The sequence below is a fragment of the Aeromonas sp. NJAU223 genome, assembly GCF_051125555.1.
GTDB lineage: Bacteria > Pseudomonadota > Gammaproteobacteria > Enterobacterales > Aeromonadaceae > Aeromonas > Aeromonas veronii_G.
Window position 1 is genome coordinate 340,172 of record NZ_CP144204.1, and the last position, 57,063, is coordinate 397,234.

The following is a 57,063-nucleotide window of genomic DNA, read 5'->3' on the forward strand; positions in this document are numbered from 1 at the left end:
CATCCTGCTGGTGGGGGAGATGCGGGACAACGAGACGGTGGAGATCGGTCTGCGCGGTGCCATAACCGGTCACCTGGTGCTGACCACCCTGCACACCAACGACGCGGTGACCAGTGCCCTGCGCCTCATCGACATGGGAGCCCCCGGCTATCTGGTGGCGAGTGCGCTGCGGGCCGTGGTAGCCCAGCGTCTGGTGCGGCGGGTGTGCGAGCACTGCGTCGAGGTGAGCGCGCCGGACGAGGGGCAGGCCACCTGGCTCTCCGTGCTCTCCGGCGAGGCGCCGGGCCAGCATGTCTATCACAAGGGGCGTGGCTGCCAGAGTTGCAACTTCACCGGTTATTCCGGCCGGATCGGCGTCTACGAGTTGCTGGAGCTGGATCAACCCATGATGGATGCCCTGCGCCGCAACGATGCGGAGGGCTTCGCCCGGGCGGCGCGCGAACACGAACACTACCGGCCCCTGGCCCTGACGGCACTGGACTACGCCCGCGAGGGGATCACCTCGGTGGACGAGGTGCTCAGGCTCGCGGAGGATCTGGGCTAAGCCATGAGCAGCTTCAACTACAAGGGACGCGACAGTCAGGGCAATGCCGTCAGCGGCAGCCTGGAGGCGGCGAGCGAGATGGCGGCTGCCGAGCAGCTGATGCGCCGTGGCGTGATGCCGACCGAGCTCAAACCCGGCAGGGCGAAATCCGCCAGCATCGACTGGTCCCTGCTGCTGGAAGGCAGCGTCAAGCTCGAAGAGCTGGTGGTGTTCAGCCGCCAGATGTACGCCCTGACCCGGGCCGGCATCCCCATACTGCGGGCCATCGCCGGGCTGGAGGAGAGCACCCACAGCAAGCCGCTGAAGCGGGCGTTGCACGCGCTGGGGGAAGATCTCGGCAACGGACGCCCCCTGTCGAGCGCCATGCAATCCCATCCCAAGGTGTTCAGCAGCCTGTTTGTCTCCATCATCCACGTGGGGGAGAACACGGGTCAGCTGGAAGAGGCCTTCCTGCAGCTCGCCAACTATTTCGATCTGGAGCTGGAGACCCGCAAGCGGATCAAGACCGCCATGCGCTATCCCAGCTTCGTGATGGCCGCCATCGCCATCGCCATGGTGATCCTCAACATCATGGTGATCCCGGTGTTCGCCGGCATGTTTGCCAAGTTCGGGGTGGAGCTGCCGCTGGCAACCCGGATCCTGCTCGCCACCTCCCACTTCTTCGTTCATTACTGGTGGCTGCTGCTCGCCATCCTGGCGGGCGCCGTCATCGGCTGGCGGCGCTGGGTCGCCACGACCCGGGGCAAGCTGACCTGGCACAGATGGCAGCTGCGCCTGCCCATCGTCGGCACCATCATAGAACGCTCCCTGCTGGCGCGCTTCGCCCGCAGCTTCTCCATGATGCTCAAGGCCGGGGTGCCGCTGAACCAGGCGCTGACCCTGGTGGCGGATGCGGTGGACAACGCCTGGATGGCGGACCGGATCCGCGACATGCGTGCCGGGATCGAGCGGGGGGAGAGCCTGCTGCGCACCGCCGGTGGCAGCGGCCTGTTTACCCCATTGGTGATGCAGATGATCGCGGTGGGGGAGGAGACGGGCCAGGTGGACGATCTGCTGCACGAGGCGGCGGAATACTACGAGCGGGAGGTGGACTACGACCTCAAGAGCCTCACCGCCCGCATCGAACCCATCCTGATCGGCATCGTCGCCGTCATGGTGCTGGTGCTGGCGCTCGGTATCTTTACGCCCATGTGGGACATGATGCGGGCGGTGCGCGGCCAATCATGAGCCACCTGATAACGCCATTTAGTGATTCCCTGCGTAGGGAGATTGAGCTTTAACAGTCCCATGTCGGAGAGACAAGGATGAGCAGACAGTCCGAACAGGATGAGCGCTGGCTGGGAGGATATCGGCGGCTGACCGCCGTGATCCTGCTGTTGGTCATCATCGCCACCCTGGCCATGAGCTATCGCAGCCACAGGGAACAGGCGCTGGCGGTGAGCGTGACGCTGCTGGGGGAGCAATTTGCCGAGCGAGTCCAGCGTCTGCACGGGCGCTGGCTCGATGAGCGACGACCCGAAGTGTTGCATGCCGAGGGGGTCGCCTGGCAGTTCGATGAGCGGGGCTGGCCCCTCGGGGTATTGCCGCTGCAATCCCCATCTGATGATTGTCGTCAGCTGTGGTTGACCCTGATCGGTGATGGGGGGCAGAACCTGCCGCCGCTGGAAGCCCTGGTCAGCCGGGATGGGAGAGGCTGTGAATACGGCTGGGAAACCCAACGGCTGCACTACCGGTTCGGGGATGGGCGGGTGCAACTGCTGCCCTGAGCCAGATGACACTTAACCTGTGACATGATTTTTTTCTAACCGCATGAAATAATGCGGACAATGACGGAGGCAGCATGGCAGCAACAAGAGTGATATCCGGCCGCGGACCCGGCCAGATGGCGGGTTTTTCCCTGATCGAACTGGTGATCGTCATCGTGATCCTGGGGATCCTGGCGGTCACCGCATTGCCCCGTTTCCTCGACGTCACCGACGAGGCGAAGAAGGCCAGCGTGGAGGGGGTATCCGGCGGTTTCGCGACCGGGGTGTCGCTGGTGCGCGCCCAGTGGGAAGCGGAAGGGCGCGCCAAGCAGGACGGTCTCAATACCGTACTCTACGACGGGTCGCGTTTCTATTTAACGACGCCAACCGACACTCAGGTCAATAACGGTGAGCTCTCCCCGGGGTATCCTATGGACACGTCTGCGAGCGGCAATGCCGATGTAAATCCGGCCAATCTGACGGCCCAGCGCTGTCTCTATATTTGGGAGGGATTGCTGCAAAATCCTCCCAAGGCGACTGCCAGCTTCGATGAAGTGCGCGGTAGCGGCAATGACCTGAAGTTTTATGCAACGGTGAGCAGCAACGGACTGGATTCGGTTTGCCGTTACTATCTGGTCAACAGCCTGAGCAAAGGCAGTGATGGACGCTATCAAGACCCGCAAGGGAGCACGAGTGAGTTCATGAGTTTCAGTTATCGCCCGGCCTCCGGCCAGGTCATTACCAATATCAATTGATTAACCGAGGAAAATGCAATGAAGAAGCAAGCGGGTTTTACCCTGATCGAACTGGTGATCGTCATCATCATTCTGGGCATTCTGGCGGTCACCGCCGCACCCAAGTTCCTGAATCTGCAGGATGATGCGCGTACTTCCACTCTGAAAGGGGTCGAGGGTTCTCTGAATTCTGCCGGTGCCATGGTGTATAGCAAAGCCGTGATTGCGGGCAAGGACACTAATGATTCCGATACGCTGGATATCGGTAATGGTGTCAATGTAGGAATTGCCTACGGTTACCCGAAGGCTACTCAGGCAGACTTGGAAAATGTGCTGCAACTGAGCTCTAACGATTGGAGCTTTGGTACTCCTGCGTCCAGCAGCATCAAGATTTTCCCGGCAGGTATTTCAGCCGCTACAGCGACTGACTGCTTCGTCACCTATACCCAAGCAGCCTCTGGTTCTCAGCCGACCTCTGAAGTTACCGCCTGTAAATAAGCCAAACCAATAAGCAAAGTAGAGAGAGGTTGTCCTCTCTCTACTTCTTTCTAGGGTTGTTCATCATGATGGAACAGGACGACGGTTTTACCCTGATAGAACTGGTGATAGTGATCCTGTTACTCGGGATTCTGGCCGCCTTTGCCGTGCCCAAATGGCTGGGCAAAGGCGGCTTTGAAACCCATACCCTGCGCGATGAACTGGTGGCCCGGCTGCGGCTGGTGCAGACCATGAACATGCAGGAAGGGCCGACGCGTTGCACCCAGCTGGTAGTCGAAGCGAAGCACTTCGGCCATCTGACCCAGCTTGGTAACTGTACCCCCAAGGCCATCTCGGGCTGGGGGCAGAATGAGCAGGTCCGGGGGCGAGTGGTCAAGGCCTCCGGCAGTATCTCCCTGCCTCAGGGCAGCTTTTCTTTCGACAAGCGCAGCGGTCGCCCCCTATCCCCGTCAGCCTGCATCAGCGGTTGTAACCTGATGGTGAGCGATGGTGGGGAGAGTGCCCGTCTGCGTATCGAGCCCGAAGGCTATATTCATGCCCTTCCCTAATACCCGCCGCGGCTTCACCCTGATCGAGTTTATCGTCGGTATCGTGCTGCTGGCGGTGGCGCTCACCGGCATCCTGGGGCTGCTTGTCAACCAGGCCCCCCAGGCGGTGGATCCAGTGCAGCAGGTGCGGGCCGCCCAGCTGGCCCAGCGACTCCTCAGCGAGGTGCTGGAGAAGTCCTTCGATGAGCATTCCGATCACAACGGCGGGCGTTTTCGCTGCGGTGAGACGGCCGGAAGCCCGGCGGTGGCCTACCCGGCCTGCACCGACAGCGCCAGCTATGGCCCGGACAGTGGCGAGACGCGTCCCTACCAGTTCAACGACGTGGATGACTACCAGACCAGCGCCATCTGCGCCAAGGGGCTGGCCAGCTGCGATGGCGGCTGGGTGCCGGCCAATTTCTTCGGCGCCAGGAGTGGTGCTGGTCTGGATGCGAGCGAGTATCGCCAGTTCGGGGTCCGGATCCGGGTGAGCGGGGCAGACTTGACCAAGAATGACTTGCCCACTTGCAGCGGCCCCTGCTTCACCGGCAAGCGCGTCGAGCTGTGGGTACGCTTGCCGGATCGCAGCGAACTGGCCTTTACCCTCTATCGGGGGAACTACTGATGCGGGCGGTGCGGGGTTTCACTCTAGTGGAGCTGGTGATGGTGATCCTGCTGCTCGGGGTCATGGCGACCTTCACCAGCCAGTTTATTGGCATCGGTACCCAGATTTACGGGGATGCCAGCAGCCGCGAGCAACTGATGAGTGATGCCCGCTTCGCCATGGAGCGGCTCAACCGCGAGCTGCGCGATGCGGTGCCCGGCTCTGTGCGCGTGGAGGACGCCGCTGGCGGCTTGAAGGAGCAGGGGCCTTGCCTGCGCTTCTGGCCCATCGCTACCACCAGTCGCTATCTGGGGCCGGCGGCGATCACGGCCCTCAACATTGTCGTACCAGCTAAATTACCTGCCAAAAATGACCTGGCCATCATCTATCCACTGCCTGATGCCACGATTGGCAACACCAATACGCTGGATGTTGGTTGTGTGCAGGGGCGTTGCACTGCCAGGGTGACTGCCGTGGGGAGCCCTGCCTCCGGGGCCTTGTCGCTGACCCTGGCGGCCGCTGTTACCAAGGATTCCCCGGGCCAGCGCATCTATTTTGCCAACCAGCAGGTACGTTATTGCGTGGTGGGCACGACCCTGACCCGGGCCAGCGCCGCCATCGGCACTGGCGCCCTCTGGAGCACCCCGGCCCTGATGGCCGAGCATATCCGACCGACCAGCTACTTCTATCGGGATCCCGCCTCCTTCAATCAGAGCGAAGTGGGGCTCGGGATTGTGTTTGAGCAGCGCGGCGAGAGCGTCAGCTTCAACCACAAGCTGGAGGTGCTCAATGTCCCTTAAACTTGCCTCTGTCAGGCATCAGCGAGGCAGCGCCATCATGATCGCGCTCTTTGTCATCGTCATCATGGCCCTGCTGGCGGCGGCCATGGGCCGCTTCCTGGTGGACAGCGCTGAGAAGCACACTGCGGAGGTGCGCGGAGTGCGGGCCCTGATGGCGGCACAGAGTGGGCTGGAAATTGCCCTCTATCGACTCTATCCCAACGGCAAGTGGCAAGGGCAGCAATGCGCCGCCAGCACCAGTCTCAGTTTCACCGATGCGGGACTGACGGGCTGCCAGGCCATCGTCACCTGCAGCAAGGTGTCGGTGAGTGCCGCTGGCACCACCCAGACCGCCTATGACTTCAGCAGCGAGGGGCGCTGCGGCGACCCGGGAACCAACAGCGGCCCGAATCCGGACTTTGCCGTCAGCCGTACTCTGGTGGCACAAGCCTTCGATGGAGTGAACCCATGATCCGTCGCCTCTGTACTGCCCTTGTCTTGTTGTTGGTTGGTTTGCCTGCCCAGGCTGCACTGGACTGCAACAGCATCTTCCCTGGCCCCATCCAGAGTCACGATTCGGCGGGCACCCTTTACATGCAGTCCGGTGCCCGGGTGGAGAATTACAATGGCCTGGAGGTCTGCTTCAGGCAGGTCACCGGTTACGACAATGAGATGAGCACGCAGGCCTGTGGGGCAGGCAAGTGTCAGATCACCGGTGTGGCCAGCTTGAAGCAGACCCGGCCCACCTTTCCGGGGACGACGGATTCCGCCAGCTATACGGTTGCCAACTGGACCACCCCCACCGTCGTACTGGGAACAACCCCCAATTACGGCAAGGCCGCCAGCAGCAGTCGCTGGGACCTGGGCAGCCTGATGATCGACGGTTCAACCGGTTCTAGCGGGGCTGGCAACGTCAGCTTCTCGGACAGTTACAGCACCTATGTCATCAAGAGCCTGACCATGCAAAACGGCGGCGTCATGACGTTGACCGCAGGCAAGACCTATATCATCGAAGGGGGTCTGACCCTGACCGGGGGCAGCCTCATCAAGCTGGTCGGCAGCGGGACGACCTCATTTTATGTCAAGGGCAACATCGCAGCTCACAACGACTCGCAACTGCAGACAGGTTCCGGTTTCAAGGCCTATGTAGTCGGCAACATCACGCTCACCGGTAGTGACCAGCTGGCAGGCACCTACTATGCGGAAGGGGATGCCACCTTCGAGAATCAGGTGGTCTTGCGTGGCCAGCTGAGTGCCAAGAACGTCAATCTGAAGGGGAACAGCAAGGTTATCTATGACGGCGGGGAGCCTCTGCTCGCCTGCTTCAACGACGACTTCTCCGCCAGTTCTCTCAGCAACAACTGGGTCGTGGCTCGCAGCAGCGGCAACTTCACGCCCTCCATCGTCAATGGTCGCCTCGGCATGACCCAGGCCAGTACCTACCAGGCCACGTCGACGACCTATCAGCGACTCTTTCCCGCCGCCAACAACCTGGTGACCATTGAGTTTGACCACTACGCCTATGGCGGCAACGGAGCGGATGGCATGGCGGTGGTGCTGTCCGATGCCAAGATAACGCCCCAGCCAGGGGCCGCGGGCGGGCCGCTGGGCTATGGCTTCACGGCGGGCAACAACGGCTTCGCCGGCGGCTGGCTCGGGGTGGGGATAGATGAGTATGGCAACTTCTCCGGCGAAGGCGGGGCGACCAACAAGGGACGGCGCAAACAGTCCGTGGCAGTGCGGGGCTCGGGCTCGGGCACCAGCGGTTACAACTACCTCAGGGGTACCTGCAACAACGGCAGTGCCAGCACCAATGGCAACTGCCTCTCGCCGACCGTAGACAGCGGCTCGGACGGCAACCGCCCCCATCGTTACCGTCTGACCGTGGATTCCCGCACCAGTGGTCAGTCTATGGTCAAGGTTGAACGCAACACCGGCAGTGGTTACAGCACCCTGATCGACAGTTTCAATGCGCTCAGCCAAAGCGGTCAGGCGGCGATCCCGGAGAACTTCCTGCTCTCCATGACGGGATCTACCGGTGCCGCGACCAACGCACACCAGATAGACAACTTCCAGGTCTGCGCCCTCAACTCCAGTCCGGTGGGGAACCAGATCGATCACTTCGAGTTCGAGCACAGCGGCAATGCCCTGACCTGCAACCCGGAAACCCTGACCATACGCGCCTGTGCCAACGCCAGTTGTAGCCAGCTGGTCACTGAGCAGGTCAGCGCCACGTTGACGCCGCTTAAAAATGGCAGCAACGGCTGGGTGGCCAGCAACCAGGTGAGCTATAGCGGCAACACAGCTACCGTGACTTTCAGCGGCGGCACCACCACCTTGCAGCTTCGCAACAATCTGGCGAACGCCATGACGGTGGGGGTGAGTGGCTCGACGCCCTCCACCAAACCGCTCAGCACTACCCTCTGCCGGTCGGGCAGCGGGGCCCTGAGCACCGCTGCCTGTACCCTCAGCTTTGCCGAGAGTGGCTTCCTGTTCGATGTGCCTACCGATGTGCCGGATACCGATGCGCTGGACACCATTGCCAACAAGCCCCAACGGGTGGTGATGAAGGCGGTCCGGAAGGACAACGTGACCCAGCAGTGTGTGCCGAGTTTCGCCAGCGTGAGCAAGCCGATCAGCTTCTGGAGCGACTATGTCAGCCCGGCGAACAACCTCTTCGGCAGCAAGGTAACGGTCAACGGCAGCGCCATTGCCACCTCGCAGGGGGTGGCGGTGACCAGCAATTTGAGCTTCGATGCCAAGGGTGAGACCACGCTGACGGTGAATTACCCGGATGCGGGCCAGATGCGGCTCAATGCCCGCCATGATGGCAGCGGGGATACCGCAGGTTTGGTGATGACGGGCTCGGGTCTCTTTGTCAGCCGCCCGGCCGGGCTCTGCATCACTCCTACCCAGGGGGCCTGCACGGCGGGGAATGCCAGCTGCCCTGTGTTCAGGAAGACGGGGGAAGAGTTCTCGCTGACCATAGCAGCCGTGGCCTGGCAGGCCGATAACGATACCGATTTCTGCAGCGGCAACTTGACGACCCCGAACTTCGCCTTGGCCAATATTGCCCTCGGCAGCCAGCTGGTGGCCCCCAAGTCCGGTGTCGAGGCGGCGGTCAGCAAGCTGAGTTATGACCATTCCAACGCGAAAGGCAGTAACAACCTCAACACCGTCACCCAGTCGGTGAACGAGGTTGGGGTTTTCCGGATGACTGCAACGCCACCGATCTCAGGTTACTTTGGCTACACCATCCCCGCCGCCAGTAGCGTGCCGATGGGGCGCTTCGTGCCCTGGGACTTCAACATGGTGAGCGGCACTGTCACCCCGGCCTGCGGCGGCTTTAGCTATATGAGCCAGCCGTTTGGGGTGCAGACGACGGTACAGGCGCGCAACAAGGAAGGAGGGGTGACCCAGAACTACCGGGATGCCTTCGCCAAGGGGGTGGTTTCCCTGGTGGCCTCCAACAACCGAGATGGGGTCGACAGATCCAACCGGCTGGATCCCCTGAGCCAAAACTGGGTGAGCGGGCAGAGCCGCTTCGATGGCCAGAGCCGTTTCGTGCGCCTGCGTGAACTCTCTCCGAGCCTGACCGCGCCGGAGGAGCCACTGCGGCTGCTGCGGCTGGGGCTCAAGGTAGGGGATGGTGAGGCCAGCGAGACCAGCTTCCTCGCCAACCGCGACATGAATCCGTCCGTCAGCGGCACTTGCCAGAGCGGGGTGAACTGCACCGCCAGGCAGCTCTCCATCCCGAAGGGATCGGGCGATACCATGATCGCCTACTACGGCCGTCTGCTGGCCAGCACCCGTCAGGGGGTCGACAGCGCCCCGCTGGCGCTGCCCTTGCAGGTGCAGTATTTCGAAGGGGGCCTGTGGCGCGCCAATTCGCAAGATATCTGCACCCAGATCTCTCTGGCGGGTGGTGGCATCGTCTTCACCGATGCGGATCAACGCTATGACGCCGCGACGGGGGATCTGATCCTCAAAGACGGTACCCACATTCGCCTTGGTCTCGGCAATGTGGCACCGGGTGGCACTCAGGTCGGTTTCGACGCAGGCGAGACCCGGTTCCACTTCGCGCCGCCCAATCAGGCGGTGCGCATTCCCTATCGGATCGTGCTGGAGCAACAGCCATCCCAACCCGTCTGGTTGGCGGATCCCGCCACGACGGGCCATCTGCAGGGGGAGGCGATTTTTGGTCGGGATCGGGGCAATGATCGGATTATTTATCGCCGCGAAGTGATGCCCTGATAGGATGGGTCTGACGGGGAATGAGGCTGTTTGATATTGAGTGACGACTTATCTCCTTGTTTCTTAGTCTTTGTCGGCCTGTGCGGGTGAGTGATGACTCGCATTTTTGTCGCGCCTGATTGATTGGCGACAGTTTGAGCGCTTGCCGATTGGGGTGGGCATTGGTAAAGTTAGCCGGTTTTCTGCACCTCCAAATTCTTAGGATTTCCCGTAGCCATGTTCAAAAAGCTCAGAGGCGTCTTTTCCAACGATCTGTCGATCGACTTGGGAACTGCCAACACCCTGATCTACGTAAAAGATCAAGGGATCGTCCTTAACGAACCCTCAGTTGTCGCCATTCGCCAAGAGCGCGGGAACGCCAAATCGGTCGCTGCTGTCGGTCATGCCGCCAAGCAGATGCTGGGTCGTACCCCAGGCAACATCTCCGCCATCCGTCCGATGAAAGACGGCGTCATCGCCGATTTCTACGTGACCGAGAAGATGCTGCAGCACTTCATCAAACAGGTTCACGACAACAACTATTTCCGTCCGAGCCCCCGTGTGCTGGTATGCGTTCCCTGCGGTTCCACCCAGGTTGAGCGTCGTGCCATCAAGGAGTCTGCACTGGGTGCCGGCGCCCGCGAGGTGTACCTGATCGACGAGCCCATGGCCGCCGCCATCGGTGCCGGCCTGCCGGTCTCCGAAGCGACCGGTTCCATGGTGGTGGACATCGGTGGTGGTACCACCGAAGTGGCCATCATCTCCCTGAACGGTGTGGTTTACTCCCAGTCCGTCCGTATCGGCGGCGACAAGTTCGACGAAGCCATCATCAGCTACGTGCGCCGCAACTATGGCAGCCTGATCGGGGAAGCCACCGCCGAGCGCATCAAGCACGAGATCGGCTCCGCCTATCCGGGCGAAGAGGTGCGCGAGATCGAAGTGCGTGGTCGCAACCTGGCAGAAGGGGTGCCGCGCAGCTTCACCCTGAACTCCAACGAGATCCTGGAAGCGCTGCAAGAGCCGCTGTCCGGTATCGTCTCCGCCGTCATGGTGGCGCTGGAGCAGTCCCCGCCCGAGCTGGCCTCCGACATCTCCGAGCGCGGCATGGTGCTGACCGGTGGTGGCGCCCTGCTCAAAGATATCGACCGTCTGCTGATGGAAGAGACCGGCATCCCGGTCGTCGTGGCTGAGGATCCGCTCACCTGTGTCGCCCGTGGCGGTGGCAAGGCGCTGGAGCTGATCGATATGCACGGTGGCGATCTGTTCCACTACGAATAAGACCCAAAGCCGGCCGAGCGCCGGCTCTTTTTTGACGACTCATGAAACCCATCTTTGGTAGAGGCCCTTCGCTTCAGTTACGGTTGTTTCTCGCCGTCATCATCTCGGTTGCTGCCATCGTCGCGGATTCCCGCTTCGGTGTGTTCACGCACGTCCGCGTCTATCTGAGCTCCCTCGTCAGTCCGCTGCAATACATTGCCAACGCGCCGGGTACCCTGCTCGACACCATGTCGACCCAGGTGCAGACCCGCTCCAGCCTGATCGAACAGACCAAGCTGCAGGAGCAACAGCTGTTTACCCTGCGTTCCCGTCTGCTCAAGCTGGATCAGCTGGAGCACGAGAACCAGCGCCTGCGTGAATTGCTGGGTTCGCCGGTTCACAAGGAGTCCCGCAAGATGGTGGCCGAGCTGCTGTCGGTGGATTCCGACCCCTTCAGCCATCAGGTGCTGATCAACAAGGGGGCGCTGGATGGCGTCTACAACGGCCAGCCGGTGATCAACGATCAGGGGGTGGTCGGCCAGGTGCTGCACGTGGGTTCCACCACCAGCCGGGTGCTGCTTATCACCGACTCCAGCCACGGTATCCCGGTGCGGGTGCTGCGCAATGACCTGCGCGCCATCGCCTCCGGCAGTGGTGAGCTGGACAAGCTGGAGCTGCGCAATCTGCCGCGCAACACCGACGTGCAGGTGGGGGATCTGCTGGTCACCTCGGGCCTCGGCGGCCGTTTCCCGGAAGGCTATCCGGTGGCGACCGTGACCCGATCCGACTATGTGGAGGGCAAACCCTTCGCCCAGATCGAGGCCAAGCCGCTGGTGGCACTGGACAGGCTGCGTTATCTGCTGCTGCTGTGGACCGACAAGAAGCCGGAAGTCCGTGACAACGAGGCGCTGGATGCACCCGCGGCAGCGTCTGCCGCATCGGCCACTTCGGCGGCGGGGGCGACCCGCTGATGCTGCAACCTGCCAGCGGCAGGATCTGGATCTGGGTCTCGATCCTGCTGGCCCTGTGCCTCTCCATCCTGCCGCTTCCTTTTCAGTTCGAGCCCTTCCGGCCGGATTGGCTCGCCATGGTGCTCATCTACTGGGCGCTGGCGTTGCCCCACAGAACCAACGTCGGCACCGCCTGGGTAGCCGGTCTGCTGCTGGATGTGCTGCTTGGCAGCACGCTCGGGGTGCGCGCCATGGCCATGGCCATCACCACCTATCTGGCGGCCTTCCAGTTCCAGAAGATCCGCAACTTCTCCCTCTGGCAACAGGCGCTGATCATCGGTCTGCTCTCCCTGGTGGGGAAGATCACCGTGTTCTGGGCCGAACACCTGTTCAGCCGCGCCAGCCTCAACTTCGCCTATTTTTGGTCGACGTTGACGACGATGCTAATATGGCCCTGGATCTTTATGGTCTTGCGCAAGGTGCGCCGTCACTTCAATATCAAGTGAATGTGAGCAAAAACAATAAATTGTAACCGTACCTCATCTCATCTAAGTGAATATGAACAAGCACAACGAACTGCAACTCTATCTCGCCTCGGGTTCCCCCCGCCGGCACGAACTGCTGACCCAGCTGGGCTACCGTTTCGAGGTGCTCAGGCTGGATGTGCCCGAGCAGCGTGGCGAGGGTGAGAAACCCCAGGACTACGTCTGCCGTCTGGCCCGTGACAAGGCGATGGCCGGTGTGGCGGCGGCACCGACGGCGCTGCCCGTGCTGGGCGCCGACACCATAGTGGTGCTGGGGGAGCGGGTGCTTGAGAAGCCGTCCGATCTGCTCGATGCGAAAGACATGCTGGAGGCACTCTCCGGCCGGGTCCATCAGGTGATGACGGCGGTGGCGCTGGCCACCCCGGAGCGCTGCGACGTGCGGCTGGTCACCACCAATGTGGCGTTTCGCAAGCTGGATGAGGCCGAGATCGAGGCCTATTGGCGCACCGGTGAGCCCTGCGACAAGGCCGGCGCTTACGCCATTCAGGGCATCGCCGGCAAGTTTGTCAGCCGGATCGAGGGGAGCTACAGCGCCGTGGTCGGCCTGCCCCTGCTGGAGACGGATCTGCTGATCCGCCAGCAGCTCGAACAGGGTCGATAACCCGTCCAGCGACGCCTGCTGCGTTACCACTTGCGTGCATTCATGTGCCAGATGGCCAGCCAGAATTCAAAACTAGAAAGGCAAGGTAACTTATGTCAGTAGAACTGCTGGTGAACGTCACCCCCTCGGAGACCCGGGTTGCCCTGGTCGAGAACGGCCTGCTGCAGGAAGTGCATGTGGAGCGCCAGGCCAAGCGCGGCATCGTGGGCAACATCTACAAGGGCAAGATCAGCCGGGTGCTGCCCGGCATGCAGGCCGCCTTCGTCGACATCGGCATGGACAAGGCCGCCTTCTTGCATGCCTCCGATATCGTGCCCCACACCGAGTGCGTGGCGATCAAGGAGAAGGAGCAGTTCCAGGCCGGCAACATCGCCGAACTGGTGCGCCAGGGACAGGACATCATGGTGCAGGTGGTCAAAGATCCCCTGGGCACCAAGGGTGCCCGCCTCACGACCGACATTACCCTGCCGTCCCGTTATCTCGTCTTCATGCCGGGCAGTGCTCACGTCGGCGTCTCTCAGCGCATCGAGTCGGAAGCGGAGCGTGAGCGGTTGAAGCGCACCGTGGCCGGCTATGTGGACGATCTCGGTGGCTACATCATCCGCACCGCCGCCGAAGGGGTGGGGGAGCAGGAGCTGGAGCAGGACGCCGCCTTCTTGAAGCGCCTGTGGCGCAAGATCCTGGAGCGCAAACAGAAGTATCCCCCCTGCAAGATCCTCTACGAAGATCCCAGCCTGGCGTTTCGGGTGGTGCGTGACTTCGTCGGTACCGAGCTCGACAAGATCCGGGTCGATTCGCGCCAGAGCTTCGATCAGCTCAAGCGCTTCACCGAGGAGTATGTGCCGGAGCTGGCCGGCAAGCTGGAGTATTACCTCGGTGACTCCCCCATCTTCGATCTCTACGACGTGGAGAACGAGATCCAGCGTGCGCTGGAGCGCAAGGTGGAGCTGAAATCCGGTGGCTACCTCATCATCGACCAGACCGAAGCCATGACCACGGTGGACATCAACACCGGCGCCTTCGTCGGCCATCGTAATCTGGAAGAGACCATCTTCAACACCAACGTCGAGGCGACGGCCGCCATCGCCCGCCACCTGCGGCTGCGCAATCTCGGCGGCATCATCATCATCGATTTCATCGACATGCAGTCCGAGGATCACCGCCGCCGGGTACTGCACAGCCTGGAACTGGCGCTCGCCAAAGACAGGGCCAAGACTAACGTCAATGGCTTCTCCCAGCTTGGCCTGGTGGAGATGACCCGCAAGCGCACCCGCGAGAGCCTGGAGCATGTGCTCTGCTCCGAGTGTCCCGAGTGCAAGGGGCGTGGTCGGGTCAAGACGGTGGAGTCGGTCTGCTTCGAGATCCTGCGGGAGATCATCCGCGTCAACCGCGCCTACGATGCGGATCAGTTCACCGTCTATGCGGCGCCGTCCGTGGCGGATTACCTGCGAGGGGAGGAGTCCCACAGTCTGGCCGAGCTGGAAGTCTTCATCGGCAAACAGGTCAGGGTGGTGAGTGAACCGCTCTGTGGGCAGGAACAATTCGATGTGGTGATGATGTAATTGGTCTATCGCTGGTTGAGTCGGGGCTGGTTAGCCCTCGGGGTCTTCTTCGTGCTGCTGGCCATCCTGGTCAGTGTGGTGCGTCTTGGCGGCCCCTTGCTCAACCAGCACAGACAGGCACTCATTGCGACCCTGATCGGCAACAGCCAGCTCGACATCAGCGTCGAGCATGTCGGCCTGGACTGGACCCAGCGCGGGCCCGCCATCGAGCTGCAAGGGCTCGCCATCTCCCCGGACACCGGCCGCTTCTCCGTTCGCCTTGGCAAGGTCTGGGCCCACCTCGACTTCTGGCGCTCCCTCAACGAATGGAAACCCGTCTTTGGCCAGCTGATGCTGAGCGATGGCGACATGGCGCTGGATCTGACCCGGCCGACGACGCCAAGTAGCGACAAGAACCCGGACCAGCAGGAGGCGCTGCTGCGCTTCCTGCTGACCCAGCTCTCCACCTTCGACATCCACGACACTCGCCTCAGCATCACCACTGCGCTGGGAGAAGTACGAGCCCTCAACATCGCCCAGCTCCGTTGGCAGAACCGGGGCAAGCGCCATCAGGGGGTGGGCAAGGCCTACCTCATCAACGGCATCGGCGAGAGCACCATCGATCTCATCCTGGATGTGGATGCCCCCGAGGTGCGCCTCGACAGATTGAAGGGACAGCTCTACCTGGGGGCCAGCGAGCTCGACATCAGCCCCATGCTGGCCAAGATCCACGCCGATGCGCCCAAGGTGGCCGGCCAGCTCGACTTCCAGCTCTGGAGCGAATTTGCCGGTGGTCAGCTGGGCAACTCCCTGCTGGCGTTTGGTGACAATCACCTCATCTGGCGGGACGAGCGCAAGGGGGCTCTCCATCGCCTCGAGCTGCGCGGGGGCAAGATCCAGCTGCGTCGCGAGGGGGAGGGCTGGCAGCTCGCCAGTCACGATGTCATCTTCAAGCTCGACGGTACGACCTGGCTGCACAGCCGGCTGCAGCTCGAGCGGGTAAAGGATCGCATCCAGGGCTATGTGCCTGCCATCGATCTCAACCAGGTGGCGAGTCTGAGCCAGCTGGTCTCCGGCCTCTACCCCAAGCTGACCGAGACCCTCAAGCGTACCCAGCCCACCGGCCAGTTGCAGGAGCTGCTGCTGCAGGCGGGCGGGGATTGGCAGGGACTCTCTCTCAGCGGGCGCCTCGTCGGGCTGGGTACCCAGGCCTGGCAGGATGTTCCGGGTCTGCAGGACTTGAACGGCGAGTTCTGGCTGACGCCGACGGGAGGCAGCACTCGCCTGACCCTCGGCAAGGGTGTGGTGGATCCCGCCCGCCACTTCAAGGAACCCATTCCGGTAGACAGTCTGGGGGCTCGACTCGACTGGTGGCAGGCGCCACAGGGCTGGGTCCTCTATGGTCAGGATATCGTGCTGGACAACCCGGATCTGCATCTGGCCAGCCGCTTCCGGCTCGAGTTGTTCGAGCATCCCTTCCTCGCCCTTACCGGTCGCATCGACGTCAAGACGGCGGCCCATGCGGATCGCTACTACCCCCTGGCGGTGATGAGCGACGGTTTGGTGGACTACCTGAGCGGCGCCATCAAGGGGGGGCAGGCAAAGAGTGCTGACCTGCTCTGGTACGGGGAGTTCAGGGATTTCCCCTATGACAAGGGTCAGGGGATCTTCCAGGTGGCGGTGCCGCTCGAGAAGGCCACCTACGAGTTCTTCCCCGGTTGGCAACCCCTCACCGATCTGCAGATCGACCTACTGTTCCAGAATGCGGGGCTGGACATGAACAGCCGCTCCACACGCCTCGGCAAGGCGAGCTCGGACTCGGTCCATGCCTGGATCCCGGATCTCTCCCCCGGCGCCCATCTCTACGTGGATGCCAAGGTGGCGGGCGAGGGCAAGGCCATCAGTGATTATCTGCAAGACTCCCCACTGAAGGATTCGGTCGGACAGGCCTTGCGGGAGATAGAGATCCGTGGGCCCATGAAGGGAACCGTCAAGCTGGATATTCCCCTCGATGGCGAGGGGGAGGTGAAGGCCAGCGGGGATGCCAGCTTCCACAACAACAAGGTCAGGATTGCCACCCTGGACATGCCGCTGGAGGGGGTCGAGGGCAAGCTCGAGTATGACAACGAACACACCCGTTTCAGCAATCTCAAGGCCAGCCTCTGGAACCAGCCGCTGACCCTGGACTATCAGGGCAAGCAACTGCCAAACCACTATCAGGTCGACCTCAAACTCAAGGGGGTCTGGGACAGCAGCCGGCAGCGCCGGGATATTCCGGCCCTCGATCTGCTCAAGGGCCGCAGTAACTGGAGCGGCACCCTGGGGCTGACGTTGCCCCATGACAAGCCGTTCAGCTTCCAGCTGGCATTGGACTCCAACCTGCAGGGCATGGGGCTGGATCTGCCGTCTCCGCTGACCAAGGCCGCCGACAGCCGGTTGCCGCTCAAGGTCTCGGTACGAGGACGGGACGGCAGCGCTGATATCCGCGGCGTGCTGGGGGCTGACGTGGACATGCAAAGCCGCCTGGTGTACGGCGAGGGGGCCCCTTACCTGAGCCGGGTTCGGGTGGATGTCGGCCAGCCAGGGGCCAGGGTGCTGCAAGACAAGCCCATGCTGCTTGCCATCAACCAGCAGCAGGCTGACGTGGCCGGCTGGTTGGCGCGACTCCATCAGTGGCTGCCAGAGCAGGGCCCGGACGGCAACGCCGTGATCGGCCCCTCTTTCCTGCCGGAAGAGTGGTGGGTGGATGGTCAGCTGGCCCGCGCCGACATCGGCAGTGCCAACCTCAAGGCGGTGCATTTCACCGTGGGGCCGGTCAGCCAGGCCACCGAGGTGATGATCGACAGCCCGGACGTGATGGGGGTAGTGCGGGTGCCGGTCACCGACAAGCAGCCCATCGATGCCAAGTTTGCCCGCATCTACTGGTCCGGCAAGGGGTCGGACCTCAGCCCCAAGGCCGATCCCCGCCAGGATCAGGCCATCATGGATGCCATCCCCTGGCTCAGCTTCAGCTGCGTGGATTGTCGTTTCGGCAAACTGCCCCTCGGGGAACTCAAAGGGGAGCTGGTCCCCGGCACCAACAGCCTGTCGCTCAAGGGACTGGAGATGAAGCTCGCCGGCAGCATCCTCAAGGGCAATGCGCAGTGGCTGTCACAATCCGGTCAGATGCAGACACGGGCCAGCGCCAGGATCAGCACCCAGAACAGCGAACTGCTGCTCAAGCGCCTCGGCTTTACCTCCCCCATCGGCGACGCCCCGGGCAAGCTGGCGCTGGATCTGAACTGGCAGGATGTGCCCTATCGCCTGAACCTGCCGACTCTGGCCGGTACGGCGGACTATCAGCTGGAAGGAGGCACATTGCGGGAGGTCAACGACAAGGGAGCGCGTCTGCTCTCCCTGCTCAGTCTGGACTCGCTGATGCGCAAGCTGCGCCTCGATTTTCGTGATGTGTTCGACAAGGGCTTCTATTTTGAGTCCATGTCCGCCTCGGCCCGGATCAAGCAGGGGGTGGCCGAGAACAAGGACTTCTACATGAAGGGGGCGGCGGGCAACCTGCGCGGGGAGGGCATTGCCGACCTGGTGCGCTGGCGCCTCGATTACGAACTGAGCTTCTCCCCCAACCTCGGCGGTACCTTGCCGGTGGTGGCGGCCTTCTCCCTGACCCCCATCACCGGACTCTATGTGCTGGCGCTCTCCAAGCTGCTGGAGCCCGTGGTGGATGTGGTGACCCGCATCGATTTTCGGGTTTCGGGCCCGCTGGACGATCCCAAACTCATCGAGGCGGGGCGGGATCGCGCCCGCATCAAGCTCAACCAGCAGCAGAAAGAGGCGGTGGATGCGGTGGCCCCCAGTCTGCCAGCACAAGAGGTGACCCCCTTCCTGCTCAATCCCAAGCACCAGGGCTCGGGTCAACGTTGAGCAACGTCTCAAGGGCCGAGCATGTATTTCCCTTTCGCCAAGCCCCCAAAGCCCTCATAGTGCAATGACCCCGGCAAGCGATAGGGAGCCCCATCCCATGGCTTGCCCAACGACAAGGAGCACGTCATGTGGTTAGCCGCCATTCAGTTGATTTCAGGCCGTCACTGGCAGGACAACCAGGCACGGATCGAAGCCGAGCTGGCAGCCTTGCCGGCACAGCGCCCTCTGCTGGCCCTGCTGCCGGAAAACTTCGCCCTCTTTGGCGAGCGGCAGGGTTATCTGGACGGTGCCGAGTCCCTCGGTGATGGCCCCATTCAAAGACAGCTGGCCGACTGGGCCAGAGCTCACGGGATCTGGCTGGTGGCCGGCGCCATGCCGACCCGGATCCCGGGTTCGAGCCATATCCATACCAGCTCGCTGGTGTTTGCCCCCGATGGGGAGTGCAAGGGGCACTACCACAAGATCCATCTGTTCGACGTGGACGTGGCGGATAACCACGGCCGATACCGGGAGTCGGAAACCTTCAGCCCGGGCCACGAGCCCGCCCTGGTGGATTCCCCCTTTGGTCCACTCGGCCTCTCTATCTGTTATGATCTGCGTTTTCCCGAGCTCTATCGCCAGCTGGCCTTCGCCGGCGCCCGGGTGTTGCTGGTGCCCGCCGCCTTCACCGCCGTGACTGGCGAGGCGCACTGGGAACCACTGTTGCGGGCCCGCGCCATCGAGAACCAGTGTTACGTGGTGGCGGCCAATCAGGGGGGGACCCATGAGACGGGGCGCCAGACTTGGGGCCACAGCATGGTGATCGACCCCTGGGGCCGGGTGCTGGCCTGCCAGCCATCGGGCAATGCCACCGTGCTGGCGCAGATGGATGGCGAACTGGTCGAGGAGCTGAAACGCACCATGCCGGTGCTGAGTCATGCCCGACTGCTGTGATGGATATAAGCGAATTGAAACGCAACTGTCTGCCGGTACCGAGCCACACCCGCTTGCGGTGATCCCCATGGGCTGATTGACCTTGTGGTCCCCATGAATGAATCGTCATGACATCTCATATCGAGATTGGAGAAGAAGATTGAGTCTATTGAGCCAGGTTAGTGCCTCCCTGTTGGCCCCGAACGATCTCGATGAGGGACGCCTGCAACAACTGCTCGGCAGCCTGATGAGCCACCAGGTGGAATTCGGCGACCTCTATTTCCAGCGCAGCTGGCACGAGTCCTGGATGCTGGAAGACGGCATCGTCAAGGATGGCAGCTACAACATCGATCAGGGGGTCGGGGTGCGCGCCGTCAGCGGCGAGAAGACCGGCTTCGCCTACTCGGACGAGCTGAGCCTGCTGGCCCTGCAGCAGTCGGTCACCGCCGCCCGCGGCATCGCCGCGGCCGGAGCTCAGGGCAAGGTGAAGGCCTGGGCCCGCACGGAGGCGAACCTGCTCTATCCGGCCATGGATCCCCTGCAGACCCTCGACAAGCAGCAGAAGATCGCCCTGCTCGAGCAGATGGACAAGTTTGCCCGCAGCCTGGATCCCGCCATCAATCAGGTGATGGCCTCCATCAGCGGCGTCTATGAAGAGATCCTGGTGGCGGCTACCGACGGCACCCTGGCCGCCGACGTGCGCCCCCTGGTGCGGTTGTCGGTGACCGTCATTGCCGAGAAGGGCGACAAGCGTGAGCGCGGCAGCGCCGGTGGCGGTGGCCGCTTCGGCTATGACTATTTCCTCGAGCTGGATGGTCTGGAGAGCCGCGCCTTCGGCTATGTGCGGGAAGCCGTGCGCCAGGCCCTGGTGAACCTGGAAGCCATCGATGCACCGGCCGGTGCCATGCCCGTGGTGCTCGGCGCAGGCTGGCCCGGGGTCTTGCTGCACGAGGCGGTGGGTCATGGGCTGGAGGGAGACTTCAACCGCAAGGGCTCCTCCGCCTTCGCCGGTCGCATCGGCGAGCAGGTCGCCTCCAAACATTGCACCATCGTCGATGATGGCACCCTGCCGGGTCGACGTGGCTCCGTCTCCATCGATGACGAAGGGACGCCGGGTGGCTACAACGTGTTGATCGAAAACGGGATCCTCAAGGGTTACCTGCAAGACAAGCAGAATGCCCGGCTGATGGGGGTGCCGCTGACCGGCAACGGCCGCCGTGAATCCTATGCCGCCCTGCCGATGCCACGTATGACCAACACCTACATGCTGGCGGGTCAGTACGATCCGGCGGAGATCATCGCCTCGGTGAAGAAGGGGATCTATGCCCCCAATTTCGGTGGCGGTCAGGTGGACATCACCTCCGGCAAGTTCGTCTTCTCCGCCTCCGAGGCCTACCTCATCGAGGATGGCAAGATTGGTGCTCCCATCAAGGGGGCTACCCTCATCGGCAACGGCCCGGAGGCCATGAGCCAGGTCTCCATGGTGGGTCGGGATCTGCAACTGGATCGCGGTGTCGGCATCTGCGGCAAGGAGGGGCAGAGCGTCCCGGTCGGGGTCGGCCAGCCGACCCTGAGACTCGACAGCCTGACCGTGGGCGGCACCCAGTAAGTCCGCCGTCGACAGACTTGCCTGCAAACCCCGGCCTTGGCCGGGGTTTTTGTTGGGGGCCGTGGCGGGCAATAAAAAGCCCCGGCGAAGGCCGGGGCTGGACAGAGTCGGGTCAGTTGACCGAGATGGCGCGAGCGTCGATGTAGTAATGGGTATTGCCTTGAGGATCCTTGCTGATCCTGGCGATCAACCGGTTGGCGCTCTTGTACTCCCAGTCCTGTGTGATCTGCGCGGGGTTGGGGCTGGTGACGCCCACCACGTTCAGGTACTCATGAAACAGACTGTAGCCACGGATCTCGGTCAGCAGGTTATCCATCTCATCTCTCCCAGGTGGTCATTAATCGGGCAATACCACTCTAGGCTTCACAAGCTGAACCCGTCATGTACAAAAAACAAACTATCCGGCGAGGCTGCCGCGCCCTCACAAGGTTCAGGATTTGGGGGCAACCTGGCCGGGTTCAATGTGTCTGTCGTCGGTGGGGATATGGTGCTGGACCTGGGCCGCCGGGGCGCCGTGGAACACGGGGTCCTGCGCCACTTCCTTGACGCCGTTGATGCAGAACTGCATGCCCATGCACACCAGCAGGAAGCCCATGATGCGGGTCATGGCGTCGATACCGGTGGCACCGAGGAGCTTGCATACCGGGTCCGCCAGCTTGAGCACACCCCAGCTCAGCAGGCTCATCAGGGCGAAGGCGGTGACCATGCCGGAGTAGATGACGAAGCGGTTGTAGTCAGCCGGCAGCTCGGCGATCTGGGCGGCGCCGCTGATCACCAGCGCCATGGTGCCGGGACCGCACATGCTGGGCATGGTCAGGGGCACGAAGGCGATGCTCTGGTTGATGTCATTCTCGGCAGCCTGCGTCGGCACCGGGAACAGCATGCGAAAACCGATGAAGGCGATGATGAGGCCACCGGCCAGGCGCAGGCCGGGGATGGAGATACCAAACAGATCCAGGATGGAGGAGCCGATGAAGAAGCTGACGCAGAGGGTTGCGAACAGATAGAGGGCGGCCAGATTGATCTGGCGCCGGACATGTTCGCGGGACATACCTTTGCTCAGACCCAGCAACAGGGTGGCGGTGGTGGGCGGGTTGACCATGGGCAGCAGTGCCAGCAAGGCGATGAATACGACCTGGAAGAACATCTTGCACCTCAAGTTAGTTGGCTGAAACGGGAGCCAGACACGGCTCTGGCGAAAGAGGTAGGTTACTCTACTGAGCCTGCCTGAACGGAGGCATAACAGCGAGCCCCGAAAACCGGGGCTCGCTGTCTGAATCGGATCAGGGCTCAGCAAACGGCAGGCCAGCACGACGCGTCTGGCCTGGGGTTGCTCAGGCTGTCTGTGGCCGGGTCTGATGCTGGCTGCGCTGGCGGAGCCAGAAGATCAGGCCGAGAACGAAGCCAAGGGCAGCCAGACTGACCACGTAGTGTGATGGTGCCAGCATGTCCTCCTTCATCCACAGGGTCACCAGCATGGGGGTCAGGCCGCCGAAGATGGCGTAGGCCACGTTGTAGGAGAAGGACAACCCGGAGAAGCGCACCACGGCCGGGAAGGCGTTGACCATCACATAGGGCACGGCCCCGACGATGCCGACGGCGAAGCCGACCAGGACGTAGAGGGGGATCAGCTGATCCATGCCCGCCGCCAGACCGTGATAGAACGCATAGGTCGTGGCAGCCAGCAGCAGGGAGCCCAGCATGAAGGTGGGGCCGCTGCCGATGGCATCGATGAGCCGGCCATAGCAGATGCAACCCAGGGTCAGGGCCAGGATCGCCAGGGAGTTGGCGGTCAGGGCGTCGGTCGGGGTGATGCCATGTGCCTTCTGCAGATAAGTCGGGGTCATCAGGATCACCACCACGATGCCGGCGGAGAGCAGCCAGGTCAGCAGCATGGAGACGATGACGCTGCCCTTGTGTTCACGGAGCACCGTCTTGAGAGGCAGTTCCTCGGCCAGCGCCTTGTTGGCCTGCATCTCGGCAAACACCGGGGTCTCGTGCAGCCAGCGGCGCAGATACATGGCGACGATGCCAAAGACACCGCCGAGCACGAAGGCCAGACGCCAGCCCCACTCGCTCACCTCGACCGGGCTCATGCCGCGGTTGATGGCGGTGGCGACCAGGGAGCCGAGCAGGATGCCGGCGGTCAGCCCCGCGGTGAGGGTGCCGCAGGCGACGCCGACCCGTTTGGCGGGCACGTGTTCGGCCACGAACACCCAGGCACCCGGCACCTCGCCGCCGATGGCGGCCCCTTGCAGGATCCGCAGCAACAGCAACAGCAGGGGAGCGGCGATGCCGAGGGCCGCATAGGTGGGCAGCAGGCCGATCAGCAGGGTGGGCAGGGCCATCATGATGATGCTCAGGGTGAACATGCGCTTGCGGCCGATGAGATCGCCGAAGTGGGCCATGATGATGCCGCCAAGGGGGCGGGCCAGATAACCGGCGGCGAAGATGCCGAAGGTCTGGAACTGGCGCAGCCACTCGGGGATATCGGCCGGGAAGAACAGCTCGCCGATGACCACGGCGAAGAAGACGAAGATGATAAAATCGTAAAACTCGAGGGCGCCGCCGAGGGCCGCCAGGCTCAGGGTCTTGTAATCCTGTCGGTTGAGGGGGCGATTATGCTCACGCGGTGTGGTGACTGTAGTCATATCCTTATGTTTCCCATCGTTTTTTTAGTTATTGTTCCCCATCATCTGCGGGGATACGCTCACCCACGAGGGTATGCTTTTGTATCCTGCAATGTAAATCGCACAATTCGCAACACAGTCTTGCAACACCGAGCTCACAAGCGGGCCGGAGAGAGGCTGGCCGTGGATCCCGGATCCGTGGCGGCGGCGCTGGTTGCGTGGCTCCCATCTACGAGGGTTGGATAGAGAATGACGAAGACCAAGGTGCTGCTCTCCTGGAGCAGCGGCAAGGACAGCGCCTGGGCACTGCATCGGCTGCGCCAGGACCCGGCCATCGAGGTGGTGGGGCTGTTCACCACCCTCAATCAGGCGTTCGAGCGGGTCGCCATGCACGGGGTGCGCAAGCAGCTGCTGATGCAGCAGGCCGAGTGTGTGGGACTGCCGATAGAGACCATCGACCTCCCCTGGCCCTGCAGCAACGAGGATTACGGCCGCATCATGACCGGTTTCATTGAAGGGGTGGTGGCGCGGGGGATTCGGCACATGGCGTTCGGGGATCTCTTCCTCGAGGACGTGCGCGCCTATCGGGAGCGTCAGCTAGAGGGGACCGGGATCTCGGCATTGTTCCCGCTCTGGGGCAGCGATACTCGCACCCTGGCGGGAGAGATGATGGCGGCCGGGCTGAAGGCGCGGATCAGCACCCTCGACCCCAAGCGGCTGGAGATGAGCCTGGGGGGGCACGAGTTCGACGAGGCTCTGCTGGCGGCCCTCCCGGAGGGGGTGGATCCGTGCGGCGAGAACGGGGAGTTTCACACCCTGGCCTATGACGGTCCCATGTTCTCGCGGCCGCTGGCCATCGAGACAGGGGAAACCGTGGTAAGAGACGGATTCGTCTTTACGGATCTGCTGCCTGCGGGCCACCAGGCGAGATGAATGACAAGGGTGATGTCAGCTAGCCAGATAAAACGGCTGATAACAAAACGCCGACCCCAGGGTCGGCGTTTTTGTTGGCGTCAGCCGGTGGCTAGCGGGCGGCGAAGGTATCGCAACTGGCGGGTTTGCCGCTGTCGAAGCCCTTCTTGAACCAGGCCAGACGCTGGGCCGAGCTGCCATGGGTGAAGCTGTCCGGCACCACCCGGCCCTGTCCCTGCTGCTGCAACCTGTCGTCGCCGATGGCCTGGGCGGCGTTGAGGGCCTCTTCGATATCCCCGTGTTCCAGCACCTGCTCCCGCTCCATGTAGTGGCCCCAGACCCCGGCGAAGCAGTCGGCCTGCAGCTCCAGCTTGACCGAGAGTCGGTTCTGGGCGACCTGGCTCAGTCCCTGTTGCTGCTGGCGCACCTTGGTGGAGATGCCGAGCAGGTTCTGGACGTGATGGCCCACCTCGTGGGCGACCACATAGCCCTGGGCGAAGTCACCGTCGGCCCCGAGCTTGTCGCGCATGTCCTGATAGAAGGAGAGATCGATGTAGACGGACTTGTCCGCCGGGCAGTAGAAGGGGCCCATCACCGACTGACCCTGACCGCAGCCGGTGCGGGTGGCGCCGCGATAGAGCACCAGCTTGGGGGGCTGATACTGGCTGCCGTTCTGGGCGAAGATCTCCCCCCAGGCATCCTCGGTGGAGGCGAGCATCACCGAGGTGAACTTGGCCAGGGGATCGTTGGCGGGTTGAGACACATTCTGGCGCGGTGGCTGGGTTTGCGGGGCCGGATCGTTGAGCAACGGGCTGAGATCCACCCCGTAGTAACCGGCGATCATCACTACGACCACCAGGATGAGGCGTCCCTTGCCGCCGATGGGCAGGCCGCCACCTCCGCTGCCGCCCCCATCCTGACGCCTGTCTTCTACGTTGTTGCTCTCCCGACGATTTTGCCAGCGCATGTCTGCCTGCTCCCGTGATTGGTCGTGGCAGTAATGATAATGGCTGCGGGCGTGCCTTGCCTAACGGATGGCCTTACTCGGCCCAGGGCATCTCGGGCAGGCTGTCGAGGAATTCGGCGTAGCGGGTCAGGTTGAAGGGGCCTTGATCCGCCTCCATCGCCATCAGCTCGGCGCCGAGGGCGCAGGCGATGTATTGCAGCGCCTCTTCCCGCGGGGTGCCTTTCATCACCAGCCGCATCAGGGTGGCCTTCACCTCTAGGGGGTTGCCGTCGGCGAGCTGGTTATCCACCATTTCCAGCAGGGTCTGTTCGTCGAAAAATTCGGTGCTCTCTGTCATGTCTTGTTCCTGAGTCGAAGGGTAGGAGTGTCATTGGGCGGGCATTATAGCCGCATCCGGCCCGGGCCTAGGTAGCGCGGTGCCAAGTATCCGTGTCAGGCGGCACTTTTTACCCGCCCCCCTTGCCAAGGGGAAAGGGTGGGGGCAGTCTTGTTGGCTTCTCCCGTTCCCGTTTTCCGACTAGAAGAGCCTTGCCATGATCCTCTCCGAGCGCCTCGCCCTGCGCGAGCTCAATCTCACCGATGCCCCCTTCATCCTCGAACTGCTCAACGATGGCGACTTCCACCGCTGGATAGGCGATCGGGGCGTGCGCACCCTGAGCGGTGCCGAAGAGTATATCCAGCAGGGGCCGGCGGTCAGCTATGCCCGGCATGGTCATGGTCTCTATCTGGTGAGTCGGCGGGAAGATGGCGCCAGGATAGGCATCTGCGGTCTCATCAAGCGCGATACCCTGCCGTGCGAAGACATCGGCTACGCCTTCCTGCCGGCTTACCGCGGTTTGGGATACGGGGTCGAGGCGGCGCAGGCCGCGATCCGGGATGGGCGTGAGCGGCTCGGCATCGAGCGGGTCATCGCCATCGTCACCCCGGGCAATGAGCGATCGGTTGCGCTGCTGGCCAAGCTGGGGCTCACTCAGGGCAAGCTGGTCAAGCTGGGTGACAGTGAGGAGGAGTGCCTGTTGCTGGAAGCATCGGACCAGGAGCCGTGCGTTTTATCCTGAGGCAAGGGAGGCCGCCGTGAGTTGCGGCCTGTTTGCATCGGGTCTGCCATGGGGCAGTGCTGATCAGTTGAGATCCTCGATGGAGAACTCACCGGGGATGCCGTCACAGGAGATGGCGAAGCCACCGCTGAAACGGGTGCTGAACTGGATCAGGAAGGCATCATAATCCTGCTCTTGCGGGGGCAGGTTGACGGGCTTGCTACGACGCAGGGGTTTGTGTGTTTGTACTGCTTTCATCATGGTATTTCTCTATATCAATGAGGTGTTTTCTCCTTGTTTTTGCAAATGTCAGGTCAATGGGCGTGGTCAGATCCACGCAGGAATACCCAGCCTTGTCAGGGGCGTCTGCACTTTTCAAGGAAATGCGCCAAGGATCACGCGGATGCATGATGCTACTTGGAAGTGGGCAGATCGGGTCTGCGCCGTGAAAACCGGGCAACGCAGGCAGACAGCCTGACGGTTTTCGAGGCGAGTAAATCAGAGGGAGGTTATGTGTGTACTGGCAGGATTCATCTAACGGTGAAGCATTGCGAACATAATCAGGGCTGATTAACTAGCCGGCGCGCATTCTCTCCTCGATTTGCCTGAAAAGCAAACAAATATTTGGTGCCATCATTTCACCCCCGCTTTTTTCACTGCCGCATCAGGCAAAAAAGGCTCCCGCCGGGAGCCCTCTCTGTTGGCCATCATGGCTTGGAGCAATGGCTTGGTCGCTGCCGCTCGCCTGCTTGGCCGCGGTGATCCACAGGGTGTGATGGCCATGCTCATGTTGGAGATGCCGGATAGAAAAAGGGCTCCCGCCGGGAGCCCTCTCTGTTGGCCATCATGGCTTGAGGCAGTGGCTTGGTAGCCGCCGCTCACCTTCTTGGCCGCGGTGATCCACAGGGTGTGATGGCCATGCTCATGTTGGAGATGCCGGATAGAAAAAGGGCTCCCGCCGGGAGCCCTTTCTGTTGGCCATCATGGCTTGAGGCAGTGGCTTAGTAGCCGCCGCTCGCCTTCTTGGCCGCGGTGATCATGGGGGTGATGGTCATCCCCTGCACCACGATGGAGAACATCACCACCGAGTAGGTCATCACCAGGATGACCTCCCGCAGGTCGACCCCGTGTTCCGGCAATATCATGACGCCGGAGGGCAGCGCCAGGGCCATGGCCATGGCCAGGCCGCCGCGCAGGCCGCCCCAGGTCAGGATGCGGATGGAGAAGGTGTTGTAGCTGCGGAAGCGGCGGAAGGCCACATAAGGCAGGGACACGCTGATGAAGCGGGCGGCCAGACAGAGCGGCACCGCGATGACCAGCAGGATCCAGTCACGCCAGGCCAGATCCAGCAGCACCAGCGCCAGACCGATCAGCAGGAACAGCAGGGCGTTGAGGAACTGATCCATCAACTCCCAGAAGTGATCCAGGTGGTGGCGGCTCTGCTCGGAGAAGCCGGAGTGGCGGGTCCAGTTGCCGATCATGATGCCGGTCACCACCATGGCCAGGGCGCCGGAGACGCCGATCATGTTGGCGAAGGCGAAGCCGGCGGTCGGGATGCACAGGGTCAGCAGCAGCTCGAGGGAGCCGTCGTCAGTGGCGCTGATCATCACGTGGGCGATGAGGCCCAGCACGGCGCCGAACAGGATGCCGCCGAGGGCTTCATGCAGGAACAGACCGGCCACGCTGGTGAAGGTCGGTTCGACGCCACCGAAGGCCACGGCAAAGACGGTGGCGAAGATGACGAGGCCGACGCCGTCGTTGAACAGGGATTCTCCCTCGATCTGGATGGCGATCTGGGGTGGCGCCTTCATCTTCTTGACGATGGCCAGCACGGCGATGGGGTCGGTGGGGGAGATCAGGGCACCGAACAGCATGCAGTAGATCAGCGGAACGTCCCAGCCCAGCAGGCTGGAGATGAACCAGAAGCCGTAGCCGATGATGAAGGTGGAGAGCAGGGTCGCGATGATGGAGAGAATGGTGATCTCCCACTTCTGGCTGCGCAACGCCTTCAGATTGATGCCGAGACCGCCCGCAAACAGCAGGAAGCCCAGGATCCCTTTCAGCAGGAAGTTCTGGAAGTCAATGCTCTCCATGGTCTTGACGGCCAGAGGTTCCAGATTGAACCAACCCAACTTACCAAACAGCACCATCAGGGCGGAGATCAGCATGGATCCTGCGGTGATGGCGATGGTGGTCTGGATCTTCACAACATACTGGTTGGCAAAGGCGATGAAGATCGCCAACGCTGCCAAGAAACAGAGTGTGTAGTAGACGCTCATAGTTATTTTTTCTCGTTTTAGTAGACAGCAAGCACGTATCCCTATCAAGGACGGGCATAGGGTACTCTCGGGACACATCTTACTCATTACCCATTTGTGAGTATATGGTGGTCGGTTACGGACAGATAGACGGCTAGATTTCCATTTGATTTTTTTGCTGTTAGGATGGAGGCCACGTAGTTGCATGGATGTGAGAGGAACGAGCGGTGTCGAACATAAAAAAGAAGCTGGAAGCCTGCCTCAGGGAACGGATCCTGATCATCGACGGGGCCATGGGCACCATGATCCAGGGCTACAAGCTCGGTGAATCGGATTACCGGGGCGAGCGCTTCGCCGACTGGCATACGGACATCAAGGGCAACAACGATCTGCTGGTACTGAGCAAGCCCGCGGTGATCCGCGAGATCCACGATCAATACTGTGCCGCCGGGGCCGACATCCTCGAAACCAATACCTTCAACGCCACCCGTATCGCCATGGCCGATTACGAGATGGAAGAGCTCTCCGCCGAGATCAACCGGGAAGCCGCCAGGCTGGCCCGGGCCGTGGCGGACGAGTGGACGGCGAAAGAGCCGCACAAGCCGCGCTTCGTGGCCGGTGTGCTGGGCCCCACCAACCGCACCGCCTCCATCTCGCCGGACGTCAACGATCCCGGCAAGCGCAACGTCACCTATGACGAGCTGGTGGCCGCCTACACCGAATCGACCCACGCCCTCATCGAAGGGGGCGCCGACATCATCCTTATCGAGACCATTTTCGATACCCTCAACGCCAAGGCCGCCGCCTTCGCGGTGGAAGGAGTGTTCGAGGCGCTGGGCCATGCCCTGCCGGTGATGATCTCCGGCACCATCACGGACGCCTCGGGTCGCACCCTGTCCGGCCAGACCACGGAAGCCTTCTACCATTCCCTGCGCCACGTCAAACCCATCTCGTTTGGTCTCAACTGCGCGCTCGGCCCGGACGAGCTGCGCCAGTATGTGGAAGAGCTCTCCCGCATCAGCGAATCCTGCGTGAGTGCCCACCCCAACGCCGGCCTGCCCAACGCATTTGGCGAGTACGATCTCGACGCGGTCGAGATGGCACAGCACATCCGCGAGTGGGCTTCGAGCGGCTTCCTCAACCTGGTGGGGGGCTGCTGCGGCACCACCCCGACCCATATTCGCGCCATGGCGGATGCCGTGGCGGGCATCAAGCCCCGCGCCTTGCCGGAGATCCCGGTGGCCTGCCGGTTGTCCGGCCTCGAACCCCTCATCATCACGGCGGAATCCATGTTCGTGAACGTGGGGGAGCGCACCAACGTCACCGGCTCGGCGCGGTTCAAGCGCCTCATCAAGGAAGGGCTCTATGACGAGGCCCTGGATGTGGCCAAGCAGCAGGTGGAGAGCGGCGCCCAGATCATCGACATCAACATGGACGAGGGCATGCTGGACGCCGAGGCGGCCATGGTGCGCTTCCTCAACCTCATCGCCGGCGAGCCGGACATCGCCCGGGTGCCGGTGATGATCGATTCCTCCAAGTGGGAGGTGCTGGAGGTGGGACTCAAGTGCGTACAGGGCAAGCCGGTGGTCAACTCCATCTCCATGAAGGAGGGGGAGGAGAAATTCATCCAGCAGGCGAAGTTGCTGCGCCGCTACGGCGCCGCCGTCATCGTCATGGCCTTCGACGAGGTGGGCCAGGCGGACACCCGCGCCCGCAAGTTCGAGATCTGCCAGCGCGCCTATCGCATCCTGGTGGATCAGGTGGGCTTCCCGCCGGAAGACATCATCTTCGACCCGAACATCTTCGCGGTGGCGACCGGCATTGACGAGCACAACAACTACGCGGTGGACTTCATCGAGGCGGTGAAGGACATCAAGGACAACCTGCCCCACGCCATGATCTCCGGCGGCGTCTCCAACGTCTCCTTCTCCTTTAGGGGCAACGAGCCGGTGCGCGAGGCCATCCACGCCGTCTTCCTCTACCACGCCATCCAGAACGGCATGGACATGGGTATCGTCAACGCCGGTCAGCTTGCCATCTATGAAGACATCCCGGCTGAGTTGAAAGAGAAGGTCGAGGCGGTGGTGCTGAACCTCAACCCCGACGCCACCGAGGCGCTGCTGGCCATCGCCGAGAAGTATCGCGGTGCCGGTGCCCAGGCGGAGGATCCGCGGGATCAGGAGTGGCGCAGCTGGCCCGTGGGCAAGCGGCTCGAGCATGCCCTGGTCAAGGGGCTGACCGACTTCATCGAAGAGGATACCGAAGAGGCGCGGGCCGGCGCCGAGCGGCCGCTGCACGTCATCGAGGGGCCGCTGATGGACGGCATGAACGTGGTCGGCGACCTGTTCGGCGCGGGCAAGATGTTCCTGCCTCAGGTGGTGAAGTCGGCGCGGGTGATGAAGCGGGCGGTGGCCTATCTGCAGCCCTATATCGAGGCGGAGAAGCAGGGGGGCTACAGCAACGGCAAAATCGTGCTCGCCACCGTGAAGGGGGATGTGCACGACATCGGCAAGAACATCGTCGGGGTGGTGCTGCAGTGCAACAACTTCGAGATCGTGGATCTCGGGGTCATGGTCTCCTGCGAGACCATTCTCAAGACGGCCCGCGAGGTGAACGCCGACATCATCGGTTTGTCCGGCCTCATCACCCCGTCGCTGGACGAGATGGTGCACGTGGCCAAGGAGATGGAGCGTCAGGGCTTCAAGCTGCCCCTGCTCATCGGCGGCGCCACCACCTCCAAGGCCCACACCGCGGTCAAGATTGAGCAGAACTACTCAGAACCCGTGGTCTATGTGTCGAACGCCTCGCGCGCGGTCGGGGTGGCCCAGAGCCTGCTGAGCCCTGAGCTCAAGCCCGCTTTCGTCGCCCGCATCGACAAGGAGTACGAAATTGCCCGCGAGCAGCATGCCCGCAAGCAGCCCCGCTCCAAACCGGTCAGTCTGGCCCATGCCCGCGCCAACCGTCATCAGCTGGACTGGGTCGGCTATCAGCCCCCGGCACCTCGCGAGCCCGGGGTACAGAAGTTCGAAAACGTGCCCATCTCGGTACTGCGCCCCTACATCGACTGGACGCCGTTCTTCCTGAGCTGGGAGCTGGCGGGCAAGTATCCGCGCATCCTGGAAGATGAAATCATCGGCGAGGAGGCGACCAAGCTGTTTGCCGATGCCAACGCCATGCTGGACCAGCTCGAGCAGGATCAAAGCGTGCGCTGCGCCGGCATTGTCGGCCTCTTCCCCGCCAACGCCGTGGGGGACAGCATCGAGGTCTATACCGACGAGTCGCGTACCCAGGTGCGCAAGGTGCTGCACCACCTGCGCCAGCAGAGCGAGAAGCAGGGCTTCCCGAACTACTGTCTGGCGGACTATGTGGCACCGAAAGAGAGCGGCAAACCGGACTGGATCGGTGCCTTCGCCGTCACCGGCGGCATCGGTGAAGAGGCCATCGCCAACGCCTATAAAGCGGAGCACGACGACTACAACGCCATCCTCATTCAGGCGGTGTGCGATCGTCTGGCCGAAGCCTTCGCCGAGTACCTGCACGAGCAGGTGCGCAAAGTGCACTGGGGCTATGCCCCGGACGAGGCGCTCAGCAACGAAGAGCTGATCCGCGAAAATTACCAAGGCATCCGCCCCGCGCCGGGTTACCCGGCCTGCCCCGAGCACACCGAGAAGGGGAGCATCTGGGAGCTGCTGGGGGTGGAACAGGCCATCGGCATGAAGCTCACCGAGTCCTACGCCATGTGGCCGGGGGCGGCGGTCTCCGGCTGGTACTTCTCCCATCCCGACAGTAAATACTTCGCGGTGGCGCAGATCCAGCAGGATCAGGTGGAAGACTACGCCGTGCGCAAGGGCATGACCCTGGTGGAAGCCGAGCGCTGGCTGGGGCCTAACCTGCATTGATCGACAGGGTCTGCGGACCCTGAATCGAGGTTGTTATGAAGATTGGATTTGTCGGCCTGGGGGCCGTGGTACAGACGGCCTATCTGCCAGCTCTCGCTGCATTGGCAGAAGATGCTGAAATATGGGGGTTTGACCCGGCGCAGACGCTGCCGGGAGTGATCTCAGCCCCGAGTCTGGCAGCCTTGCTGGCGTTGCCCCTGGACCGGCTGGTCATCGCAACGCCTTCTTTGCTGCACCTGCCGGTGCTGGAGCAGGCGCTGGCGAGCGCCATCCCCTTGATCCTTGTCGAGAAACCCGTGGTGGCCAGTCAGGCCCAGCACGACCGCCTGCTGGCCCTGCTGGCGGATCCCGCCGTGGCGGGTCGGGTGCTGGCGTTGGATCACTGGATGGCACGCTGCGCCGCGCAGCAACTGCTCGGTGAGGGACTGGATGCCGGCTGGCAGCCTCAGGGGGCGGCCGTTCGGCCCGCGACCCTCAAGGATGTGGCTGAAGTGGAAGGCTTTTTGCTGGAGCCTTGCGGCATCGACGCACATGGTCATCCCTTCGCCCTCAACTTTGCCACCGGCGAGCCGGATAAGCGGACCTTCCGCCATCCGGATGGGGTCATCCTCGATATCGGCACCCATGTACTGGCGATGATCCGCGAACTGCTGGTGGCCCTTGGCGGGGATGACAGCCTGCACCTGGTGGCGGAAGGGGTCTGCGATCGGCTGGGACGGCCCATCGCACGGGGCGATCTGAGTACGGCGGAGGGGCGTGCCTGCCTGCGCGGGGAAGCGGCCGGGGTGCCCGTCACCCTCTGGCTCGACAAGTACGCGGGGCCCATAGTGAAGAAGGGAGTGGAGAAGAAGGGATTACGCCTGATGCTCAAGGATGGCCGGGTGATCGAGCTGCTGCGAAGCGGCAATCTGGCCTGGCTGCACCATCATGAAAACGGGGTGGAGCAACGCTGGCAGCTGGAAGGGTCCCTCTATCGTCATTGCATCGCCCAGACCCTTCTGGCGCCAATCCCTGTCGGGGGATGGGGCGGGGTCACCACCCGCCGCCTGCAGGAGGTGGGGCTGCTGCTCGGCCTGCAACAGCAGTTGCGCGGCCCGCACTGAAACGGCCTTAGAGGGCATTTGCAAGACGGCGCTCTTTGTCCTGGGCCCTTCTTGCAGAACGGCGCATGGTGAGGGGAAAGGATTGGCGTTGCCAGTCGTTCATGGCACCTTATACTCTCCAGTCCGATTATCAGGTCTGCCATTTCCATGAATATTGCCATTTTATCCCGTGAGCCCAACAACTACTCCACCCGCCGTCTGGTCGAGGTGGCCCGGGCCCGTGGTCATCAGGTCGAAGTGCTCGACACCCTGCGCTGCTACATGAACATCGCCTCCCACAGCCCCTCCATCCACTACGAGGGCCGGGAACTGGCGGGCTATGACGCCGTGATCCCGCGCATCGGCGCCAGCATCACCTTCTACGGCACCGCCGTGCTGCGCCAGTTCGAGATGATGAACACCATGGCCCTGAACAGCTCGGTGGCCATCTCTCGCTCCCGGGACAAGCTGCGCGCCATGCAGCTGCTCTCCCGCCATGGCATCGGCCTGCCCATCACCGGTTATGCCCACAGCACCCACGATGTGCCGGATCTGATCACCATGGTGGGCGGTGCGCCTCTGGTGGTGAAGCTGCTGGAAGGAACCCAGGGCATAGGCGTGGTGCTGTGCGAAACCCAGAAGGCCGCCGAGAGCGTGATCGAGGCCTTCATCCAGACCAACAACAACATCCTGGTGCAGGAGTATATCCGCGAGGCCAATGGCGCCGACATCCGCTGCCTGGTGGTCAACGGCAAGGTGGTGGCCGCCATGCGCCGTCAGGCCCAGCCCGGTGAGTTTCGTTCCAACCTGCACCGTGGCGGCACCGCCGAGGCGATCAAGATCAGCCCCGAAGAGCGGGCGACCGCGGTGCAGGCCGCCAAGATCATGGGGCTGGACGTGGCCGGGGTGGACATCCTTCGCAGCGCCCGCGGCCCTCTGGTGCTGGAGGTGAACTCCTCTCCCGGTCTGCAAGGGGTGGAAGCCGCCTCCGGCAAGGATGTGGCGGGCAAGATCATCGAATATCTGGAGCTCAAGGCGAGCCGCAAGCACAAGCCGGCGGAGTGACGGCAAAGCCGATGGTTGGAGATGACAAGGCGCCTTAGGGCGCCTTGTCGTTTCTGCTCGTCCCGTTGAGACGTACTCCCCTCACCCTGGCCCCCTCCCAAAGGGAGAGGGGACCTAGAGGTGAGTCAGGTGATCGGTGTTTTGCTCCCTTCCCCCGCTTTTTTGAAGAAACGGGGAAAAAGGCCGGGGATGAGGGGGCGGTTACAAGCCTGACTCGGCCCCATCGGCTTGGGACGAGTCGTCATCAATCACGGCTCCCTGACCCATCTCCAGCTTGGCGCTGAACACCCCCTCTTCCAGCCGGGTGATGATGTGCCAGTCCAGCTTCTCGCAGATGCGCTGGATGATGGTGAGGCCGCAGCCATAGCCCAGGATCTGATCCGGCGCCGCCGCCGTGGGGTTGCTGATGGTGAGGGTCTGCCGGTTCAGGGTAATCTCGATGTGACCGTCGGCGTAGCTGAGGGCATTCTTGAGCAGGTTGCCGAGCGCGATGGCGAGCAGGGAGAGGGGGGCCTGTACCTCGCTCTGTTCGTCCAGATTGAGCCGGATCTCGACGCTCTCCCGCTGCAGCAGAGGCGCGAGACGGGCCAGCTCCCGGCGGATCAGCGGGGCGACCAGCTGGGGCGGGCGTTCCACCGCCTCCTTGCGACCCAGCAGCAGGAAGGTTTCGGTGAGCAGGGCCATCTCGTCGCTGGCGGTGCGGATGCGCCCCGCCGCCCGGGCCGCCGGGGCGGGCAGGTCGCTGACCTTGCCGAGCAGGGCCGCCGAGCCCTGGATCACCATGTTGGGGGTGCGCAGCTCGTGGCTCGCGAAGCGGCTGAACTCCTGCTCCCTGGCGAACACGGCGGCGACCTCCTGCTTGCCGGCCAGCAGCGCCTGTTCGATTTCTCTCAGCTCCTGCCAGGGGGCGTCCGGCACGAAGTCGGCCCGATCCGGGGTGAGGTGGGCAACCCGCTGACGCAAGCGCTCCAGCGGCCGGGTGATGTGACGCACCAGCCAGATGCCGAAGGCGACGCAACCGAGCAGCAGGGTGAGGCCGATCAGTCGGGTGATCAGGTGCAGCCTGTCTTCGTAAGGATCCAGGTAGTCGTCGGCGTCGTCGTTGAAGACCAGGTAGAGCAGGCCCTGGCCGGAGGGGTGAGGTCGCACCAGGAAGTGCTTGTCCTCCTCGCCGAGCTGATGCTCATAAAAGCCCGGGGTCTGGTAGGGCCTCAGCCAGGCGGGGAGGCGACCGGCCTGGGTCCAGTAGCTGGAGAACTGGCGCGGGCTGGGGGCGGGGGCCAGCTCCCCCAGCCGCAGCCAGTCATCGCCATAGCGGGTGACCTCGGCCTCCAGCCAGTGGCGCAGGCTCAGCTCCTCCATCTTGCTCTCCGCCGCCACCATCAGCAGGCTGAGGGTGGTCAGCAGCAGGAGCCCGGCTCCCCCCAGTATCAGGATCAGCCGTTTGCGCAGGCTGGGCAGCTTGCTGGCGCTCTCCTCGTGGTCACGGTTCATGACGAGGCGGTCAGCCGGTAGCCCTGACCGTGCAGGGTTTCCAGCATGGGGGTGGGAAAGGGTTTGTCGAGGGCGTTGCGCAGGGCATAGATATGGCTGCGCAGGGCGTCGGAGTCCGGCTCCTCATCCCCCCAGACGGTGTCCAGCACCTCCTGACGGGTGACCAGCTGGGGAGCCCGTTTCACCAGCAGACTGAGGATCTGGAACGGGATCTTGCCGAGCCTGAGCTCCACCCCGGCGCGGTGGGCGCGGCCGCTGGCAGGATCCACCGTCAGCTCGCCGAAGCTGAGGGTTCCCATGTCTCCTCTGGGTCCGCGCAGGGCCAGGGCCTGCAACCGGACTTCCAGCTCCTCCATGGCGAAGGGCTTGACCAGGTAGTCGTCGCCGCCGGCGCGAAAGCCCGCCAGCTTGTCGTCCAGGCTGTCGCGGGCGGTGAGAAACAGCACCGGGGTCGGGATGCCATCGGCCCTCAGCTGCTCCACGGTGCGCAGGCCGTCGAGGCGCGGCATCATGACGTCCATGATGATGACGTCGAAGCGCTGCTCCGCCAGCAGCTGCAGGGCGGCCTGGCCGTGGTAGGCACAGTCCAGCTGGTGCCCCGCGAGCTCCAGGTAGTCCATGATGGTCTCAGCCACCTGGGGATTGTCTTCCACCACCAGTATTTTCATGTTCTGATCTCCTGGTTGTGGCCGCGATTTCACGGCCGCTTCACACCGGATGAGGCATGCTGTGTGCCAGTGTAACCCCGAGGATCCCCGATGATGAAGCCCCTCTGCGCGCTCTTGCTATTGATTTTGCTGCCCTTTGGGGCGGCTCATGCGGCTGAGTTCAAATTGATCGGCCGCACCAGCTGGCAGCTTGGCCAGCTGATGGTCAATGGCATCCCCTTTGTCATCGATGAAGATACCCGTTTCAAAGACGGTCTGGACGAGGACGATCTCGGCGGAACCTGGGTCGAGCTGGAAGGGGAGATGCGAGGGGATCGCCGCCTGATCCACGAAGTGGAGGCGCTGGAAGAGGATGATGAGATGGATCTGGAGGGGCCGGTGGCGCAGGGGCGGATCTGGGGCTATGCCGCCTCGGACGGCAGCCTGGCCCCTTTTGAAGGACGCTGGCTGGAGCTGGAGTGCAAGTTTGACGGCATGCGGCTGAGTCGTTGCCAGGAAGAAGATTGAGCCACCTCGACCGTAGGCCGGAAAAAAGAGCGGATCCGGCCCATAGTTAAACCTCGCGTCACCACGACCCCGAGGTCCCCATGACAAACGCCCCACTGATCCTCTGTCTGCTGCCCCTCGGCGCCCTGGCCATGGAGCCCGAGCTTTGGCTGGTGGAACTGGAACATAACGATGGCATTCGCCTGCAGTTTCAGGGGGCCGAGCTGGAGCTCGGCAGCGCCGATCTGGTGGGGATCGAGGGGCCGGATGCCCTCCAGCCGGGCATGCGCCTCGCCATCGAGAGTCGCCATGGCGTCGCCGAGCAGATCCGCTTGCTCACCTCGGCGCCGACCCTGGCCCAGAACAGCCAGTGGTCACGGGCAGAGGACAGGCTGCTGGCCGCAGCGGGGCAGACCCTGTTGCTGCAGGAGCTGGGAGTGCTGGTGTTCGATGGGAACACGCGCTGGCAGAATGGCAGCCCGGCGGACCTGCAATCGGGACGCAAACTGGTGCTGACCCGTGACGAAGAAGGGCACCTGACGGACATATTGATCCCCAACCCGGAAGAAGACCCTGAATAGGGCTAAATAATATTCAGATATGATGGGTATTATTTAATCGTATTAACTAGAACACATGGCTCGTCGGTAATTAAAAACTTAAACACCACGAAATTCATAAAATAAATAATAAAGTAATAGCTCTGATATCAAACTTGTCATTATTAAATAAGCTCAATGTTAATTGCCGGATTCACGATTTATATAAATTAAACTGTGGGCTCGATCGCAATTGGCTTCGTTCTTCGCTGATATTTTCCCTCTTGCATGCAGCAAGAAAAATAATTTGCATGCCAAACATTAAATATTGGGGGAGCTATGGATAAATTAAAAACAAGCGGTTTGGCGTTGACCATCACGACGCTGCTGATGAGCCAGGCCTATGGGGCTGAGCCCATCTACCCTGATCAGTTGCGCCTCTTTTCACTCGGGACCGGGGTATGCGGGGATAATTACCGCCCAGTAAATCGGGAGGAAGCACAGAGTGTCCGCAATAATATTGTGGCCATGATGGGGCAATGGCAGATCAGCGGGCTGGCCAATAACTGGGTTATTATGGGGTCAGGCTACAATGGTGAAATAAAACCCGGAAACGCATCTGATACCTGGTGTTATCCAACCAATCCGGTCACCAGTGAAATACCCGTATTGCCTGCGATGAATATTCCAGACGGCGATGAGGTGGACGTACAATGGCGGCTGGTGCATGACAGTGCCAATTTCATCAAACCCGCCAGCTACCTCGCCCACTATCTCGGCTATGCCTGGGTGGGGGGTGACCACAGCCCCTATGTGGGTGAGGACATGGACGTGAGCCAGGATGGCGACAGCTGGCTCATCCGCGGCAACAACAGCGGCGGTTGCGACGGCTATCGCTGCGGCGAGAAAACCAGCATCCGGGTCAGCAACTTCGCCTACACCCTGGATCCCGAGAGCTTCAGCCACGGCGAGGTGACCCAGTCCGATCGTACCCTGATCAAGACGGTCGTAGGGTGGGCCGTCAACGACAGCGACACCCCCCAGTCCGGCTATGATGTGACCCTGCGCTACGACACGGCCACCAACTGGTCCAAGACCAACACCTACGGTCTGAGCGAGAAGGTCTCCACCAAGAACAAGTTCAAGTGGCCCCTGGTGGGGGAAACTGAGCTCTCCATCGAGATCGCCGCGAGCCAGTCCTGGGCCTCCCAGAACGGGGGCGCGACCACCACCTCTCTGTCCCAGTCGGCGCGCCCGACCGTGCCCGCCCACTCCAGGATCCCGGTGAAGATCGAGCTCTACAAGGCGAACATCTCCTACCCCTACGAGTTCAAGGCGGACGTCAGCTACGATCTCGCCCTGAACGGCTTCCTGCGCTGGGGCGGCAACGCCTGGCACACCCATCCGGACAACCGCCCGACCTGGAACCACAGCTTCGTCATGGGCCCGTTCAAGGACAAGGCGAGCAGCATCCGCTACCAGTGGGACAAGCGTTACATCCCGGGTGAGGTGAAGTGGTGGGACTGGAACTGGACCATACAGCAGAACGGTGCCGATACCATGAAGCAGGCCCTGGCCAGGGTGCTGCGTCCGGTGCGCGCCAGCATCACGGGTGACTTCCACGCCGAGAGCCAGTTTGCAGGCAATATCGAGATCGGTGCGCCCGTTCCCATCGGGAGTGACAGCAAGGTACGCCGTGCCCGCAGTGTCGACAGCCAGGCTGGCGGGCTGCGCCTGGAGATCCCCCTGGATGCCAGCGAGCTCTCCGCGCTGGGCTTTGACAACGTCCAGATCAAGCTGGAACCCGCGACCGACCAGTGAATTCGTGGCAGTGAAATCAGTATGTTAAACCGGGCTTCTGCCCGGTTTTTATTTGTGAAAAATGACATAAGCAGTGCTTTCCACTGCCCTGATCACGCCGCCCGTTTGCCGCCTCTGCGTGTTGCCGAGTGCAAGCAGGGCGCATCCCGCCGACTTCCCTTGCTGGCGGGCGACCTGAACGATATAAATTCAGCTCAAATGGGGCTATTGATGGGATATTCCCCTATCAATAGAAGGTCAATAGGGGCTTGCCGCAGAAGTGGCTTCTACACTCAATGCCAGGCCCGCAAGAGGATGCGGGCCGCGAGAGGACAAGGATGAACTGCGATGGAACAAGAGACGGACGGGATCAGGATCTCCGATCTCAATGAGGCAGTGGTGCACGGCATCCTCGAGGTGATCAGCGAAGGGATCTGGGACTGGAATGCCAACACGGGGTTCGTTTACCGCAATGCCGGCTGGTATCTGATGCTGGGTTACGATCCCCACTCCCTGGAGAACACGGTATTCACCTGGGAGAGCGTGATCCACCCCGACGATCTGGCCCACGTCATGGCCTGTTTCGATGACTGCCTGAACGGCAAGGCCTCCGACTACAGGGCCGAGTACCGTTGTCGTTGCCGCAATGGGGAGTACCGCTGGATAGAGGACAGCGGCCGTATCATAGCGCGCAACCCCGATGGCTCCGTGGCCCGGATGATCGGGGCCCATCGCGACATTCACGCCCAGCGCGAGCTCTATGTGCGGCTGGAGCTGCACAACCGCAGCCTGGAGCAACAGGTCGCCGAGCGCACCGCCGAGCTGGAGTGCCTCAACCGGGCGCTGCAGCATCAGGTGGAGGAGAACCGCCGCCTGGCGGAGACGGATGTGCTGACCGGTGCCGCCAGCCGGTATCGGCTGGAACAGGCTATCCGATTGGAACACGAGCGGGCGCGACGCTTCCAGGAGCCCTTCTCCGTGATCGCCATGGATGTGGATGACTTCAAGCAGATCAATGACAGTCATGGTCACGGGGTGGGTGACAAGACCCTCATCGACATCGTCAAGGCAACCCGGGGCGGGATCCGCGAGATCGATCTGCTCGCCCGCTGGGGAGGCGATGAGTTCATGCTGATCCTGCCCAACACCCGGCTGGCGGATGCCCTGCTGGTGGCCGAGAAGCTGCGCCTGCGACTCGGGCATCTGCGGGTGATGGAGCGGGACCCCATCACCCTGAGCTTCGGGTTGGTGGAGTCGCAGCCCGAGGAGGCGGTGGCCCAGCTGATGGCGAGGGTGGACAGGGCGCTCTACCGGGCCAAGCTGGCGGGCAAGGACCAGCTCTGTGGCTAGACATGGTCCGGGCCGAGGGGCTGCCATGGGCCTCTCTTCCCCCGAATGCGGCTTGATCTCGCTCTCTGCTTGACGCCAACCCGGCTCACTGGTCTGATGCGCGCTCTTTTCATACCTGTGAGATATATCTTGATGAAGAAGTGCCTCCTGATTGCCCTGACCGCCCTGCCGTTGATGGCCCACGCCGGCCTGATGGACTCCCTGACCGATACCATGACCAGCAGCCTCACCAACAGTGCCAAAGAGATGGCCGGTACGGCCATGGATGACGCCGCCAATGCCGCGGTCAAACGGGCGCTGGAGATCAAGGAAGGGAGTTCCAGCAAGGAAGCCATCAAGGCAAAGCTGGGGGCGCCGGCCAGCACCGAGACCGTCGAGGGGCTGGAAGTGTGGCGTTATGACCTGACTGCCCTGAACAAGATCTCTCCCACCCTTGCCGAGAGCAGCAAGGTGCTGTTCAAGGATACCGAGATAGAGAACAAGCACGTGCTCATCCAGTTCGACGGCGAGACCGCCAAGACGGTGAGCCTGGCGGACAAGGCCAAGGCATAAGCCAGACAACAAGGGGCCATGGGCCCCTTGTTGTTATCGATGGCCAGGGCTCTGCCTTGGCACCATGACAAAGAGGGTGGCCATGGCCACCCTCTTTGGGTTGTCGGAGCGCTTATTTGTTCGCTTCGGCAAACTGCTTCATCACTTCGGCATGCTTGGTCATGCCGTCGGCGCGCAGCTCCAGATTCTTGACGAACTCGGCCTTCTTGGCCGGGTCTTCAATCTTGTCGTAACGCTGCTGCAGGTGGGCCTGGATCTGCTCCGGGGTCATGTTCTTCATGCGGGCCATCTTGTCGTGGCGACCGCCATGATGCTTGCCATCCTTCATGGCACAATCGGCCATGGGGGCACCGGGCTGCGCCGTGCTCACGGCTTCACTGGCGGCATAGGCGCCAAGCGGCAGGCCGAGGATCAGGGTGGCGGTCAGCAGGGTCTTGGTCAGCTTTTTCATAGGTAACTCCTTTCGGATGAATGCGGGATTCGGCTCGTTCGCCTTGGTACTCAGTAAACACCGAGGAAGTGTCTGAAATTTGCCAGTTGAAGCCTATTTTGTAGCAGAGTGTGGCATCCAGGCGCGTTGGCACACTTTGACATAACCCCCAAGACCGATTTTCGTATAATCGTCCCAGCTCGATAACGGGAGAGACAGTGATGAACCAAGGCAGCCCTCATATTCTGGTGGTGGACGACCACAGCGAGATCCGCGATCTGCTCAAGCGCTTTCTGGAACAGCACGGGATGCGGGTCAGCTGTGCCCGCGATGGCAAGGAGATGAAACGCCTGCTGGAGGAACGGGAATTCGACCTGCTGGTGCTGGATCTGATGATGCCGGGGGAGGATGGTCTGACCCTGTGCCGCGAGCTGCGCGTCAAATCCAGCCTGCCCATCATCATGCTCACCGCCATGGGGGAGGAGACCGACCGCATCATCGGGCTGGAGATGGGGGCCGACGACTACCTCGCCAAGCCCTTCAATCCCCGCGAGCTGCTGGCCCGGATCAAGGCGGTGATGCGCCGTACCCAGGCCGAGCCCCAATCCCTGCCCGAGACCCTGACCCGGGATCTGCGCTTCGATCGCTGGCTGCTGGACATCCATCGCCGGGAGCTGGTGGATGAGGAAGGGGTGGGGATGAGCCTCTCCACCGCCGAATTCGATCTGCTGAAGGTTTTCCTCGAGCGCCCCCAGCGGGTGCTGAGCCGGGATCAACTGCTGGATCTGGCCCGTGGCCGGGAGGCGGTGGCCTTCGATCGCGCCATCGACACCCTGGTGAGCCGGCTGCGGCGCAAGCTGGAGCGGGATCCCAAGAACCCGGAGCTCATCAAGACCATCTGGGGTGGTGGCTACCTGTTCGCCGCCGACGTGACCCAGGAGTGAGCCGGTGACTGCCTTCAAGCGACTCTTTGCCAGGCTGTGGCCCAAGGGGCTGACCGGCCAGATAGTGCTGGTGGCCCTGGCCGGGCTGGTGTTGATCCAGCTGCTCAGCATCCAGATCTACCGCACGGATCGGGAGGAGGCGCTCGGCTACGTCAACAGCCGCAACGCCATGCAGCGCATCGTCTCCGTGGTGCGCCTGCTGACGCTCTCTCCCCCCTCTCTCTATCACGAGATCCTCAAGGCGAGCCGCAGCGAGACCCTGTTGCTGCGCCTCTCCGATGAGCCGCTGCAGCCGGACAACCGCAGCCCCCGCTTCGAGCGGCTGGTGCGCTCCAAGCTGGATTACCCGCCCCACCTGGCGGTGGAGATCAGTGCCGAGCTCAAGCAGGAGTTCCAGCGCAGCCAGGCCTGGCGCCACCACAACCGCATGATGAAGGATCGCGCCGGCATGCCGCCGCCCCAGGACATGCGGCTCTATGGCTCCATCCAGTTGCCAAACGGGGGCTGGCTGCAGTTCAGCTCTCTGGTGGACAAGGAGTCGGCCAGCTGGTCCTGGCAGACCACCCTCAACCTGCTGCTGGTGGCGAGCCTGGTGATCGGCCTGATGATCTGGCTGTTCCGCCGTGCCACCCAGCCGCTCAAGCAGTTGGCGGCCAACGCGGATCGGCTGGGACGCGGGGAGGACATAGAGCCGCTGCGGGAGGCCGGACCGACGGAGATCCGTGAATCCATCCAGGCGTTCAACCGCATGCATACCCGGCTCGATCGCTTCGTGCAGGACAGGACCCGGATGCTGGCGGCCATCTCCCACGACCTGCGCACCCCCATCACCAGCCTGCGCCTGCGCAGCGAGTTTCTGGCGGATGGAGAAGACAAGGATCGCTTCCAGCAGACCCTGCAACAGATGGAGCAGATGCTGGCGGCCACCCTCAGCTTCGCCCGGGAGGAGGGCTTGCAGGAGGCGACCCGGGAGCTGGATCTGGTGAGTCTGCTGGAGAGCCTGTGCGACGACTATGCGGATACCGGCCAGCCGGTCACCTGCCTGGCACAGGGCAAGGAGGTCTATGCCTGCCGTGCCAACACCCTGCGCCGGGTGCTGCAAAACCTCATCGGCAATGCCATCAAGTATGCGGGGTCGGCCGAAGTGTCCCTCGAACGCACCGATGGCGAACTGCTGATCCGGGTCTGCGATCGGGGGCCTGGCATCGAGCCGGGTCAGCTGGAGGAGGTGTTCAAGCCCTTCGTGCGCCTCGACGGGGCCCGCAATACGGAGTCCGGCAGCGTGGGGCTGGGGCTTGCCATCGCCCGCACCCTGGTGCATCAGCACGGCGGGGAGCTGACCCTGCACAACCGGGACGGCGGGGGGCTGGAGGCGAGGATCAGCCTGCCATTGTGAAAAAGAGTGAATGAAGAAGGGCGCCGGTGGCGCCCTTCTTGTCGATGGCATCGTGAGCCCTTGTTCAGAACAGGAAGGTCATGCCCAGGTTGTAGCGACGCCCGTCCAGCACAGTGCCGTAGCTGCCATAGTCCACCGTCTTGTCGAACAGGTTGTAGACACCGGCGGTGACATTGAGCTGCGCATTGGCCTTGTAGACCAGGCCGGTGTCGAAGAAGGTGTAGGAGGGGGTGCCCTCGGCCATCCGGGTGCGGCTCAGGTAATCAGAGGTCTTGCTGCGGAAGTTGACTCTGGACCAGAGGCTGACCTCGTCGGTGGTCTGCCAGTCTACCGAACCGTTGAACATGTGGCGCGGCATCTGGTTCAGCGGCTGGCCTTCCATGGGGCCGCTCTTTTGCTCGGACTGGGTGTAGGTGTAGCTGGTGGCCAGAGACCAGTCCTGGTTGATGGCCCAGTTGGCCGTGCTCTCCACCCCGCGCATATTGGCTTTGTCGACGTTGATGCGATCGCTGATGAAGTCGTAGGTATGGCCGTTGAAGGTACAGACCGGGTCGCTCTTGCTGGAACAGCGGCGGATCTCGGTGAGCATGTCTTCAAAGTCGGTGTTGAACAGGGTCAGGCTGGCGCTGAGCCCTTCACGCCCATCCCATAACAGGGCTATCTCTTCGCTGACGCTGGTTTCAGGTTTGAGCTCCGGGTTGCCGATGATGATCCCATCCTGGGTGCCACCGCCGCTGGCCTGACCCCAGTTGGCGGCGGACATGCGCAGATCCGGCGAGCGGTAGCCGGTGGAGACGCCCCCCTTGAGGGTCCAGAACTCGGCGGGATGCCAGACCCCGTACAGGCGCGGACTCCAGTGGCTGCCGTAGTTCTCGTCCCTGTCCATGCGAACGCCGCCGGTCAGGGCGAAGGATTCCGTCAGGGACCACTCATCCTCCACGAAGAGGGCCCAGCTCCAGCGTGTCAGCTGATCAGCACGATTGCCCACCTTGAGCTGATTGCCCTGATCCTGCAGATCCTCATAGCGATACTGGCCCCCCACGCTCAGATAGTGATCCCCCAGGATGAACTGGGTGTGGGTATCGGCGATGCTGTTGATCATCTTCATCTGGCGGCCGGGGTTGGTGTTCTCCTCCCGCTGTAGGTAGCTGCTGGAGGCACCGAACTCGTATTGACCGTTGTGGGTGATGGCGTAGTTGGTGCGCTCGTAGGTATTGAGGCTCGGCTTGGACGTGGCCGACAGGGAGTTGCCCGGGGTTCTGTCCCTGTCCTGCAGAGTGCGGCTGAGTTCGACGTCGAAGCCGTTGTGCTCATCCGGCGTGAGGCTGAACACGGCGGTGCCGCTCTTCGTCTCCTGCTCGGCGAAACCGTTCTGGAACTGATCCTCGCCCCGATGGGAGAGTTGACCGTTCAGGCGCATCCCCAGCAAGCCGTCCACCAGATTGCCCGCGGTGTAGCCATCGGTCTGGAAGATGTCGCCTGACGCCTTGTTCTCCTGGAAGGTGGAGTCGGCATGCAGGGAGCCTTGCCAGGCGCTCATGTCGCTGGTCTTGCGGGTGATGACGTTGATGACCCCGCCCATGGCATCCGAGCCATAACGGGACGACATGGGGCCGCGCACCACTTCGATGCGGTCGATGGCCTGCAGCGGGGGCAGCCAGCCCTGTTCGATGCCGGGGCCGTCGCTGTTGGGACGGGTGCCCCGGCTGTCGACCCGTTTGCCGTCGACCAGCATCAGGGTGTATTTCGACCCCATGCCGCGAATGCTGATGTCGCTGCTGCTGCCACCGCCGGTGATCACCACGCCGGGTACGTCTTTCAAGGCATCGGTGACATCGCGATAAGCGCGTTTCTCCAGCTGCTCGCGGGTCACCACGGAGATGGACGCAGCCGTGTCCTCGATCTTCTGCTGGAAGCCGGAGGCGGTCACGACCATGACCTCCGGTTCGTCCGCATAGGCAGGGGTGGCGAGTGACACGAGCAGGAGAGGCGTCAGCTTGTGAGGGGGGATCTTTATCATCTTGGCCTGAACTCTTGAGTGAGAGACAGCGGCGCTCTTGGCGGTGCCGCAGGATGACGCTGCGGTCGGTGTGCCGCAAAAATAAGCGTCAAACGGATAACTAATTAATCCGTTGGCGGCATTGTAGAGATCTGTTTAATTCATGTAAATGATAATCAATATCATTTATTTGTTGTGGGAATTCAGGGAAGGGACAGATGAAAATAGGGGCTGATCAGAGCGGGCTCTGGTTGCGGTGACGGGGAGAAAATGCGTGAGGAAACGGGCAACAAAAAACCCGCCGAAGCGGGTTTTTTCAATTCTTGCAGAAGGTCTTGTCGATGAACGGCAAGGCTTCCTGGCTTGAATTACAGACCAACTACGTTGGCAGCAGCCGGGCCTTTCTGGCCTTGCTCGATGGTGAACTCAACGCGCTGACCTTCTTCCAGGGTTTTGAAACCGTTGGACTGGATGGCGGAGAAGTGTACGAACACGTCTTTGCTGCCGTCAGCCGGGGAGATGAAGCCAAAACCTTTCTCAGCGTTGAAGAACTTAACGGTACCAGTCATTTTGTTGGACATGATAATTTCCTTGAATAGTGATATTGAAACGCCACCTGGTGTGGCAATCCATGATTTTTCGTCAGCAATACGTATGGGGAGCACTAAAGAAGGATAATTATTTGGCGTGAATCTTCTATGAAGAGCTCATGCACCAATCACTGCTTTAAAATGACTGCCTAACATAATCAGGTCTGAACTACCGAACCATCGAATCGATTAGAACACGCACACCTCGTCATGGCAATCTTTATCTCGGCGTTAACTGCCTGCCTTTGTCCGCTTTGGAGTGGTTTATGTGGCGAAAACCGGGTTCAACCGCATGAATCGGGGCGGCTTCTGGCCGCCATTCCGGTGGCAGGATAGTTGATATCCAGATTGCCATATTCCTATCTGGACAGGCCATGCGGGGTTAGCGTTTGCTTCGATATTTGTTGCTGACGGAGTCTGACCAACTGAAAGTTTCAGACGTCGATTGCTCCTTGGCCCGCGCCTTGGCCTTCTCTCTTGCCTGGGCCGAGGCTGCCTTGGCGGCCTTGTTGCGATCGGCCTCGATTTTCTGGCGCCCCTCTTCGCGGATCTTGTTGCGTTCCCCGTTGCTCAGGGTGTGATCCGCGTTGGCCTGGGCTTTTTGCAGCAACAAGGTGATCTCGGCCTTTTCGGCCTCGGTGAGATCCTTCATCTCGAGTTTCTTCATGGGGCACTCCTCTGGCAGGGATGGTTCACCCTAGCACAGTCGGCTGAAGCATCTCTTATGGAATCGCCATTTCCATCATAAAAATGAATATGCCGACAGCGTCTGACGGGTTGCAGATGACCAGCTGGGTGGCAGCCCTGCGAGCTCATGCCGTGAGGCTGGATCCGGTCGGGAGGTTGGGGGTATGCTGAGGTGAGTGCGATCCAGGATCGTCACTGCAAGCGTACTGAAGTCTATGATTCGGATGGCATGCTGGAACCCTGGTTCCAACTGTCTGGGTAACATTTTTGGAGTCTGATGATGAGTAACAAAGAACAGCATCACGGCAAAGATGCCAAGAAAAAACCGCAGATGTCACTGAAAGAGAAACGCGAAGCCAAGCGGCAGAAAGCCGATCTGAAAAATGGCGGCGCGATGAAGTAACGCTCCTACACTGCTGTTCCTTTGGAGCCAGTATCAAGCCAGCCTGTCATGGGCTGGCTTTTATATTTTCAGCGTTCGGTGATGCGCCATAGGTGGCGAAGATCCGGGCATAACGACCATCCTCCCTCATCCTGGCCAGCTGGCGATCGAACCACTGTTGCTGCGCCGCCTCGCGAAAGGCGAAGTGGTAGTGGGTGGGAGGAAACAGATCGTGCTGGCGTACCCGTCCGGGGTGATAGAGCCCCTGGTTGCGCCTATCCCGATTGAGTTGGGCCAGATAGTAGTAGAACACCCGCTGCTCCAGGATCACCGCATCCGTGCGCCCCAGCAGCAACTTCTGCACCTGGCTCTCTTGCCGTGCCACTTCCTCATACCGCGCATTCCGTGTGCTGATGCGGGCAAACTCCTCCCCCAGGATCTGTTGCGCTCGCTGAAAGGCGCTGACCCTCAGGGTGGTCAGGTCTGACAGGGTTCGCACAGAGACCTCATCCAGCGTAAACACCCGATTGTAAAAGGTGATCACCGGTTGGGAGAGATGCACCCGCGTCAGCATGCCGGGTCTCACATTGATGACGGCATCCAGCTTGCCTTCTGCCAGCATGCGGAAGGTGCGCTCCAGCGGCAGATAGATGAACCTGGGTTCATAGCCGCTGCCGGCGAAGGCGGTCGTCAGCAGATCCAGCTCTATGCCCCGGCCTTGTTCCTGTATCACATAAGGGGGAATGGCAAAGCTGACCCCAACGCGCAATGGCTCGGCCAGCAGCGGGCTCATATAAAGCAGCAGGATGCCGTACAGCAGATGGTTGAACCGGGTCATCGGGGATCTCGGATGGGATTTTTCCTCATGGTAGCCACAAGAGGCGGCGATGACGCCCAGATGGGGAAGTGCAGCCCTCCAACGTGCGGAACAGGGCGCTGGCTGCGTCAGAAGCGGACAAAAAAAAGCCCTGAATTGTCAGGGCCTGTGTGTCTTAAAAAGGAATGTCGTCGTCGAAGTCCATCGGCGGCTCGTTGTAGACCGGCGGCGCGGACTGCGGCTGTTGCTGCGGACGGCCATAGCCACCCTGTTGCTGTTGCATGTTCTGCTGCGGTGCGGCGGCAGGGCGCTGCATGTTCTGCTGGGGAGCCTGCTGCGGCTGGCCCCAGTTGCCCTGGGATTGCTGACCACCCATGCCCTGACCGCCTTGCGGGCGACCACCCAGCATCTGCATCACGCCGGTGAAGCTGTCGACCAGCACTTCGGTGGTGTAGCGCTCCTGGCCACTCTGATCCTGCCACTTGCGAGTCTGCAGCTTGCCTTCGACATAAACCTGGGAACCCTTCTTCAGGTATTCACCCGCGACCTCGGCCAGCTTGCCCATGAACACGACGCGGTGCCACTCGGTGCGCTCTTTCTGCTCACCGGTCTGCTTGTCACGCCAGGTCTCGGAGGTGGCTATGGTGATGTTGGTCACGGCACCGCCACTCGGCATGTAGCGCACTTCAGGATCTTGCCCCAGGTTACCGATCAGAATGACTTTGTTGATGCCTCGACTGGCCATAATCTCTCTTCCACCTTTATATGCCGACCAGCTGACTGGTCTGGGTTCACTCACAATATTGCTGCCGTGCAAGTCCATCATCGTCTTGTCTGACGCGGGATTGCCAGCGGGTCGCTGATGGGGCCTGGCCCTGTCATCGACCTACGGATTAGCTCGCCATAGTAACAGTTGATGTGCGGGTTCGCACATCTTTAGCGCCGCAGGAGCGGTTTGAATCAGGGCCCTGGCGGATGGGAATACGCTATCGCAGTTGCCGCGATCCCGGCAAGTGCGGTCATTGGGGCTGGCTCACGTCCTGGTATTTTTATGGGGATAAGGAGAGTGATCACAGTTCGTGCAATCATGTCTCATTTGCCCCCCCAAATAGGGGGGATCTCCTAGTTCACTGTATTGTCTGATAAAAAAACGATTTCATTGCGGTTCGAACGAGGCCTAATGCTTTTTTAATGCTGTGTAAAAACTTCGACTTGTTACTCTCTTGCGACCATAGCTGGCGTATGAAACGACGATTCAAGCCGACAGGCACACAGTTCAAGGAAGAGCCCCATGAAGACCGAGACTCCGCTGGTACTCGTGACCGAAGGCAACGTTCAGGCAAGTACCTTTACGAGCTATCTGATGGCTCAACTGGGTCAGCCCATATGCCTCATCAGCCATCCGGATCAACTGCTGACCATCACGAACTGCAGCCTATTTCTGGTCGATCTGGACTACCTCAAGTCAAGCCAGCAGTTCGGCTGGCATCGGGACATCGCCGCCTTCGACTCGGCCCATACCGTGTTGCTCAATGCGCCGACCAACACGGACCGGGATCTGCTGCTGATGTGGCCCAACACCAGCGGTCTCTTCTTTCGTCAGGATCCTCTGGATCGGCTGGTCGCCGGCATCAAGAAGGTGATGCAGGGGGAGTTCTGGATCCCCCGTCATCTGATGTGCGAGCTGGTCAGCTATTACCGTCAGGGGATCGAGCCGACCCAGCGCAGCCAGAGCCTGTTGACGGTGCGCGAGCGCGAGATCATCCGCTATCTGATGACGGGAGCCTCCAACACCGAGATCGCCGACAGCCTGTTTGTCAGTGAGCACACCATCAAGTCCCACCTTTATAACGTCTTCAAGAAGTTGAACGTCAAGAACCGGCTGCAGGCAGTGAGCTGGGCCAAAGAGTACCTCGACATGACGAGCTCCCACTGATGCGGGCCTGGGGGCTGGGCCTCTGGCTGCTGTCCGGTGCCGTGCTGGCCAGCGAAGGGGGGATCAAGGATGCCAACGCCCCGCTGGAATCCCTGCAACCCGAGCAGGAGAACGATCGCATCGAGATCGGAGGACTGGTGATAGATCGTACTTTCACACGCTTTGGCCAGAGTTTTTATCGCCACTTCAGCCGGCTTCGAGAGGATGAAGATCCTGCCGGACGGGAGAACCTCACCATACACGAGCGGCCGACGGCACGCTGGGGCAGCCTTATCTGGATCACCGCCAATCGCAAGGTGCTGTTTCGCACTAGCCTCTCACCGGTGCGTAGCCAGGGAGAGGAGAGCGCGCAGCAGGCTTGGGGGCAGGTGAAGACGGTTTTACAGCAGCAGAAGGTGGCCATGCTGTTCATGGATACCTTCGATCTGGAACACGATGAACTATAAGGACATGACATATGTGCTCACGCCTGCTGCTCCTGGCGTTGACGGTCGGCATGACGGCCTCTGCCTCGGAGCTTGTGTATAAGCCCATCAACCCCAGTTTTGGTGGCAACCCCCTCAACAGTGCCCATCTGCTGGGCACGGCGAATGCCCAGAACGACTACAAGGACCCGTCTGCCGGCAGCAGCTCGGGGGGAACCTCGGCTCTGGACAGGCTCACCTCCAACCTGCAGTCGCGGCTGGTGAGTCAGCTGCTTGCCGATATCGGCAGGGATGGCAGTCAAAGCGGCAGCCTGGTCACCGACGAGTTCGCGATCAATGTGCTGGATCAGGATGGCACCCTGGCCATCTCCATCACGGACAGGGCAACGAACGAAACCACCCTGATCGAAGTCAACGGCCTGATAGCCGACTGAGGATGCCATGACAAGGATACAGTTATGCGCGGCCTTGCCCGTGCTCGCCAGCTTGCTCCTCGGGGGGTGTGCCACCCATATCGGCTCCCCGGAGCCGGAGGAGAAGGCGACCCTGATGCCAAGATCCATCTCCTACAAGGAGCTCATCAGCCTGCCCAAGCCCAAGGGCAAGATAGTGGCGGCGGTCTACGATTTTCGCGACCAGACCGGCCAATACCTGCCGGCGCCCGCCTCCAACTTCTCCACGGCCGTGACCCAGGGCGGTGTCGCCATGCTGAGCACGGCGTTGTGGGATTCCCAGTGGTTCGTGCCGCTGGAGCGGGAAGGGCTGCAGAACCTGCTGACCGAGCGCAAGATAGTGCGCGCTACCCAGAACAAGCCCAACGTGCCCGGCAACAACCAGCAGCAGCTTCCCTCGCTGGTGGCGGCCAATATCCTGATCGAAGGGGGCATCGTGGCCTATGACAGCAATGTGCGGACCGGCGGGGCGGGGGCCAAGTACTTTGGCATCGGTGCCAGCGGGGAGTACAGGGTCGATCAGGTCACGGTCAACCTGAGGGCGGTGGATATCCGCTCCGGCCGCATCCTCAACAGCGTGACCACCTCCAAGACCATCCTCTCCCAGCAGGTGCAGGCCGGGGTGTTCCGCTTCGTCGAGTACAAGCGGCTGCTGGAGGCGGAGGCGGGCTTCAGTACCAATGAACCGGTACAGATGTGCGTCATGTCCGCCATCGAATCGGCGGTGATCCGGCTCATCGCCAACGGGGTGCGAGACAACCTCTGGCAGCTTGCCGACAATCGCGATCTGGAAAACCCCATCCTGCAGGGCTATCTGCAAGACAGCGCCCCCATCCTGTGATCCGGATGCGCGGCGTGCGCTGCGCAAGTCGACGTGAGAATGACAGACCTTCAGGGGTCTGTTTTTTTTATGCCCGGCACCTCTTGACCGCAACCCTGCCTGCCCCATCAACGGACTCAGCATGAGCTCACACTTTCTGCTCAGAAAATGACCGCTTGAGAATCATTCTCGAATCAGCTTTGTGCCTGATAGCCGCCTTTCAGGGGGCTGGTGATACTGGTTCGGCACTCCAAAAAGGTAATCAACGATGAAATACCTGCATCGCTTCCTGTTGACCCTGAGTCTGCTCGGCCTGCCCGTGCTGGCGCAGGATCTGGCGTCGCTGAATGAACTCGGCACGGGCAATGAGCTCGAGCTGGTTCAGCGTGGGGACGCCAATCAGGCACAGCTTTGGCAACTCGGATCGGACAACGAGCTGCAACTCGGCCAGCAGGGTAATGACAACCGGCTGCGTCTGGTGCAACGGGGCTCACAGCAGTCCCTGAGTCTGGATCAGGTCGGCGATCAGCACTGGGTCGAGGCCGTGCAGCTTGGCGTGGGCAACAGCGCCGAGCTGTATCAGGCGGGCATCGGCAACCAGATCTGGCTATGGCAGCAAGGAGTGGATAACCAGGCCTGGATCAGCCAGAGCGGATATGACAATCGGGCGCGGGCCGTGCAGCTCGGTGATGGCAACCTGGCCAGCATAGAGCAGAACGGCACCAGTCTGTCGGCCACCGTCATTCAGGCGGGCGCCAACCAGCAAGTGAAAATCGTTCAAACCAACTGAGCTTCGGCTCACCGCAAAGCACGAGAGGGAAATCATGTTCAAACGTACCATTATCGCCTCTGCCGTATTACTGGCGACTTCCAGTGTCTGGGCCGCTTCCGCCAACAACCAGGCGACGGTTGCCCAGTCCGGCAGCAACAACCTGGCCACGGTCGAGCAGATCGACAACAGCAACCACAACGAGGCCAGCATCAGCCAGATCGGGGCTGACAACCAGGCGAAAACCGTCCAGAAGAACACCAGCCAGTCTGACGCCAAGGTGGCCCAGACCGGCGCGGGCAACGATGCCCTGGTGACGCAGGAGTCCAGCACCGCCGGATCCCTCGCCGAGGTGGCGAGCACGGGCAACTTCAACGTCGCCACCGTGACCCAGCAGGTGTTCAACGAAGGCTCCCATGCCTCGGTGAATCAGGTCGGCAATCACAACGTCGCCGATGTGAAGCAGGACAACGGTGATGGTGCCAGCTCCATCGTGAGCCAGGTGGGCAACAACAACGATGCCAGTATCGACAACTACTGGTCCGATAAAGCCATTGCCAATGTCAGCCAGACCGGCAATGACCATGAGGCCCGGGTCTCCCAGCAGATCGCCGACGGGGCGGAAGCCCAGGTGAGTCAGAGTGGCAACCTGAACAAGGCGACTGTTACCCAGGCCACTGGCAGCTATGGCTACACCTACCCGGAAGGTACCCTGGCCAAGGTGACCCAGTCTGGCAACGGCAACGAGGCCGTGGTCGATCAGCGTGACCTCGACAACAAGGCCTATGTCACCCAGAGCGGCGTCGACGGCTATGTGAAGACGGCGCAGTCCGGCTCGGCGGCCGGTGAAGGCAATACCCTGACGGCCATTCAGGGCGGGATTGGCGAGAGTGCGACCCTGACCCAGACCGGCAACCGCAACGACATCCAGAGCAACCAGGCGGGGCAGGATGACGTGCTGACCATCCTGCAGTCGGGCGATGACAACCGGGCGATTGCCTATCAGAACGGTCTGGGCGAGCAGGCCAGCATCATTCAGGTCGGGGACGGCAACGAGGCCGATACCGAGCAGCGCGGCGCGGGCAACCAGGCGCGGGTGGATCAGCTGGGTGACGGCAACGAGGCTGTGGTCAAACAGCTGGCGAGCAGTACGGACGGGGTTGTAGCCATCGATCAGCAGGGTAACGACAACTACGCCAATGCGGTGCAGGAAGCGGGCAGCAACAACCAGATCGCCATCGATCAGACCGGGGATCGCAACCAGGTGGCGGCCGCCCGTGACGTGGAAGGCAAGGGCGCCTGGACCTGGGGCTTGGACAACGAGCTGACCGTGACCCAGACCGGCAACGACAACTGGGCCTATGCCGATGCCTCCCACTCCGGGTCGACCGTTACCGTGACCCAGACTGGCGAGCTGAACAACGCCTCCGTCGAATCCTATCTGGGGAGCGACAACGTGCTGACCGTCAGCCAGACCGGCAACCATCATGTGGCCGATGTCTATGTCAACGCCGGCAGCAATGGCGGTGGCAACCTGGTCGACGTGGTCCAGACCGCCAGCTACAACACGGCCCAGGTCGATGTGTATGGCAGCAACAACACGGCCTATGTCTATCAGGGCGGCAATTGATGAGTCTGTGTGCATCCGGGGGCCTGCGGGCCCCTTTCTCGTTGGGGGTGGGTCGGCGCCGGGGGTTGCATGCCAGATGGGCAGGCGCCCTGCTCTGCCTCTGCGCCCTGATGCCGGTGCAGGCCGCGCTGCAAGGTCCGGCCCCCGAGGTCACTCTCAATGCCTTGCAGGACAAACATGGCCTCTCGCTGGCACCCATGCTGCTGAGCCAGCAGGGGCAAACTCTCTATTTTCGGCTGGATCTCTGGAGCCAGAGCGGGGCCGGACAGAGCCATCAACAGCAACGAGGACGGCTCGTGCTGGCGGCGGATCGCCCCCATGGACTGGGGCGACTGACCCTCGGCTTGAGCTGCCCGTATCACGTCAGGTTCAGGCTGCAACTGTGGCAGGAGGAGCGATTGCTGAGTGAAACAGAGCGACCCTTCCAGTGCGGGTCGACCCCATGATTTCCGCTGCTAACTGTCTATTCATCCAGTAGTCTCTATGCCATACTGGTTCGCTCTGGTTTGTGTATCGAGCGTGCAAGAAGATGGAAAAAATCGTGATTCGGGGTGCCCGCACCCACAATCTCAAGAACATCAACCTGATCCTGCCCCGCGACAAGTTGATCGTGGTGACGGGTCTGTCCGGATCCGGCAAGTCTTCGCTGGCGTTCGATACTCTCTATGCCGAGGGGCAGCGCCGTTACGTGGAGTCTCTCTCCGCCTATGCCCGCCAGTTCCTCTCCCTGATGGAGAAGCCGGACGTGGATCATATCGAGGGGCTCTCCCCAGCCATCTCCATCGAGCAGAAATCCACCTCCCATAACCCGCGATCCACCGTGGGCACCATCACCGAGATCTACGACTATCTGCGTCTGCTGTTTGCGCGGGTAGGTGAACCCCGCTGTCCGACCCACGCCATCCCGCTCACCGCCCAGACCATCAGTCAGATGGTGGATCAGGTACTGGCCCAGCCGGAAGGCAGCAAGCTGATGTTGCTGGCCCCCGTGGTGCGTAACCGGAAGGGGGAGCACACCAAGCTGCTGGAGAACCTGGCGGCCCAGGGTTACATCCGTGCCCGCATCGACGGCGAGGTGTGCGATCTCTCCGATCCCCCCACCCTGGAGCTGCACAAGAAGCACACCATCGAGGTGGTAGTGGACCGCTTCAAGGTGCGCGACGACCTGGCTCTGCGTCTGGCCGAATCCTTCGAGACGGCGCTGACGCTCTCCGGCGGCATCGTGCTGGTGGCCCCCATGGACGGTGAAGAAGGGGTGGAACCCATGACCTTCTCCGCCAACTTCGCCTGCCCAGAGTGTGGCTACTCCATGTCGGAGCTGGAGCCGCGGATCTTCTCCTTCAACAACCCGGCCGGCGCCTGCCCCACCTGTGACGGCCTCGGGGTACAGCAATATTTCGATCCCGCCAAGGTGATCAGCGATCCGGGCCAGAGTCTGGCTGGTGGCGCCATCCGAGGCTGGGACAAGCGCAGCTTCTACTACTTCCAGATGCTCAAATCCCTCACCGAACACTACAAGTTCGATCTGGAAAGCCCCTGGGAGGATCTGCCCCTCAAGACCCAGGAGGTGATCCTGCGGGGCTCCGGCAAGGCCGAGATCGAGTTCCGCTACATGAACGATCGCGGCGATGTGGTGGTGCGCAAGCACCCGTTCGAGGGGATCCTGCACAACATGGAGCGCCGATACCGGGAAACCGAGTCCAACTCGGTGCGGGAAGAGCTCTCCAAGTACATTGCCAACAAGTCCTGCACCAGCTGCGGTGGCAGCCGGCTGCGGGAAGAAGCGCGCCACGTGTTCGTGGACAACCGCAACCTGCCCGCCATCGCCGAACAATCCATCGGCGATGCCCTGGCGTTCTTTGCCGGTATCAATCTCACCGGCCAGCGCGCCCAGATCGCCGAGAAGATCTTGAAAGAGATCGTCGAGCGACTCGGTTTCCTGGTTAACGTGGGCCTCAACTATCTGAGCCTCTCCCGCAGCGCCGAAACGCTGTCCGGCGGTGAGGCCCAGCGGATCCGGCTGGCGAGCCAGATCGGCGCCGGTCTGGTG

The 57,063-nt window shown here is 61.9% G+C and carries 54 protein-coding genes (2 of these 54 only partly in view); 39 read left to right on the forward strand and 15 right to left on the reverse strand.

Translation table 11 applies throughout. The annotated features are described in order from the left end of the window. The 18 genes from mshE to tldD all read left to right on the forward strand — a co-directional run. Positions 1-544: the end of an MSHA fimbrial ATPase MshE gene (gene mshE, locus VZC39_RS01620; RefSeq protein ID WP_434665200.1), read on the forward strand. Its footprint begins 1,169 nt before the window's first position; only the last 544 of its 1,713 coding nucleotides appear in the window; its start codon lies off the left edge, out of view; it ends in the stop codon at positions 542-544. Positions 545-547: 3 nt separating this feature from the next. Further along, the gene (locus VZC39_RS01625) at positions 548-1,771 is read left to right on the forward strand and encodes a type II secretion system F family protein (RefSeq protein ID WP_434665202.1); all 1,224 of its coding nucleotides are present in this window, start codon (positions 548-550) and stop codon (positions 1,769-1,771) included. A 77-nt stretch (positions 1,772-1,848) separates the two neighbouring features. Then, a complete protein-coding gene (locus VZC39_RS01630; protein ID WP_434665204.1) occupies positions 1,849-2,310 on the forward strand; it encodes a hypothetical protein in 462 nt (153 codons plus the stop codon). A 74-nt stretch (positions 2,311-2,384) separates the two neighbouring features. Next, on the forward strand, positions 2,385-3,044 hold the full coding sequence (locus VZC39_RS01635; protein WP_349920704.1) for a type II secretion system protein: 660 nt from the start codon (positions 2,385-2,387) through the stop codon (positions 3,042-3,044). A gap of 18 nt (positions 3,045-3,062) precedes the next feature. After that, positions 3,063-3,521 carry a prepilin-type N-terminal cleavage/methylation domain-containing protein gene (locus VZC39_RS01640; protein ID WP_349920705.1) on the forward strand — a complete coding sequence of 153 codons (459 nt, stop codon included), beginning with the start codon at positions 3,063-3,065 and terminating at the stop codon, positions 3,519-3,521. A 65-nt stretch (positions 3,522-3,586) separates the two neighbouring features. After that, on the forward strand, positions 3,587-4,069 hold the full coding sequence (locus VZC39_RS01645) for a pilus assembly FimT family protein (RefSeq protein WP_434665208.1): 483 nt from the start codon (positions 3,587-3,589) through the stop codon (positions 4,067-4,069). After that, on the forward strand, positions 4,056-4,673 hold the full coding sequence (locus tag VZC39_RS01650; RefSeq protein ID WP_434665210.1) for a type IV pilus modification PilV family protein: 618 nt from the start codon (positions 4,056-4,058) through the stop codon (positions 4,671-4,673). Before VZC39_RS01645 ends, VZC39_RS01650 begins: the two co-directional genes overlap by 14 nt. Further along, complete coding sequence (locus VZC39_RS01655; protein ID WP_434665212.1) at positions 4,673-5,452, forward strand: PilW family protein; 780 nt, start codon at positions 4,673-4,675, stop codon at positions 5,450-5,452. Before VZC39_RS01650 ends, VZC39_RS01655 begins: the two co-directional genes overlap by 1 nt. Positions 5,453-5,489: 37 nt before the next feature. Beyond that, positions 5,490-5,903 carry an MSHA biogenesis protein MshP gene (locus VZC39_RS01660; protein WP_434476187.1) on the forward strand — a complete coding sequence of 138 codons (414 nt, stop codon included), beginning with the start codon at positions 5,490-5,492 and terminating at the stop codon, positions 5,901-5,903. Continuing rightward, a complete protein-coding gene (locus VZC39_RS01665) occupies positions 5,900-9,685 on the forward strand; it encodes a DUF6701 domain-containing protein (RefSeq protein ID WP_434665215.1) in 3,786 nt (1,261 codons plus the stop codon). Before VZC39_RS01660 ends, VZC39_RS01665 begins: the two co-directional genes overlap by 4 nt. Positions 9,686-9,901: 216 nt before the next feature. Beyond that, positions 9,902-10,942, forward strand: coding sequence for a rod shape-determining protein (locus tag VZC39_RS01670; protein ID WP_005308111.1), 1,041 nt, complete (start codon positions 9,902-9,904; stop codon positions 10,940-10,942). 41 nt (positions 10,943-10,983) lie between these two features. After that, positions 10,984-11,892, forward strand: a complete 909-nt coding sequence (gene mreC / locus VZC39_RS01675; protein WP_349920711.1) for a rod shape-determining protein MreC — start codon at positions 10,984-10,986, stop codon at positions 11,890-11,892. Then, positions 11,892-12,377: a rod shape-determining protein MreD gene (gene mreD, locus VZC39_RS01680; protein ID WP_332503961.1), complete on the forward strand. Its 486-nt coding sequence runs from the start codon at positions 11,892-11,894 to the stop codon at positions 12,375-12,377. The genes mreC and mreD overlap by 1 nt, the downstream gene beginning before the upstream one ends. Before the next feature lie 52 nt (positions 12,378-12,429). Beyond that, positions 12,430-13,017, forward strand: a complete 588-nt coding sequence (locus VZC39_RS01685; RefSeq protein ID WP_434665221.1) for a Maf family protein — start codon at positions 12,430-12,432, stop codon at positions 13,015-13,017. Between the two features lie 92 nt (positions 13,018-13,109). Then, positions 13,110-14,579 (forward strand): ribonuclease G, encoded by a 1,470-nt coding sequence (rng, locus tag VZC39_RS01690; RefSeq protein WP_349920713.1) that lies wholly within the window; start codon positions 13,110-13,112, stop codon positions 14,577-14,579. After that, positions 14,580-18,476 carry a YhdP family protein gene (locus VZC39_RS01695; protein ID WP_434665225.1) on the forward strand — a complete coding sequence of 1,299 codons (3,897 nt, stop codon included), beginning with the start codon at positions 14,580-14,582 and terminating at the stop codon, positions 18,474-18,476. It abuts the gene before it with no gap. A gap of 126 nt (positions 18,477-18,602) precedes the next feature. Then, on the forward strand, positions 18,603-19,409 hold the full coding sequence (locus tag VZC39_RS01700; protein WP_349920715.1) for a carbon-nitrogen hydrolase family protein: 807 nt from the start codon (positions 18,603-18,605) through the stop codon (positions 19,407-19,409). A gap of 139 nt (positions 19,410-19,548) precedes the next feature. Continuing rightward, on the forward strand, positions 19,549-20,997 hold the full coding sequence (gene tldD / locus VZC39_RS01705) for a metalloprotease TldD (RefSeq protein ID WP_434665228.1): 1,449 nt from the start codon (positions 19,549-19,551) through the stop codon (positions 20,995-20,997). A gap of 112 nt (positions 20,998-21,109) precedes the next feature. Here the strand turns inward: tldD and VZC39_RS01710 are convergent, their stop codons facing one another. The 3 genes from VZC39_RS01710 to VZC39_RS01720 form a co-directional block, all read right to left on the reverse strand. Next, positions 21,110-21,313 carry a hypothetical protein gene (locus tag VZC39_RS01710; protein ID WP_434665231.1) on the reverse strand — a complete coding sequence of 68 codons (204 nt, stop codon included), beginning with the start codon at positions 21,311-21,313 and terminating at the stop codon, positions 21,110-21,112. A 114-nt stretch (positions 21,314-21,427) separates the two neighbouring features. Continuing rightward, positions 21,428-22,144: a MarC family NAAT transporter gene (locus tag VZC39_RS01715; protein WP_434665234.1), complete on the reverse strand. Its 717-nt coding sequence runs from the start codon at positions 22,142-22,144 to the stop codon at positions 21,428-21,430. 187 nt (positions 22,145-22,331) lie between these two features. Then, the gene (locus tag VZC39_RS01720) at positions 22,332-23,648 is read right to left on the reverse strand and encodes an MFS transporter (RefSeq protein ID WP_434665236.1); all 1,317 of its coding nucleotides are present in this window, start codon (positions 23,646-23,648) and stop codon (positions 22,332-22,334) included. Positions 23,649-23,876: 228 nt separating this feature from the next. Here VZC39_RS01720 and VZC39_RS01725 point away from each other — a divergent pair, with 228 nt between their 5' ends. Next, positions 23,877-24,560, forward strand: a complete 684-nt coding sequence (locus tag VZC39_RS01725) for an ATP-binding protein (protein ID WP_349920720.1) — start codon at positions 23,877-23,879, stop codon at positions 24,558-24,560. Positions 24,561-24,651: 91 nt separating this feature from the next. Here the strand turns inward: VZC39_RS01725 and ypfJ are convergent, their stop codons facing one another. After that, positions 24,652-25,506, reverse strand: coding sequence for a KPN_02809 family neutral zinc metallopeptidase (gene ypfJ, locus VZC39_RS01730; protein ID WP_434665238.1), 855 nt, complete (start codon positions 25,504-25,506; stop codon positions 24,652-24,654). A gap of 73 nt (positions 25,507-25,579) precedes the next feature. Further along, positions 25,580-25,843 carry a hypothetical protein gene (locus VZC39_RS01735; protein WP_434665240.1) on the reverse strand — a complete coding sequence of 88 codons (264 nt, stop codon included), beginning with the start codon at positions 25,841-25,843 and terminating at the stop codon, positions 25,580-25,582. Positions 25,844-26,039: 196 nt separating this feature from the next. Between VZC39_RS01735 and VZC39_RS01740 the strand changes: the two genes are divergently transcribed. Continuing rightward, positions 26,040-26,564 carry a GNAT family N-acetyltransferase gene (locus VZC39_RS01740; RefSeq protein WP_434665242.1) on the forward strand — a complete coding sequence of 175 codons (525 nt, stop codon included), beginning with the start codon at positions 26,040-26,042 and terminating at the stop codon, positions 26,562-26,564. Between the two features lie 63 nt (positions 26,565-26,627). On the opposite strand, the gene VZC39_RS01745 is transcribed toward VZC39_RS01740, so the two are convergent. Continuing rightward, positions 26,628-26,804, reverse strand: a complete 177-nt coding sequence (locus tag VZC39_RS01745; RefSeq protein WP_100858785.1) for a hypothetical protein — start codon at positions 26,802-26,804, stop codon at positions 26,628-26,630. Between the two features lie 740 nt (positions 26,805-27,544). Then, positions 27,545-28,822 (reverse strand): cation:proton antiporter, encoded by a 1,278-nt coding sequence (locus tag VZC39_RS01750; RefSeq protein WP_349920724.1) that lies wholly within the window; start codon positions 28,820-28,822, stop codon positions 27,545-27,547. Positions 28,823-29,028: 206 nt separating this feature from the next. On the opposite strand from VZC39_RS01750, the gene metH reads away from it, so the two are divergent. The 3 genes from metH (at position 29,029) to rimK (ending at position 34,847) form a co-directional block, all read left to right on the forward strand. Continuing rightward, on the forward strand, positions 29,029-32,700 hold the full coding sequence (gene metH, locus VZC39_RS01755) for a methionine synthase (protein WP_434665245.1): 3,672 nt from the start codon (positions 29,029-29,031) through the stop codon (positions 32,698-32,700). A gap of 35 nt (positions 32,701-32,735) precedes the next feature. Next, positions 32,736-33,803, forward strand: a complete 1,068-nt coding sequence (locus tag VZC39_RS01760) for a Gfo/Idh/MocA family oxidoreductase (RefSeq protein WP_434665248.1) — start codon at positions 32,736-32,738, stop codon at positions 33,801-33,803. A gap of 147 nt (positions 33,804-33,950) precedes the next feature. Further along, entirely contained in the window at positions 33,951-34,847 is an 897-nt protein-coding gene (rimK, locus tag VZC39_RS01765; protein WP_349920727.1) for a 30S ribosomal protein S6--L-glutamate ligase, read from the forward strand. A gap of 201 nt (positions 34,848-35,048) precedes the next feature. On the opposite strand, the gene VZC39_RS01770 is transcribed toward rimK, so the two are convergent. Together VZC39_RS01770 and VZC39_RS01775 are read right to left on the reverse strand one after the other, a co-directional pair. Continuing rightward, complete coding sequence (locus VZC39_RS01770) at positions 35,049-36,341, reverse strand: sensor histidine kinase (RefSeq protein WP_434665251.1); 1,293 nt, start codon at positions 36,339-36,341, stop codon at positions 35,049-35,051. After that, the gene (locus VZC39_RS01775; protein ID WP_434665253.1) at positions 36,338-37,009 is read right to left on the reverse strand and encodes a response regulator transcription factor; all 672 of its coding nucleotides are present in this window, start codon (positions 37,007-37,009) and stop codon (positions 36,338-36,340) included. The genes VZC39_RS01770 and VZC39_RS01775 overlap by 4 nt, the downstream gene beginning before the upstream one ends. A gap of 90 nt (positions 37,010-37,099) precedes the next feature. Between VZC39_RS01775 and VZC39_RS01780 the strand changes: the two genes are divergently transcribed. The 5 genes from VZC39_RS01780 to VZC39_RS01800 all read left to right on the forward strand — a co-directional run bounded on the left by VZC39_RS01780 (position 37,100) and on the right by VZC39_RS01800 (position 41,736). Beyond that, positions 37,100-37,516 carry a DUF5666 domain-containing protein gene (locus VZC39_RS01780; protein ID WP_434665255.1) on the forward strand — a complete coding sequence of 139 codons (417 nt, stop codon included), beginning with the start codon at positions 37,100-37,102 and terminating at the stop codon, positions 37,514-37,516. Positions 37,517-37,596: 80 nt separating this feature from the next. Next, on the forward strand, positions 37,597-38,076 hold the full coding sequence (locus VZC39_RS01785; RefSeq protein WP_434665257.1) for a hypothetical protein: 480 nt from the start codon (positions 37,597-37,599) through the stop codon (positions 38,074-38,076). A gap of 297 nt (positions 38,077-38,373) precedes the next feature. Beyond that, complete coding sequence (locus VZC39_RS01790; protein WP_434665260.1) at positions 38,374-39,855, forward strand: aerolysin family beta-barrel pore-forming toxin; 1,482 nt, start codon at positions 38,374-38,376, stop codon at positions 39,853-39,855. Between the two features lie 327 nt (positions 39,856-40,182). Beyond that, on the forward strand, positions 40,183-41,184 hold the full coding sequence (locus tag VZC39_RS01795; RefSeq protein WP_349920733.1) for a sensor domain-containing diguanylate cyclase: 1,002 nt from the start codon (positions 40,183-40,185) through the stop codon (positions 41,182-41,184). A 132-nt stretch (positions 41,185-41,316) separates the two neighbouring features. Continuing rightward, a complete protein-coding gene (locus VZC39_RS01800) occupies positions 41,317-41,736 on the forward strand; it encodes a hypothetical protein (protein ID WP_434665262.1) in 420 nt (139 codons plus the stop codon). A gap of 112 nt (positions 41,737-41,848) precedes the next feature. Here the strand turns inward: VZC39_RS01800 and VZC39_RS01805 are convergent, their stop codons facing one another. Continuing rightward, entirely contained in the window at positions 41,849-42,187 is a 339-nt protein-coding gene (locus VZC39_RS01805) for a hypothetical protein (protein ID WP_349920735.1), read from the reverse strand. Positions 42,188-42,387: 200 nt separating this feature from the next. Here VZC39_RS01805 and VZC39_RS01810 point away from each other — a divergent pair, with 200 nt between their 5' ends. Then, positions 42,388-43,110 (forward strand): response regulator, encoded by a 723-nt coding sequence (locus VZC39_RS01810; RefSeq protein WP_349920736.1) that lies wholly within the window; start codon positions 42,388-42,390, stop codon positions 43,108-43,110. Between the two features lie 34 nt (positions 43,111-43,144). Further along, positions 43,145-44,506, forward strand: a complete 1,362-nt coding sequence (locus VZC39_RS01815) for an ATP-binding protein (protein WP_434668302.1) — start codon at positions 43,145-43,147, stop codon at positions 44,504-44,506. A gap of 64 nt (positions 44,507-44,570) precedes the next feature. Here the strand turns inward: VZC39_RS01815 and VZC39_RS01820 are convergent, their stop codons facing one another. The 3 genes from VZC39_RS01820 to yjbD form a co-directional block, all read right to left on the reverse strand. Then, entirely contained in the window at positions 44,571-46,517 is a 1,947-nt protein-coding gene (locus tag VZC39_RS01820) for a ligand-gated channel protein (RefSeq protein WP_434668305.1), read from the reverse strand. A 356-nt stretch (positions 46,518-46,873) separates the two neighbouring features. Further along, positions 46,874-47,086 carry a transcription antiterminator/RNA stability regulator CspE gene (gene cspE, locus VZC39_RS01825; RefSeq protein WP_349920739.1) on the reverse strand — a complete coding sequence of 71 codons (213 nt, stop codon included), beginning with the start codon at positions 47,084-47,086 and terminating at the stop codon, positions 46,874-46,876. A gap of 391 nt (positions 47,087-47,477) precedes the next feature. Continuing rightward, positions 47,478-47,762, reverse strand: coding sequence for a DUF3811 domain-containing protein (gene yjbD / locus VZC39_RS01830; RefSeq protein ID WP_349920740.1), 285 nt, complete (start codon positions 47,760-47,762; stop codon positions 47,478-47,480). A gap of 297 nt (positions 47,763-48,059) precedes the next feature. Here yjbD and VZC39_RS01835 point away from each other — a divergent pair, with 297 nt between their 5' ends. Continuing rightward, on the forward strand, positions 48,060-48,185 hold the full coding sequence (locus tag VZC39_RS01835; protein ID WP_005328772.1) for a hypothetical protein: 126 nt from the start codon (positions 48,060-48,062) through the stop codon (positions 48,183-48,185). Positions 48,186-48,231: 46 nt separating this feature from the next. Here the strand turns inward: VZC39_RS01835 and VZC39_RS01840 are convergent, their stop codons facing one another. Next, positions 48,232-49,002, reverse strand: coding sequence for a substrate-binding periplasmic protein (locus VZC39_RS01840; RefSeq protein WP_434665267.1), 771 nt, complete (start codon positions 49,000-49,002; stop codon positions 48,232-48,234). Between the two features lie 154 nt (positions 49,003-49,156). Continuing rightward, positions 49,157-49,726 carry a single-stranded DNA-binding protein gene (locus VZC39_RS01845; RefSeq protein WP_434665269.1) on the reverse strand — a complete coding sequence of 190 codons (570 nt, stop codon included), beginning with the start codon at positions 49,724-49,726 and terminating at the stop codon, positions 49,157-49,159. 546 nt (positions 49,727-50,272) lie between these two features. Here VZC39_RS01845 and VZC39_RS01850 point away from each other — a divergent pair. The 8 genes from VZC39_RS01850 to uvrA form a co-directional block, all read left to right on the forward strand. Beyond that, positions 50,273-50,917, forward strand: a complete 645-nt coding sequence (locus tag VZC39_RS01850) for a LuxR C-terminal-related transcriptional regulator (protein ID WP_349920743.1) — start codon at positions 50,273-50,275, stop codon at positions 50,915-50,917. After that, complete coding sequence (locus VZC39_RS01855) at positions 50,917-51,363, forward strand: curli production assembly/transport protein CsgE (RefSeq protein ID WP_434665271.1); 447 nt, start codon at positions 50,917-50,919, stop codon at positions 51,361-51,363. The genes VZC39_RS01850 and VZC39_RS01855 overlap by 1 nt, the downstream gene beginning before the upstream one ends. An 11-nt stretch (positions 51,364-51,374) precedes the next feature. Beyond that, the gene (locus tag VZC39_RS01860) at positions 51,375-51,776 is read left to right on the forward strand and encodes a curli assembly protein CsgF (RefSeq protein ID WP_349920745.1); all 402 of its coding nucleotides are present in this window, start codon (positions 51,375-51,377) and stop codon (positions 51,774-51,776) included. Positions 51,777-51,783: 7 nt separating this feature from the next. Then, on the forward strand, positions 51,784-52,635 hold the full coding sequence (locus tag VZC39_RS01865; protein WP_349920746.1) for a CsgG/HfaB family protein: 852 nt from the start codon (positions 51,784-51,786) through the stop codon (positions 52,633-52,635). Between the two features lie 247 nt (positions 52,636-52,882). Then, entirely contained in the window at positions 52,883-53,404 is a 522-nt protein-coding gene (locus tag VZC39_RS01870) for a curlin (protein WP_434665274.1), read from the forward strand. Between the two features lie 34 nt (positions 53,405-53,438). Then, complete coding sequence (locus VZC39_RS01875; RefSeq protein ID WP_434665277.1) at positions 53,439-55,013, forward strand: curlin; 1,575 nt, start codon at positions 53,439-53,441, stop codon at positions 55,011-55,013. Continuing rightward, on the forward strand, positions 55,013-55,459 hold the full coding sequence (gene csgH / locus VZC39_RS01880) for a curli-like amyloid fiber formation chaperone CsgH (protein ID WP_434665279.1): 447 nt from the start codon (positions 55,013-55,015) through the stop codon (positions 55,457-55,459). Before VZC39_RS01875 ends, csgH begins: the two co-directional genes overlap by 1 nt. 83 nt (positions 55,460-55,542) lie before the next feature. Next, positions 55,543-57,063: the 5' portion of an excinuclease ABC subunit UvrA gene (gene uvrA, locus VZC39_RS01885; RefSeq protein ID WP_434665281.1), read on the forward strand. The gene runs 1,308 nt beyond the window's last position; 1,521 of the gene's 2,829 nt are visible here — the first part of the coding sequence; its start codon is at positions 55,543-55,545; its stop codon lies off the right edge, out of view.

Bases quoted from the DNA above. Each gene is read 5' to 3' on its own strand.
- VZC39_RS01790 (WP_434665260.1), top strand. From the start codon at position 38,374: ATGGATAAATTAAAAACAAGCGGTTTGGCGTTGACCATCACGACGCTG.
- VZC39_RS01700 (WP_349920715.1), top strand. From the start codon at position 18,603: ATGTGGTTAGCCGCCATTCAGTTGATTTCAGGCCGTCACTGGCAGGAC.
- VZC39_RS01850 (WP_349920743.1), top strand. From the start codon at position 50,273: ATGAAGACCGAGACTCCGCTGGTACTCGTGACCGAAGGCAACGTTCAG.
- csgH (WP_434665279.1), top strand. From the start codon at position 55,013: ATGAGTCTGTGTGCATCCGGGGGCCTGCGGGCCCCTTTCTCGTTGGGG.
- VZC39_RS01745 (WP_100858785.1), bottom strand. From the start codon at position 26,804: ATGATGAAAGCAGTACAAACACACAAACCCCTGCGTCGTAGCAAGCCC.
- rimK (WP_349920727.1), top strand. From the start codon at position 33,951: ATGAATATTGCCATTTTATCCCGTGAGCCCAACAACTACTCCACCCGC.
- VZC39_RS01670 (WP_005308111.1), top strand. From the start codon at position 9,902: ATGTTCAAAAAGCTCAGAGGCGTCTTTTCCAACGATCTGTCGATCGAC.
- VZC39_RS01770 (WP_434665251.1), bottom strand. From the start codon at position 36,341: ATGAACCGTGACCACGAGGAGAGCGCCAGCAAGCTGCCCAGCCTGCGC.
- VZC39_RS01660 (WP_434476187.1), top strand. From the start codon at position 5,490: ATGATCGCGCTCTTTGTCATCGTCATCATGGCCCTGCTGGCGGCGGCC.
- VZC39_RS01855 (WP_434665271.1), top strand. From the start codon at position 50,917: ATGCGGGCCTGGGGGCTGGGCCTCTGGCTGCTGTCCGGTGCCGTGCTG.
- VZC39_RS01800 (WP_434665262.1), top strand. From the start codon at position 41,317: ATGAAGAAGTGCCTCCTGATTGCCCTGACCGCCCTGCCGTTGATGGCC.
- VZC39_RS01720 (WP_434665236.1), bottom strand. From the start codon at position 23,648: ATGACTACAGTCACCACACCGCGTGAGCATAATCGCCCCCTCAACCGA.
- VZC39_RS01710 (WP_434665231.1), bottom strand. From the start codon at position 21,313: ATGGATAACCTGCTGACCGAGATCCGTGGCTACAGTCTGTTTCATGAG.
- VZC39_RS01655 (WP_434665212.1), top strand. From the start codon at position 4,673: ATGCGGGCGGTGCGGGGTTTCACTCTAGTGGAGCTGGTGATGGTGATC.
- VZC39_RS01860 (WP_349920745.1), top strand. From the start codon at position 51,375: ATGTGCTCACGCCTGCTGCTCCTGGCGTTGACGGTCGGCATGACGGCC.
- cspE (WP_349920739.1), bottom strand. From the start codon at position 47,086: ATGTCCAACAAAATGACTGGTACCGTTAAGTTCTTCAACGCTGAGAAA.
- VZC39_RS01685 (WP_434665221.1), top strand. From the start codon at position 12,430: ATGAACAAGCACAACGAACTGCAACTCTATCTCGCCTCGGGTTCCCCC.
- VZC39_RS01845 (WP_434665269.1), bottom strand. From the start codon at position 49,726: ATGGCCAGTCGAGGCATCAACAAAGTCATTCTGATCGGTAACCTGGGG.
- VZC39_RS01750 (WP_349920724.1), bottom strand. From the start codon at position 28,822: ATGAGCGTCTACTACACACTCTGTTTCTTGGCAGCGTTGGCGATCTTC.
- VZC39_RS01805 (WP_349920735.1), bottom strand. From the start codon at position 42,187: ATGAAAAAGCTGACCAAGACCCTGCTGACCGCCACCCTGATCCTCGGC.
- VZC39_RS01725 (WP_349920720.1), top strand. From the start codon at position 23,877: ATGACGAAGACCAAGGTGCTGCTCTCCTGGAGCAGCGGCAAGGACAGC.
- mreC (WP_349920711.1), top strand. From the start codon at position 10,984: ATGAAACCCATCTTTGGTAGAGGCCCTTCGCTTCAGTTACGGTTGTTT.
- VZC39_RS01740 (WP_434665242.1), top strand. From the start codon at position 26,040: ATGATCCTCTCCGAGCGCCTCGCCCTGCGCGAGCTCAATCTCACCGAT.
- VZC39_RS01735 (WP_434665240.1), bottom strand. From the start codon at position 25,843: ATGACAGAGAGCACCGAATTTTTCGACGAACAGACCCTGCTGGAAATG.
- VZC39_RS01645 (WP_434665208.1), top strand. From the start codon at position 3,587: ATGATGGAACAGGACGACGGTTTTACCCTGATAGAACTGGTGATAGTG.
- VZC39_RS01715 (WP_434665234.1), bottom strand. From the start codon at position 22,144: ATGTTCTTCCAGGTCGTATTCATCGCCTTGCTGGCACTGCTGCCCATG.
- VZC39_RS01795 (WP_349920733.1), top strand. From the start codon at position 40,183: ATGGAACAAGAGACGGACGGGATCAGGATCTCCGATCTCAATGAGGCA.
- VZC39_RS01780 (WP_434665255.1), top strand. From the start codon at position 37,100: ATGATGAAGCCCCTCTGCGCGCTCTTGCTATTGATTTTGCTGCCCTTT.
- VZC39_RS01760 (WP_434665248.1), top strand. From the start codon at position 32,736: ATGAAGATTGGATTTGTCGGCCTGGGGGCCGTGGTACAGACGGCCTAT.
- VZC39_RS01635 (WP_349920704.1), top strand. From the start codon at position 2,385: ATGGCAGCAACAAGAGTGATATCCGGCCGCGGACCCGGCCAGATGGCG.
- ypfJ (WP_434665238.1), bottom strand. From the start codon at position 25,506: ATGCGCTGGCAAAATCGTCGGGAGAGCAACAACGTAGAAGACAGGCGT.
- VZC39_RS01870 (WP_434665274.1), top strand. From the start codon at position 52,883: ATGAAATACCTGCATCGCTTCCTGTTGACCCTGAGTCTGCTCGGCCTG.
- rng (WP_349920713.1), top strand. From the start codon at position 13,110: ATGTCAGTAGAACTGCTGGTGAACGTCACCCCCTCGGAGACCCGGGTT.
- VZC39_RS01865 (WP_349920746.1), top strand. From the start codon at position 51,784: ATGACAAGGATACAGTTATGCGCGGCCTTGCCCGTGCTCGCCAGCTTG.
- yjbD (WP_349920740.1), bottom strand. From the start codon at position 47,762: ATGAAGAAACTCGAGATGAAGGATCTCACCGAGGCCGAAAAGGCCGAG.
- VZC39_RS01630 (WP_434665204.1), top strand. From the start codon at position 1,849: ATGAGCAGACAGTCCGAACAGGATGAGCGCTGGCTGGGAGGATATCGG.
- VZC39_RS01665 (WP_434665215.1), top strand. From the start codon at position 5,900: ATGATCCGTCGCCTCTGTACTGCCCTTGTCTTGTTGTTGGTTGGTTTG.
- VZC39_RS01840 (WP_434665267.1), bottom strand. From the start codon at position 49,002: ATGACCCGGTTCAACCATCTGCTGTACGGCATCCTGCTGCTTTATATG.
- mreD (WP_332503961.1), top strand. From the start codon at position 11,892: ATGCTGCAACCTGCCAGCGGCAGGATCTGGATCTGGGTCTCGATCCTG.
- VZC39_RS01625 (WP_434665202.1), top strand. From the start codon at position 548: ATGAGCAGCTTCAACTACAAGGGACGCGACAGTCAGGGCAATGCCGTC.
- VZC39_RS01810 (WP_349920736.1), top strand. From the start codon at position 42,388: ATGAACCAAGGCAGCCCTCATATTCTGGTGGTGGACGACCACAGCGAG.
- VZC39_RS01640 (WP_349920705.1), top strand. From the start codon at position 3,063: ATGAAGAAGCAAGCGGGTTTTACCCTGATCGAACTGGTGATCGTCATC.
- VZC39_RS01650 (WP_434665210.1), top strand. From the start codon at position 4,056: ATGCCCTTCCCTAATACCCGCCGCGGCTTCACCCTGATCGAGTTTATC.
- VZC39_RS01875 (WP_434665277.1), top strand. From the start codon at position 53,439: ATGTTCAAACGTACCATTATCGCCTCTGCCGTATTACTGGCGACTTCC.
- VZC39_RS01835 (WP_005328772.1), top strand. From the start codon at position 48,060: ATGATGAGTAACAAAGAACAGCATCACGGCAAAGATGCCAAGAAAAAA.
- VZC39_RS01785 (WP_434665257.1), top strand. From the start codon at position 37,597: ATGACAAACGCCCCACTGATCCTCTGTCTGCTGCCCCTCGGCGCCCTG.
- VZC39_RS01775 (WP_434665253.1), bottom strand. From the start codon at position 37,009: ATGAAAATACTGGTGGTGGAAGACAATCCCCAGGTGGCTGAGACCATC.